General features: G+C 59.9%; 46 protein-coding genes and 1 other RNA gene (2 of these 47 only partly in view). 35 read left to right on the top strand and 12 right to left on the bottom strand.

The genetic code is table 11. The features are described 5' to 3' along the window. A protein-coding gene (locus tag FJE54_RS01210; RefSeq protein ID WP_180326486.1) for a bifunctional diguanylate cyclase/phosphodiesterase crosses the window boundary here: on the bottom strand, nt 1–1,715 show its 5' portion. Its footprint begins 652 nt before the window's first position; the window shows 1,715 of its 2,367 coding nt (coding positions 1–1,715); the start codon lies at nt 1,713–1,715; its stop codon lies off the left edge, out of view. A gap of 479 nt (nt 1,716–2,194) precedes the next feature. On the opposite strand from FJE54_RS01210, the gene FJE54_RS01205 reads away from it, so the two are divergent. Genes FJE54_RS01205 through FJE54_RS01190 form a run of 4 tightly spaced genes read left to right on the top strand, consistent with a single transcriptional unit; the run spans nt 2,195 to nt 6,970 of the window. Next, a complete protein-coding gene (locus tag FJE54_RS01205; protein WP_139650753.1) occupies nt 2,195–4,516 on the top strand; it encodes an anaerobic ribonucleoside triphosphate reductase in 2,322 nt (773 codons plus the stop codon). Continuing rightward, nucleotides 4,497–5,054, top strand: coding sequence for an anaerobic ribonucleoside-triphosphate reductase activating protein (gene nrdG, locus FJE54_RS01200; protein WP_218971882.1), 558 nt, complete (start codon nt 4,497–4,499; stop codon nt 5,052–5,054). The genes FJE54_RS01205 and nrdG overlap by 20 nt, the downstream gene beginning before the upstream one ends. 21 nt (nt 5,055–5,075) lie before the next feature. Next, nucleotides 5,076–5,864, top strand: coding sequence for a mechanosensitive ion channel family protein (locus FJE54_RS01195; protein WP_139650751.1), 789 nt, complete (start codon nt 5,076–5,078; stop codon nt 5,862–5,864). 23 nt (nt 5,865–5,887) lie between these two features. Further along, complete coding sequence (locus FJE54_RS01190; RefSeq protein ID WP_139650749.1) at nt 5,888–6,970, top strand: DUF2804 domain-containing protein; 1,083 nt, start codon at nt 5,888–5,890, stop codon at nt 6,968–6,970. Between the two features lie 109 nt (nt 6,971–7,079). Here the strand turns inward: FJE54_RS01190 and FJE54_RS01185 are convergent, their stop codons facing one another. The 7 genes from FJE54_RS01185 to FJE54_RS01155 are packed head-to-tail and all read right to left on the bottom strand — an operon-like array spanning nt 7,080 to nt 11,963. Then, the gene (locus FJE54_RS01185; RefSeq protein ID WP_139650747.1) at nt 7,080–8,153 is read right to left on the bottom strand and encodes a type IV pilus twitching motility protein PilT; all 1,074 of its coding nucleotides are present in this window, start codon (nt 8,151–8,153) and stop codon (nt 7,080–7,082) included. 16 nt (nt 8,154–8,169) lie between these two features. Then, nucleotides 8,170–8,625 (bottom strand): S4A5 electrogenic sodium bicarbonate cotransporter 4, encoded by a 456-nt coding sequence (locus tag FJE54_RS01180; RefSeq protein ID WP_255467153.1) that lies wholly within the window; start codon nt 8,623–8,625, stop codon nt 8,170–8,172. A 32-nt stretch (nt 8,626–8,657) separates the two neighbouring features. Beyond that, on the bottom strand, nt 8,658–9,056 hold the full coding sequence (locus tag FJE54_RS01175; RefSeq protein ID WP_139650743.1) for a hypothetical protein: 399 nt from the start codon (nt 9,054–9,056) through the stop codon (nt 8,658–8,660). Between the two features lies 1 nt (nt 9,057). After that, nucleotides 9,058–9,585 carry a DUF4860 domain-containing protein gene (locus FJE54_RS01170; RefSeq protein WP_255467152.1) on the bottom strand — a complete coding sequence of 176 codons (528 nt, stop codon included), beginning with the start codon at nt 9,583–9,585 and terminating at the stop codon, nt 9,058–9,060. Next, a complete protein-coding gene (locus tag FJE54_RS01165; protein WP_139650741.1) occupies nt 9,582–9,908 on the bottom strand; it encodes a hypothetical protein in 327 nt (108 codons plus the stop codon). Before FJE54_RS01165 ends, FJE54_RS01170 begins: the two co-directional genes overlap by 4 nt. 12 nt (nt 9,909–9,920) lie before the next feature. After that, nucleotides 9,921–10,973 (bottom strand): type II secretion system F family protein, encoded by a 1,053-nt coding sequence (locus FJE54_RS01160; protein ID WP_139650739.1) that lies wholly within the window; start codon nt 10,971–10,973, stop codon nt 9,921–9,923. A 57-nt stretch (nt 10,974–11,030) separates the two neighbouring features. Further along, nucleotides 11,031–11,963: a transglutaminase-like domain-containing protein gene (locus FJE54_RS01155; protein ID WP_180326485.1), complete on the bottom strand. Its 933-nt coding sequence runs from the start codon at nt 11,961–11,963 to the stop codon at nt 11,031–11,033. A 364-nt stretch (nt 11,964–12,327) separates the two neighbouring features. On the opposite strand from FJE54_RS01155, the gene FJE54_RS01150 reads away from it, so the two are divergent. Both FJE54_RS01150 and FJE54_RS01145 read left to right on the top strand, forming a co-directional pair. Next, nucleotides 12,328–21,693, top strand: coding sequence for an InlB B-repeat-containing protein (locus tag FJE54_RS01150; RefSeq protein WP_139650734.1), 9,366 nt, complete (start codon nt 12,328–12,330; stop codon nt 21,691–21,693). Then, nucleotides 21,690–22,274 carry a hypothetical protein gene (locus FJE54_RS01145; protein WP_139650732.1) on the top strand — a complete coding sequence of 195 codons (585 nt, stop codon included), beginning with the start codon at nt 21,690–21,692 and terminating at the stop codon, nt 22,272–22,274. Before FJE54_RS01150 ends, FJE54_RS01145 begins: the two co-directional genes overlap by 4 nt. A 91-nt stretch (nt 22,275–22,365) precedes the next feature. Here FJE54_RS01145 and FJE54_RS01140 read toward each other — a convergent pair whose 3' ends face one another. After that, the gene (locus tag FJE54_RS01140) at nt 22,366–22,581 is read right to left on the bottom strand and encodes a TOBE domain-containing protein (protein WP_139650730.1); all 216 of its coding nucleotides are present in this window, start codon (nt 22,579–22,581) and stop codon (nt 22,366–22,368) included. Nucleotides 22,582–22,809: 228 nt separating this feature from the next. Between FJE54_RS01140 and FJE54_RS01135 the strand changes: the two genes are divergently transcribed. From FJE54_RS01135 to FJE54_RS01110, 6 genes are read left to right on the top strand one after another with little or no spacing between them, the layout of a single operon-like run. Further along, the gene (locus FJE54_RS01135) at nt 22,810–23,754 is read left to right on the top strand and encodes a substrate-binding domain-containing protein (protein ID WP_139650728.1); all 945 of its coding nucleotides are present in this window, start codon (nt 22,810–22,812) and stop codon (nt 23,752–23,754) included. Between the two features lie 28 nt (nt 23,755–23,782). After that, nucleotides 23,783–24,646: a phosphate ABC transporter permease subunit PstC gene (gene pstC, locus FJE54_RS01130; RefSeq protein ID WP_139650726.1), complete on the top strand. Its 864-nt coding sequence runs from the start codon at nt 23,783–23,785 to the stop codon at nt 24,644–24,646. Further along, entirely contained in the window at nt 24,643–25,614 is a 972-nt protein-coding gene (gene pstA, locus FJE54_RS01125) for a phosphate ABC transporter permease PstA (protein WP_139650724.1), read from the top strand. Before pstC ends, pstA begins: the two co-directional genes overlap by 4 nt. Further along, nucleotides 25,607–26,500: a phosphate ABC transporter ATP-binding protein PstB gene (gene pstB / locus FJE54_RS01120; protein ID WP_439653124.1), complete on the top strand. Its 894-nt coding sequence runs from the start codon at nt 25,607–25,609 to the stop codon at nt 26,498–26,500. The genes pstA and pstB overlap by 8 nt, the downstream gene beginning before the upstream one ends. 23 nt (nt 26,501–26,523) lie before the next feature. After that, on the top strand, nt 26,524–27,216 hold the full coding sequence (locus FJE54_RS01115; RefSeq protein ID WP_139650722.1) for a response regulator transcription factor: 693 nt from the start codon (nt 26,524–26,526) through the stop codon (nt 27,214–27,216). 8 nt (nt 27,217–27,224) lie between these two features. Continuing rightward, nucleotides 27,225–28,613 carry a sensor histidine kinase gene (locus FJE54_RS01110; protein WP_139650720.1) on the top strand — a complete coding sequence of 463 codons (1,389 nt, stop codon included), beginning with the start codon at nt 27,225–27,227 and terminating at the stop codon, nt 28,611–28,613. A 173-nt stretch (nt 28,614–28,786) separates the two neighbouring features. Here FJE54_RS01110 and FJE54_RS01105 read toward each other — a convergent pair whose 3' ends face one another. Continuing rightward, nucleotides 28,787–29,005 carry a helix-turn-helix domain-containing protein gene (locus FJE54_RS01105; RefSeq protein ID WP_139650718.1) on the bottom strand — a complete coding sequence of 73 codons (219 nt, stop codon included), beginning with the start codon at nt 29,003–29,005 and terminating at the stop codon, nt 28,787–28,789. 149 nt (nt 29,006–29,154) lie between these two features. Between FJE54_RS01105 and FJE54_RS01100 the strand changes: the two genes are divergently transcribed. After that, nucleotides 29,155–29,970 (top strand): helix-turn-helix domain-containing protein, encoded by an 816-nt coding sequence (locus FJE54_RS01100; protein WP_139650716.1) that lies wholly within the window; start codon nt 29,155–29,157, stop codon nt 29,968–29,970. 1,370 nt (nt 29,971–31,340) lie between these two features. On the opposite strand, the gene ssrS is transcribed toward FJE54_RS01100, so the two are convergent. Next, nucleotides 31,341–31,509, bottom strand: a non-coding RNA gene (gene ssrS / locus FJE54_RS16495) — 6S RNA. Between the two features lie 162 nt (nt 31,510–31,671). On the opposite strand from ssrS, the gene FJE54_RS01095 reads away from it, so the two are divergent. The 21 genes from FJE54_RS01095 to dxs all read left to right on the top strand — a co-directional run bounded on the left by FJE54_RS01095 (nt 31,672) and on the right by dxs (nt 54,612). Next, nucleotides 31,672–32,985 carry a replication-associated recombination protein A gene (locus FJE54_RS01095; protein WP_139650714.1) on the top strand — a complete coding sequence of 438 codons (1,314 nt, stop codon included), beginning with the start codon at nt 31,672–31,674 and terminating at the stop codon, nt 32,983–32,985. Nucleotides 32,986–33,246: 261 nt separating this feature from the next. Further along, nucleotides 33,247–34,074, top strand: a complete 828-nt coding sequence (locus tag FJE54_RS01090) for a DUF948 domain-containing protein (RefSeq protein ID WP_139650712.1) — start codon at nt 33,247–33,249, stop codon at nt 34,072–34,074. Nucleotides 34,075–34,079: 5 nt separating this feature from the next. Next, nucleotides 34,080–35,480 carry an AI-2E family transporter gene (locus FJE54_RS01085; RefSeq protein ID WP_139650710.1) on the top strand — a complete coding sequence of 467 codons (1,401 nt, stop codon included), beginning with the start codon at nt 34,080–34,082 and terminating at the stop codon, nt 35,478–35,480. Between the two features lie 23 nt (nt 35,481–35,503). After that, nucleotides 35,504–38,149 (top strand): alanine--tRNA ligase, encoded by a 2,646-nt coding sequence (alaS, locus tag FJE54_RS01080; protein WP_139650708.1) that lies wholly within the window; start codon nt 35,504–35,506, stop codon nt 38,147–38,149. Nucleotides 38,150–38,164: 15 nt separating this feature from the next. Next, entirely contained in the window at nt 38,165–38,578 is a 414-nt protein-coding gene (ruvX, locus tag FJE54_RS01075; RefSeq protein WP_139650706.1) for a Holliday junction resolvase RuvX, read from the top strand. Between the two features lie 43 nt (nt 38,579–38,621). Further along, nucleotides 38,622–39,767, top strand: coding sequence for an endolytic transglycosylase MltG (gene mltG, locus FJE54_RS01070; RefSeq protein WP_139650704.1), 1,146 nt, complete (start codon nt 38,622–38,624; stop codon nt 39,765–39,767). A gap of 26 nt (nt 39,768–39,793) precedes the next feature. After that, a complete protein-coding gene (locus tag FJE54_RS01065) occupies nt 39,794–40,402 on the top strand; it encodes a YqeG family HAD IIIA-type phosphatase (protein WP_139650703.1) in 609 nt (202 codons plus the stop codon). A 1-nt stretch (nt 40,403) separates the two neighbouring features. After that, the gene (locus FJE54_RS01060) at nt 40,404–41,324 is read left to right on the top strand and encodes a shikimate dehydrogenase family protein (RefSeq protein WP_139650701.1); all 921 of its coding nucleotides are present in this window, start codon (nt 40,404–40,406) and stop codon (nt 41,322–41,324) included. Nucleotides 41,325–41,405: 81 nt separating this feature from the next. Beyond that, nucleotides 41,406–42,578, top strand: a complete 1,173-nt coding sequence (gene aroC, locus FJE54_RS01055; RefSeq protein ID WP_139650699.1) for a chorismate synthase — start codon at nt 41,406–41,408, stop codon at nt 42,576–42,578. A gap of 8 nt (nt 42,579–42,586) precedes the next feature. Then, entirely contained in the window at nt 42,587–43,309 is a 723-nt protein-coding gene (locus FJE54_RS01050) for a shikimate kinase (protein ID WP_255467151.1), read from the top strand. After that, a complete protein-coding gene (gene aroB / locus FJE54_RS01045; RefSeq protein ID WP_139650697.1) occupies nt 43,291–44,397 on the top strand; it encodes a 3-dehydroquinate synthase in 1,107 nt (368 codons plus the stop codon). The genes FJE54_RS01050 and aroB overlap by 19 nt, the downstream gene beginning before the upstream one ends. Nucleotides 44,398–44,407: 10 nt before the next feature. After that, entirely contained in the window at nt 44,408–44,848 is a 441-nt protein-coding gene (gene aroQ, locus FJE54_RS01040) for a type II 3-dehydroquinate dehydratase (RefSeq protein ID WP_139652154.1), read from the top strand. Then, nucleotides 44,817–46,004, top strand: a complete 1,188-nt coding sequence (locus tag FJE54_RS01035; RefSeq protein WP_139650695.1) for an aminopeptidase P family protein — start codon at nt 44,817–44,819, stop codon at nt 46,002–46,004. The genes aroQ and FJE54_RS01035 overlap by 32 nt, the downstream gene beginning before the upstream one ends. A 244-nt stretch (nt 46,005–46,248) precedes the next feature. Further along, a complete protein-coding gene (efp, locus tag FJE54_RS01030) occupies nt 46,249–46,809 on the top strand; it encodes an elongation factor P (protein ID WP_139650693.1) in 561 nt (186 codons plus the stop codon). 263 nt (nt 46,810–47,072) lie between these two features. Beyond that, nucleotides 47,073–48,119, top strand: coding sequence for an ATP-binding protein (locus tag FJE54_RS01025; protein ID WP_255467150.1), 1,047 nt, complete (start codon nt 47,073–47,075; stop codon nt 48,117–48,119). Nucleotides 48,120–48,377: 258 nt separating this feature from the next. After that, complete coding sequence (gene accB, locus FJE54_RS01020) at nt 48,378–50,267, top strand: acetyl-CoA carboxylase biotin carboxyl carrier protein (RefSeq protein ID WP_139650689.1); 1,890 nt, start codon at nt 48,378–48,380, stop codon at nt 50,265–50,267. Beyond that, nucleotides 50,267–51,625 (top strand): acetyl-CoA carboxylase biotin carboxylase subunit, encoded by a 1,359-nt coding sequence (accC, locus tag FJE54_RS01015; protein ID WP_139650687.1) that lies wholly within the window; start codon nt 50,267–50,269, stop codon nt 51,623–51,625. The genes accB and accC overlap by 1 nt, the downstream gene beginning before the upstream one ends. Next, nucleotides 51,618–51,965: an Asp23/Gls24 family envelope stress response protein gene (locus tag FJE54_RS01010; protein WP_139650686.1), complete on the top strand. Its 348-nt coding sequence runs from the start codon at nt 51,618–51,620 to the stop codon at nt 51,963–51,965. Before accC ends, FJE54_RS01010 begins: the two co-directional genes overlap by 8 nt. 26 nt (nt 51,966–51,991) lie before the next feature. Beyond that, nucleotides 51,992–52,426: a transcription antitermination factor NusB gene (nusB, locus tag FJE54_RS01005; RefSeq protein ID WP_139650684.1), complete on the top strand. Its 435-nt coding sequence runs from the start codon at nt 51,992–51,994 to the stop codon at nt 52,424–52,426. Continuing rightward, nucleotides 52,416–52,727 carry an exodeoxyribonuclease VII small subunit gene (locus FJE54_RS01000; RefSeq protein ID WP_139650683.1) on the top strand — a complete coding sequence of 104 codons (312 nt, stop codon included), beginning with the start codon at nt 52,416–52,418 and terminating at the stop codon, nt 52,725–52,727. The genes nusB and FJE54_RS01000 overlap by 11 nt, the downstream gene beginning before the upstream one ends. A gap of 7 nt (nt 52,728–52,734) precedes the next feature. Then, a complete protein-coding gene (dxs, locus tag FJE54_RS00995; RefSeq protein ID WP_139650682.1) occupies nt 52,735–54,612 on the top strand; it encodes a 1-deoxy-D-xylulose-5-phosphate synthase in 1,878 nt (625 codons plus the stop codon). Between the two features lie 113 nt (nt 54,613–54,725). Here dxs and FJE54_RS00990 read toward each other — a convergent pair whose 3' ends face one another. Then, nucleotides 54,726–56,387, bottom strand: a complete 1,662-nt coding sequence (locus FJE54_RS00990; protein ID WP_139652153.1) for an FAD-dependent oxidoreductase — start codon at nt 56,385–56,387, stop codon at nt 54,726–54,728. Nucleotides 56,388–56,599: 212 nt separating this feature from the next. Between FJE54_RS00990 and FJE54_RS00985 the strand changes: the two genes are divergently transcribed. Beyond that, nucleotides 56,600–57,671, top strand: the 5' portion of a protein-coding gene (locus tag FJE54_RS00985) for a response regulator transcription factor (RefSeq protein WP_139650681.1). The gene runs 365 nt beyond the window's last position; the window shows 1,072 of its 1,437 coding nt (coding positions 1–1,072); the start codon lies at nt 56,600–56,602; the stop codon falls past the right edge of the window.

The raw sequence follows: 57,671 nt of genomic DNA, 5'->3' as shown, positions 1-57,671 counted from the left end.
TCGACGCGGTCAACGAAGCCGTTCTTCTCGAAGATCGGGATGAACTCATCAGGGCTCACCAAGCCCAGTGCCGGCGAGTTCCAGCGCACGAGCGCTTCGGCTCCGCACAGAACCGGTTCGCCGGTGCGGATGTCGTACTGCGGCTGGAAATACGCGAGGAACTCTTCCTTGAATACGTCGTTTGACATGGTCGCTTCGATATGGCGCGCCCGTATCGCCGCAGCTACGCAGCGCTCGTCGAACAGGATGATGCGCTCTTTCGCATGGGCTTTCTGGCGCAAGGGGACGGCCATATCCTCAACGATCAAGCTCACGTCCTTCTCCGCGTCGTCTTCGGTGAGCCGGTACAGGCAACACTGCGAAACGATCTGGTAATGCGTCTCGTCGGAACCGATGGCTTCGTCGATCTGGTCCATGAGCGCGTGCAGTCGGGTTTCTGCGGCTCTCATATCGGCAATCTCGATGAGCATGACGAACCGATCGCCTGACAGACGCGCGACGAGCTCGTGTTTCTTCGCGTCTGCGGAAAGGATATCGGCCACGGTGCGCAAAAGAGCCGATCCTTTTTCGTATCCGAAGATGGTGTTGTAAAGCGAGAATCCGACGAGATTGAACAAGACGAGTGCATGGTGGCGGTTGTAATACTCGTGGCGAAGGAGGCTCTTGTTCGCGAAGGCGAGTCCGTTGTCGATTCCGGTGAGGTCGTCTACCAGTGCAGCGCGGGCAAGGGCCTGCTCGCTGCGACGTTTCGTTCGAAACACCGTGCCCATCAACAATACGGCGACGAAGACGACGAATGCGGCCATGCCCACCGAAGCAAGCAGGACCGCACGGCTCTGCGCTTCGAGGTAGTCGGTCGGCAGCTCGACGTTGATGAACCAGTCGTTGATGCCGATCGGCTCGTAGACCGCGAACTGTTCTGTTCCGTCCTGCTGTACGAAGCTGGCCGATCCGCCGACGCCCCGTGCGAGGTCGGTTCGCATTTCGTCGAGCTCGGTTGTCGAGCCGCTCTGTCCGGCGAGCACGTTGATCGTCGTGCTTTCTTCGGGCCAGTTCGACCCGCACACAACCGATCCGCTGGAGTCCACGATGTCAATTCTTCCGTTGCCCTCGAACAGGCTCGAATCGATTGCCTCTGAGAGTGCGGATACCGACGTCGTGGCGATAAGCGCTCCGATGGGGTTGCCGCCTTTGTGTTTGACGTCATATACAGGCACCGAAAACACGATATCGCTGCCGTCTCCCCACGGATCGAGAACAGCGTTGCTCACGAAGTCTTCGCCTCTGATCGCGGCGCGTACGAAATCCTTATCGGAGTAGCCGTCGGCCTCGAGGGGACCGAGTTCGAAATCGTAGCCGACGCCGTTTCCGTTCGATCCGATCACGCCCACGCGTGTGAAGGCCCCTGAATCGACCATTTCGCGGAAGCGATCGAGCATGGTCTGGTCGTCGTCGATGTTGTCCGACACAATGAAGGCGGACGCTCCATGCAAGGCGCTGAACTTGTCTTCGATAAGGGCTTTGACGTTTGCGCTTTCGGCTTCTGCGATTTCTTGCATAAACAGATCGAGCGACGTTTTCGTCTCGTAAGATATGACGTTGATACATCCGAACAGAACGATTCCGATGACACCGAGCCCGACCACGAAAGCGGCGATCGAGGTCGCTGCGCCCTTCTGCGGTCGGATTGTATCGTTGGTCCCTGTATCCGCCATGTATTCGCCGCCTTTTCCCAGTTTGCCGCAAAAGCGCGACGAGGGAAATTGTAGCAAAGAAGCGAACATGTGGATAAACTGCGATGGCCAAAGGGCCAAGTCGTAACGAAGCTGAAAGAACTGTTTCCAATCGGTGACCGTATTGCCATTTGTGGAAATACTTACCGTCATGCGGAGATGCCGTAAAGTATTCGTTTCGTAACCTTTTTTCGCTTGCGAAATCGCTTGCACCGAGCTACCATATATCCACCCCCGAGGGGAGAAAGAACACAACATATTGTGGAAAAAACGCTCATAGATTGTGGAAATCTCTCGGGAAAATACTGGAAGGATCCGTAGACTTTAACGTATCAAGGCTGATGGCGCACCGTATCGGCCTGGGTGGCAGCACCTGTGCGCATTCACGTCGTGCCTGCATGCATGGCGCGGGTGTTTTTGCGCCGCGAAACAACGAATCGAGATCAGACAAAGGGAGCGACATGGTAACCACAATCATCAAACGCGACGGCCGTACCGCAGAGTTCAGACCCGAGAAGATAGCCGAGGCGATTGAGCGGGCGTTCGAAGCGTGCGGGGCCATGCAGGACCGTTCGGTGGCAGAGGAAATCTCCGCTACGGTCGTCGAGAAGATCGAAAGCGGCGCCATCGAGGGAGCTCCCACCGTCGAAGGCGTGCAGGATCTCGTGGAGGAATCGCTCATTGAGGCAGGGTTCGTGCAGACTGCGAAATCCTATATCCTCTACCGCGCCGAGCGCAACCGCGTGCGCGACGTTAACAGCCGTCTGATCAAAACCCTGAAAGACATCACGTTCTCGAAAGCCTCCGACTCCGATATGAAGCGCGAGAACGCCAACATCGACGCCGACACCGCTATGGGTACCATGCTCAAGTACGGTTCCGAATCGGCCAAGCAATTCTACGAGATGTGCGTCATCGATCCCAAGTACGCCCGCGCGCATCGCGAGGGCGATATCCACATCCACGACATGGATTTCTACACGCTTACCACCACGTGCTGCCAGATCGAGCTCAAGAAGCTCTTCAAAGGCGGCTTCTCCACCGGCCACGGCGTGCTGCGCGAGCCCAACGACATCGCAAGTTATGCAGCGCTTGCCTGCATCGCTATCCAGTCGAACCAAAACGACCAGCACGGCGGCCAGTCGGTATGCGATTTCGACTACGGCTTGGCCGTCGGCGTCGGCAAAACGTACCGCAGGCTCTACAAGAAGCACCTTGCCGAAGCGCTCGATCTTCTGTCCGACATCGAGGATGTGAAAGCATACGCCGAGGAGATGCTCGGACGCGTCGAGGGCGAGACGAAAACCGTCGCAACCCTTGTCATGGATGCGACTTTTTCCGCTGCAGTACGTAGCGAGCTTATAGCTGCGGGTCTTGAAGATGCAGTGGCGGACAAGGCGATGGCGTATGCCGAGAAAAATGCATTTTCCGACGCCGATCGCACGACGTTTCAGGCCATGGAAGCGCTTGTACATAACCTCAACACCATGCACTCGCGCGCCGGCGCCCAGACGCCGTTCTCGTCGGTCAACTACGGTATGGATACCTCGGCCGAGGGCCGCATGGTCATCAAGAACATGCTACTGGCGACCGAGCAGGGTCTGGGTTCGGGCGAGACGCCCATCTTCCCCGTGCAGATTTTCCGCGTGAAGGAGGGCGTGAACTACAATCCGGGCGATCCGAACTACGATTTGTTCAAGCTCGCGATGCGCTGCTCGGCGAAGCGCCTGTTCCCCAACTTCAGCTTCCTCGACGCTCCGTTCAACGCCCCGTATTACCAAGGCACCCCCGAAACCGAGATCGCCTATATGGGCTGCCGTACCCGCGTTATGGGCAACGTCTACGATCCTGAGCGCGAGGTCACGCCCGGCCGCGGCAACCTCAGCTTCACCTCGATCAACCTGCCTCGACTCGCCATTCGCTCGAAGGGTGATATCGATCTGTTCTTCGACCTTCTGGATGCTAAGCTCGCGCTTGCAATCGGCCAGCTCGACGAGCGTTTCGAAATCCAAGCGCGCAAGAGGGTGTACAACGCGCCGTTTTTGATGGGCCAGGGCGTATGGATCGATTCGGAGAAGCTCAAGCCCACCGACGAGCTGCGCGACGTTCTCAAGCACGGTACGCTTTCGGTCGGCTTCATCGGCCTTGCCGAATCGCTCACGGCGCTCACGGGCAAGCACCACGGCGAGTCGCCCGAAGCACAGCGTCTCGGCCTTGAGATCGTGGGCCATATGCGATCCTACCTCGATGCCGTCTCGCGCGAGCGCCAGATGAACTACACGCTCATCGCCACGCCCGCCGAAGGGCTTTCAGGCCGCTTCGTGCGCATGGACCGTGCCCGCTACGGCTCGATCGAGGGCATAACCGATCGCGATTATTACACGAACGGCTTCCATGTGCCGGTGTACTGCGAGATCAACGCGTTCGACAAGATAGCGCTTGAGGCTCCGTACCACGCGCTCACCAATGCGGGGCACATCAGCTACGTCGAGCTCGACGGCGATCCGACCGAGAACCTCGAGGCGTTCGAGGCCGTCATCCGCCACATGAAAGAGAGCGGCATCGGCTACGGGTCGGTCAACCATCCCGTCGACCGCGATCCGGTGTGCGGCTACAACGGCATCATCGGCGATCGCTGCCCGAAATGCGGCCGCACCGAGGAAGAGCACGGTGTGCCCTTCGAGCGCATTCGTCGCATCACGGGCTACCTTGTGGGAACGCTCGACCGCTTCAACGACGCCAAGCGCGCCGAGGAATCCGATCGTGTCAAACACGACATGTAGCCCGTCAACCATCCGCCTGTACGGCACCGCGGCCGACTCCATCGTCGATGGGCCGGGGTTGCGCTTCGCGGTGTTCGTACAGGGGTGCACCCACGCCTGCCCTGGGTGCCACAATCCTAAAAGCCAGCCGGCGTGCGGCGGTACGGTGCGCGCGATCGACGATATCGTGGCTGAAATCGAAGCGAACGGCCTTGTGGGCGGTGTGACGCTTTCGGGCGGCGAGCCGTTCGAGCAGTGCGCCGCGTGCCTGGCTCTTGCCCAGAAACTGAAAAAGCAAAACCGCAACCTGTGGATCTACTCGGGCTACGTCTACGAGGACCTCATGTCGGGCAGGCCCGATCCGCTCGCGCCTAAGCTGCTTGCCCTCTGCGACGTGCTTGTGGACGGCCCGTTCGTCCAGGCGCTCAACTCCTACGACCTTACGTGGAAAGGATCGTCGAACCAGCGGGTCATCGATCTGGTTGCGAGCCGCGCTCGGGGAAGCGTCGTTTTGTGGCAAACGAGTGACAGTTTCCCCGAGGTGCCCCCATCCTGGTAGCGCTCTTGGTAGCATAGGGGAATGGAGCAGGATATCGACAAACTCGAGTCGTTCGTACGCAGCGAATGGTTCATCACGGCCATCTCGGTCGTGGTGATTCTCGGCATCACGGCGGTCGTCTCGTGGTCGGTGACCAAGTTTTTGCGCAAGCTCTTGCAGCAGGACAACTCGCTTCTGCCTTCGAGCTCCATCTTCATCAACATCGCCCGCGCCGCGGTATGGATTCTCGGCGTGTGCGTCATGCTCGCCACGTGCTTCAACGTGAACGTCAGTGCCGCCATCGCCGCTTTGGGCGTGGGAGGCATCGCCATCTCGCTCGGCTTTCAGGATACGATATCCAACCTCATCGGCGGTTTGCAGGTCACGCTCATGAAGATCATCAAGCCGGGAGACAACATCGAGGTCAACGGTCAGCTCGGTGTGGTGAAAGACGTTACCTGGCGCCACACCACCATCGTGAATCCGCAGAACCAAACGGTTATCATCCCCAATTCCATCATAGGGAAAAACGCGCTCACGAAGCTTCCTCCCACCTCGCTTGTCACCATCAACTTCGTCGTGGTCGGTGCAGGAGACGACCTCGATACGGCAGCGGCTGCCATCGAGGCGGCATGCGACAAGGCTGCGGGAGCCGTTACCAAGGTTACCCAGAAACCGAAAGCGGTGTTCACCCAGATCACCGATGCAGGATTTGTCGGCAAGGTCACGTTTCGGGTTTCGGCCGCATCGAAGGCGGGCGAGGCGAGCGATGCCGCCGTCCGCGCCATTGCGCCGATTACGCGCCCCTCGCAGGCGCACGGGGATAGGTAAGCGAAAAACAAGGAGGCAGTCACATGCAGGAGCACCGTATCGTTTCAGAGGGCCCGCTGCACAACGCCGACGGCACGTTGGCCGAACCGGGGTACGCCACATCGCTTTTGCTCAAATACAACAGGTTTCGCATCAAGGCCCCGAAGCACCGCATCAAGGAATGGGATTACTACCTGGTGAACGATGACGAATACGCCGTTGCACTCACGGTAGGCGATCTGGGGTATATGGGGCTCATATCGGCATCGGTGATCGATCTCGTGGAAGACTGGTACAAAACCACGAGCGTCATCACGCCGGTGCCAATGGGCCGCTTCAAGTTGCCCGAACAAACGGACGCGGGCGTGACCGAATTCAAAAACAACCGCGTGCACCTGCGCTTCGAGGTGGCAGACGGCACGCGCACGCTTAGGGCGCGCTTCGATAAGTTCGATGGGGAAGAGCCGCTTTCCTTCGATGCCGTGCTCGATGAGGAGCCGCGCGATTCGATGGTCATAGCGACCCCGTGGGCAGAGGATTCGAAGGCTTTTTACTACAACCAGAAGATCGTCGGCATGCGTGCGCAGGGGAGCTTCAAGAAAGGGCTTACTGTACACGGGTTCAGGCCCGAAGATTCGTTCGGCCTGCTCGATTGGGGTCGCGGCGTATGGACGCGCGACAACACGTGGTTCTGGGCCGTTGCGCAGGGCTGGCAGGACGGACACGGCAACCGCACGCCCGGATCGCATCGGTTCGGCTTGAACCTCGGCTACGGGTTCGGCGATACATCGGCGGCATCCGAGAACATGGTGTTCATAGACGGCACGGCCCACAAGCTCGGCCGCGTCGATTTCGGGGTGCCCGAGCGCGCCGATGCGTCTGAGAAGAACGTAGAAAAGCGCTTCGACCTCATGGCCCCCTGGCATATGACTGACGACGAGGGCAGGCTCGATCTCGTGTTCACCCCTGCGCTCGACCGCAAGGATTACATCAACCTCGCGCTCGTGATCACCGATCAGCATCAGGTGTTCGGCACGCTTTCAGGTACGGTCGTGCTCGACGACGGCAGCACGTTCGAAGTCGAGGGGCTCCATGGCTCAGCCGAGGTCGTGCGAAACAAGTACTGAGAAAGAGGAACACCGAAGCAACTGCCGCAAAAAAGGGTGCCGCTTGGTATGCGGCACCCTGTTCGTGTTTCGGAGCATAGGGCGGCTGCCCGCCGTTTAGCCCTCTGCCCTACAGGCCCTCGGCGGCGAAACGCGTCTCAAGCGCTTCTTGATGAATGCTGTACTGCAGCGCCATCCCCTTGTCCACGATGCCGTTTTTCACGAGATCGAACAGGCTTTGGTCCATCGTGCGCATACCCTCGGCGCTACCTGCGGCGATCACGCTGTCGATCTGGTGGGTCTTCTCTTCGCGGATGAGGTTTCTGATGGCGGTGTTCGTGATCATGATTTCGAACGCGGGAACCACCGTGCCGTCGAGCGCGGGTACGAGCTGCTGGCTCACAATGGCCTGCAGCACCATGGAAAGCTGGATGCGGATCTGGCGTTGCTGGGCTGGCGGGAACGCATCCACGATGCGGTCGACGGTTCCCGCAGCGCCGGTGGTATGCAGGGTGGAGAACAGAAGCTGCGCCATCTCCGCGGCAGTCACCGCCGTGCCGATGGTTTCGTAGTCGCGCATCTCGCCGAGCAGGATGATGTCGGGTGATTCGCGCATGGCCGAGCGCAGGGCCTCGCTGTAGGTTGCGATATCGGTGGGCACTTCGCGTTGGGTGACGATGCAGCTGCCATGCTTGTGAATGTACTCGATGGGGTCTTCCATCGTGATGATGTGACCCGAACGCTCGCGGTTGAGCCGATCGATGATGCAGGCGAGCGTGGTGGATTTTCCTGCACCCGCCGGTCCGGTGACGAGCACAAGGCCTTTCTGGAACCGGGCAAGGCGCAGCACCTCTTCGGGAATGCGGTACTCTGCCGGATCGGGCAGACCGAAGGGGATCACGCGGATGACGGCACCGAAGGAGCCGCGCTGGCGAAACACGTTCGCGCGGAAACGCCCGATTCCCGGAATGGCAAACGAGAAATCATCGTCGTGGTTGTTGTTCTCGACGAAGTGGTTCATGCCGCGACCCGATTCCTCGTAGATGCCGCGTACGAACGCCTCGGTTTCAGCAGGAGTAAAGGGTTCGATGTCGAGACGCACCTGGCGGCCGCTCGTCTCGTAGGTCAACGGAAGGCCCGCAATGACAAACACGTCGGAAGCCTTGGCATCCACCATCTCCTGCAAGAGCGTTTTCAGTTCCATCGGTTCTCCTAACCTGTTATGCGGACGGCGACCAGAGCGTCTCGCCGCCGCCTTCCTCGTTCCATTGCGTCGTTGCTTTCCATTGTGTGATTTCGTAGGTACGTCCGTTTTTCACAGTGAGTTCTATCTCGAGGCTGCGCCCGCTCTCGGTGGAAAACGTCGCGTGTACGACTGCGCCTTCGATGGAGGCTTGTGCCGCAACGCCGTCTTCCGAAACGCTTGCCGCGAGGGCTGGAAGCTCGCCTGCGATGGCGGCGATCGACGACGTTCCGGTCCGTTGGCCGGAACGCACCTCGTTGAGCACGCCATCGACTCCGGCAACGAAACGCTGCGCAGCCGTCTCGTTTTTGTAGGTATCGTCGGTGAAGGATGCTTGGCGTTCGGTCGCTGCGAACGTCGCTTGTGCGGTCGAGACCGAAAGCACGGCCATGGTGGCCAGGCACAGCACGATTACAAGGGTCAGCAGACTCACCGGCCCGATCCTCACCGATCCGCCGCCCCTGCTCATCGTGCCACCCCGCTTACGTAGCGCGCCGTTGTGAGGCGGTAGACTTCCTCTTCGCCGCGCAAAACGGCGATATCAGCATGGTACAGCGTCCCGCCGTCGGTTTCTTCGGGGGTGACGAGGCACGTGACCCGGAATCCGTCGGTTTCCGTTTCGGGTGCCATTCCTTCGGGGTCGCTCGCAAAACGCTCGGCGCTGTTCGCGGCCAACACGATGGCGTTCGACAAATCCTCGTTCTCGGCTCCTTTCGCGGATGCGTCCGCGAACAGGTGCATGAACACGGCTATCGCCCCGACGAGGAAGGCGAGCAGGAGCATGGCTTCGACGATGAAGGCGGTGCCGTGCCATGAAGAACGACGGCCTTCGGCGGTTTGCATGCGCTGGGAAGAGGATTTCATGTTAGGCACCTCCCTTGACGCTGCGAAGCGCTATGTCGATGCTGCCCTGATCGGTCATGACGGTGAGCAGGCTGTTCTCGTAGGCGAAATCGAACGTATCCGAGGCGACGATCTTCGTTGCCTTGTCCGGCGTGTACGCCGCATCGGCAAGCGCGTACTCCTCGACGATCATGCCCTCGTGCAGGTATATCCTCGTTTCGTACGTGCCGCTTTCAAGCCGTTCCATCAGCACGAGCGAGCGGCCTTCGGGTGCCGCTCCAACCGCTACGGCGTCCACTGCGTCGTTGGCGCGGACGCTGTTGGCTATCAGGTTGAGCCCCAGACGCGTTTCGTTCGCATCGGATCTGATTTCGTAGAGCGATCGGTAGACGCCCGTACCCACCATAATGGCCATGAGCAGCGTTACCACGAACAGCGCGAGCAAGAGCGCGGTGAATACGCGCCCGATCAGACGCTTGTCCTTGCTTTTCCTCGAAGCGAGGGCCACTGAGCCGAACGCGTCCATCACGGTTTCATCTCCCTCGGTCATCGCGGTGCCACCGTGACGCTCGGGGCGATGTTCGCCGCGTACACTTCGTAGGTGATGATGTAATCGTCATGGTTGATCGCCAAACCGTATTCGTCTTCGAGGTGCTTGAGCGACGCAGGATAGGATCCTTCGATGGCGCAGCATTGCATCGATGCGTCGAGAATTGCGGTGCGGATCGATGCCGCCCCCTGCTCGCGCAGATTCTGACTCACGGCACCGTATGCGAACCAGCACGCGATTGCGAGCGCGACGACGACGATCGCCGCGACGATCCTGCGCCTGCGCGACCGTGCGATGCTTTGCTGTGTTCGCTCGTGAAGCATGGGCAGCGTCCTTTATCCGATCGATCCCATGATGCCGATGAGCGGCAGCATCACCGAGATGAGCGTTGCGCCGACGGCCACGGTGAGAAACGCCGCAAGCGCAGGCTCGATAGAGTCGACCACGCCGTCGATCTGCACGATGGCATCATCGAAAAACGTGATCGAAAGACGGTCGAGTACCTGGTCGAGCCCTCCCGAGCGGGTGCCGATCATGAGCATGCGCGCATAGACGGGTTCGAACACATCGCAGTCGCGGATGGCTTGCGCGAGGCTTTTGGCGGCCGACGAATCGATCATCGATCGGTGCGCTGCCAAAAGCTTATTCTTAAGTTCGGCATGCTCGACCATGGTAAGCGTGTCCTTGAGTGCCGTATCGGTATCGACGCCTGAGGCGATGTAGGTGGAAAGCGCCGAGGTGAAGCGGCTCAGCGCGAGTTGGTACATGGCCTGTTTCGTGAACGGGATGCGCTCGAAAGCCCTGAGCACCTTCATCCTTCCCGAGGCCGAGCGGCACAGGAAGAAGCCGATGAGCGCGACGACGGCGCAGATCAGCGTAATGATAAGGGCAGCCCACCCGATGACGATCGACGCGTTGACGGCGGCGAACGATCCGGCGGTGAGGTTTCCCGAGAGGCTTTCGAACACGTTGACGAAAACGGGCATGATGACGGCAACGGTGAATGCGAGCACGACGCTCATGATGCAGAGAAGCGCGGCGGGATACCCCACGTTCGAGCGGATTTTATCGAAAAGGTGCGCCTCTTCGTCGTAGTAGGTCGCGAGGCTTCGCAGAACGTTTTCAAGGCGGCCCGAGTGCTCTCCGGCGGATACCATGTTGACGGCGTAAGCGGGAAAAGCCCCCGTGGCCTCCATGGAGGATGCGAGCGGCTTCCCCTCGATGAGCCCGGCATAGACCTCGGTGCAAACACGTTTGAACTTCGTGTCGTCGAGATTCTCCCCGAGCATATGGACTGCCTCGTCGGTTTGGATGCCGGCTGAGAGCATGATGGCCACGCTTTCGCAAAACATGCTCAATGCGCTGCTTTCGAGCGGGGATGTTGCCATGGTGCTGCTCCTCACTTCCGGCGTGCGCGATGGTGCTCGGTGCAGACGCCTTGTTGCTTAGTACGTGTACCGTTCGGTGTAGGCTGTTCCGTCTCCTACGTATTCCTGAGATGCTCCTGCTGCGGCGAACGTCAAATCGATTATAGTCCAAGTTTGCGACTCAACGTTGACTTCGACGCTCATCCAACTCCCGTCAAGATATACCAAATTCCACGCGTGGTAAATACCATCAGGGGATACATATCCTGTGATTATTTTGCAGGGAATGCCCAAACTCCGCAGCATGGCTGCCCCGAGCGAGGCGTAATCGAAGCAGACGCCCGTGCCCTCGGCAAGCGTTTCGTCGGGGTCGGGAACGTAGCCGGTCGCATCGGCGAGGGCTTGTGCTTTGGCCGTGTCGTAGCGGATGTTCTCGGTGATCCACCCGTATACGGCCTTGAGCACATCGCCCTGGTTCGCGGCATCGGCTGCGAGTTCCCGGGCTTTCGCCACGCACGGGCTCGTAGCGTCGTACTCGCAAAAGACGTTGGGTCTGACGAACGGCTCGAATTCGGTTCCGAGCGTCACGTCTGCGGCAGCGGACGCGATTTCGATGTAGTTGCTGCCGCTCGTATTTTGCATGATGCTGAACGTGTAAGGGCCGTTGCCCATGTTCAGGGGGCAGATAAGGGGCGTACCGTCGTTGGGAAGATCGTAGTTGTACGTCGTATCCTCTTTGGTGACCTGGAATTTGAGCCTGCTTCCGTTTTCGGCCGAGGCGGCAACGTAGCCCTGCTCTGCCGAGGAAACGTCGATCATGCCGCCGTTCTCGGACACCGCGCCTTCTTCGCGAAACGAAGCTTCGGCTACGGCGGGCAGGGTGTATGCAGGTCCGCTCGTGTCGGATTGGCCGCCCGGGTTCGCGGGATCGCTCGGGCCGCCACAGCCTGCAAGCAGAAGGCTCGCAGCAAGCGCTGCGAGAAGCTTCGGTATATGCAGCCGACGTTCCACCGGACTCGGTTCCCTTTCTGCGCACGCGCTGCAAGAGACAGACGCTTCGAAGATAGCTCTTCTGTGCATTATAGTCATTCGCCTCTTGGTTGAAGCTGCGATCAGATAAGGCCTACAATCTCCGACCAAATCCATAACAATTAAGCGCTGACCAGTGGTTACGGAGTTACCTTCAGAAATAGCATCTCGCAAGTAATATATAAGCCCAACCATGGTAAAATAATGGCGGGTTTACCCTGCGCGCAAAGCAGGAGAAGCCTACCACGAACACGAGCGAATATGACAGCATGCGAGACAACGTACGAGCCGGTACAGAGAAAACAAGGGCCGATCGGGCTCTTTATGTCCTAGTAGGTGAAGGCTTATGAATACGTTGCAAGGGTTAGTCGATTTCAAAGACACGTTCGCGGGCAAGTTTCTCGCAACGCTGGTCTCGTTTGCTTTAGTGCTGTCGCTGTGCAGTATTACTGCATTCGCGGATGACGAACAGAAACCTGTATCGGACGATTCGGCTGTCGAGCAACCTGATCTCGAACCTGTAAAGGATGAATCGGGTAACGGTGCGACCGATGCTGCGCAAAGCGACGACGTGTCCGGCACCGTTCGAGGCGACGGTGCGCAGGACGCGCAAGAAGGTGGTAACGCACAGGTTATCCCGCCGACCGACGAAGCCCCTTCTCCGAGCGACCCTGCATCTGACGATTCTTCGGTGGCGGTGGATGTCGCCCAGGTGGGCATCGAGCTTGCGCATTCCTACATCGTGTACCTCGACCAAGAAGTCAAGCTTCCCGCAACTAAAATCGAAGTGCCGCTTGCCAGGGATTTCATCTTCGATGTGGAGGCCGATACCGGCTTCGAAATCGTCGAAGTGAAGGCCAAGCACAAGGAAACCGGTGCCGAGATCGCCCTTGAGACGCAGGAAGACGGCACGTACAAGGTGGCCGCTTCCAACGTGACGAGCAACCTCGTGATCGTTCCCGAAACCGCCGAAGTCAAGGTCGAGGGCGATGAAGAGCCTGAAAGCGCGGCGGCCACGCCGCTTACGCGCGACACCGAGATCGCCATCGGCGATGCCGAAAGGCCTTCCGTCGAAGGCGACGAGACGGCGGGCGACGGCAGCGAGCCTGCCGCCGATCCCGTCGAACCTGAAGCGAATGCGGTTCCCACCGTGCTCGCCCAAACCGTCGAGGGCACCACGGTCACTTTGACCGCCGCCGAAGGCGTGCTGCCCAAGGGAGCGACTATGGTTGTCGAACCCGTGCAGTCCGATTTGGCTGAGCAGGCGATTGTCGAGGCTGCCGCCGAACAAGGCAGGGAAATCGTCCGCGCCGTCGTGTACGATATCACCCTCTACGATGCGGGCGGAAGCGAGATTCAGCCAGAAGGTGCCGTGCAGATCGCGTTCGAGAACGCCGCCATCGCCTCAGCCGATGCAGCGGTGTATCGCATCGACGACGACGAGGCGGCCGCCTCCCTCATCGCCGAAGGCGATACCGCCGAAACCAGCCACTTCTCGCTCTACGGCTACGCGCTCACAGGCGCCGCAGCCGTGGCGGGGGACAACAAGCTTTCGCAGACGCTGTATGGAACGTTCGAGTTGACGATCGGGCAGAACTACTGCTTCACCGACGGAAGCGGAAGCGCCACTCCTTTGTCGGGCTCATGGACGACGGAGTTCGGCATGTACGACTCCGAGGGACGCTTCGTCTTCGATATCGCCGAACTGAAAATCTTCGCGGGCCGCAACGGGTGCCAGTTCGCATATGCCGACTATTTTGGCGAAATGGTAACGGCTCTTCGGTACGAATCGTTCGTGGGACAGCTCTTCGTCACGTTCGCAAACGGCGCGTCGAAGTCCGTATCCGATCTCAACCAACTGAAAATCTACTTCTCGAAAAACGCGTCGCAAGGTGGGCAGGACCTTGCTATCGAGGGCGTCGACACCCTGTTCGTCGGGGAGGCCGCAACGCTTTCGCTCAAAACCCCCTCGTCGGCCTATGACGAAGGTGCGGTCGTTTGGACTTCTTCCAATCCCAAGGTTGTCGCCCTTTCCGATCCGGCATACGGCAAAGTGACCGGGCTCGCTTTGGGCACGGCGACGATCACGGCCGAACTCACCGGTGCCGACGGTACAACGCTTACCGCGAAAAAAGTCATCACCGTCAAGGACAAGGATTCCTCTGATCTGCGCTACTATAAGTACAGCACCGAGTCTTCCAACATGGAACTGTACTACAGCATCAATGCCGGTCCTCTGACGCAGATATCGTTGGGCGATAGCTTTACGGCCGATGTGAACGATGCGGTCGTGTTCTTCGCAAAAACAAAAGAGGGTTACCAGAGCGGGTCTGATTTCGAGCATCGAAGCAGCAGAGCCGGTTTTCAAAACGGCGGGTATACGTGGGGATATTACAAAGACATCGATTCGCCGGATATCGCGAACCTGTATTTGAACGGACATGACTTCACGAGCTTGGTTTCCGCTGCTGCGGATATCGGTATTGCCAAGGTGTTCTACTACACCGACAGAAAACCTGAGTTCACGTATCGCGAGTTCAAGATATCAGCCGAACCGCTCGCCGTTACCGCCGCCTACGATCTCGATGGGGGAACGCTCGACGGCCAGAAGAGCTGGATTGATTCGACTACGTATTATCATTCGAACGTCGTTGAGAGCCCCAACCACGTGATCCAGCTTCCGGCCAACGCTCCGCAGAAAGAAGGCAGCACGTTTAGCGGGTGGCAGCTGAGCGTCAACAACGGAATCTATGGAAAGATCGACTCGGGATCGACGGCGGTTTCGGTTGACGACGTATGGTCCGTTATCAAGGAGCTTGCAGGCGACGCCACCAATTACAAACTGACGTTTACGGCGCTTTGGGAGGATAAGTACGCCGTGACCTACGACGGCAACGGCGCCACTGCCGGATCCGTCGTGGACAAAGGCGGTCCGTATAAGCCCGAAAGCAAGGTTGCCATCGAGCGGAATTCGTTCCGCAAGGCGAACGCCACCTTCATCGGATGGTCGACGACTCCCGACGGCTCGGGTGGCACGATGTACCAGCCGGGCGAGGCGTTCATCATCACCGAAGACACGACGTTGTATGCGCAGTGGCTCGAAAAGGACATGAGCTCCATCACCTATACGGTTTCCCCCTCGAAGGCCGGCACGGTGAGTTCTTCGAGCGAGTCGCTGAAGCCGGAAACGGGCGAGGCGAAGGGCTCGACTGCAGCGCCGAACGCGGGATACGAGTTTGTCAACTGGACCGATTTGTCAGGTTTTGTCGTGAGCACGGAAGAGACGTTCGTGCCCGAAATACCCGCAGGTGGATGGCCGCAAACAACCACGTACTACGCCAATTTCACGGCGAACACCGATACGGCGTACACCGTACACGTGTTCTATAGCAAGCAGGACGGCACGTATGCCGACGAGCCCGACAGAGCCGTTCCGCTGACAGGCACAACCGATGCGGTGGCGACGGTAGAGGCGGCCGACTACGCCAAGACGGGCTTCAAGCTCGACGCCTCGGCGCCCAACAACCTGACGGGTGTGATCGCTGGCGACGGTTCGCTCGTGCTCAAAGCGCACTATTATGCGCAATCCGCCGTGCGCTTCGATCTGAACGGCGGACAGGGCGCCGCTCCCGAAGACCGCTACGTCGATAGGGGCACAACGATTTCCGACCTGCCGACTGACGACGGGTTCTCCAACGGCGATGCCGTGTTCAAAGGCTGGGCGACGACGGACGGTTCGGAAAGCGACGAGCTTTTGGATTCCATTGAGTCCGTTACGATAAACGGCGATACGGTGTTGTACGCGATCTGGGCCGATGCGTATTCGCTCGCGTACGAGGTGTACTCGTATCCCGATCAGGATAATGCCATAACCCCCGCGTTCGTCGAGGCGCAGCCCGATGGGGCGCCCGCGACGGTCGAGGTGAAGGCCGGTGCGTTTTCCGAGGATGTCTCCGCTGCCGAGGTGAAGAGGTATGCGAAGCTGCCCGAAACGGTTTCGTATCCCGAGCTCGGCATCGAAGCGCAGCATCCCTCCGATTCCATGGTGGACGTCGAAAAAGTGTTCTACGAGTGCTCGCTTGACAAAGCGGCCAAGCTCATTACGGCCCGATATGCGAACCAGGTGCTCGTCAACGGGTTGTCCGACGGCACTGTGAGCGTTCGGAGCGCTGAGAACCAGCACGAAGCGGCGCTGCGTCAGGGCAGGGTGACCGTGAGGACCCATTACGTGGATGCCTCGGGCGCCGATGTCGAGCACGCCAAGCTGACGGGCGCTTTGAGCACCGTGTTTGCACCCGCTATCGTGGATGCAAACACTGCTGCCGGCGCGGCTACCGAAGAGCTGTACTTCGCATGGCTGCAAAACGACAACAAGATCGACCTCGCTGTAACCGATACGGCGGCGGACGATGCTTGGGTGCTCAATTCGGTTACGTGCTCGAAGAGCTACATCAGGCTCGATGCGACGACCGACGGGTTCAACCTCGTCGGCGTTCCGGGCGATACCGTGGTTGACATTTACCTCACACCGAAGTACGCCGTGAACTACTTCGAGGTTGCCGACGGGGCGGCAACGCCGCTTGCCGAACTGACGCAGACGGCTACGCTGCCCGTTATCGGCAACGATCCGAGTCCGTTGCCTTCGGGCGTTGTTGCAACCGATGCGCTCACGGTGCAGCCTTTGCCCCAGAAGCCGGGGTATGCGTATGCGGGGTGGAACACCGAGCAGACCATGGGCGGCACCGCCGTTGCCCCTGCGTCTTCGATCCTTCTTACCGGTATCGACCGCGCCACGCTCACGCTGAACCTGTACGCCTCAAGTGAGCTTGTGCGGTTCCAGGTGAACTACGAGTGGACGGGCTTACCGAACGAAACCGTATACGACGAGGCGGGCAACCAATTTAACCCCGAGCTGCCCGAACGCATAACCGATCTCGTTATCAACGACCCGTATGCCATCGACGATTCGTATACCGAAGGCTTCACCGTCTACACCCATGACGAGTTCGGAAACCAGACCGGTTCCTACTCGTTCGGCGGTTGGAACGATCCAGGCAACGGCGTCATGAAAGACAAGAGCATTACCGTTTCCGGCACGTGGACTCCGCGCGACATAGCGGTGCCCGTCAACGACGTCACCTACGATTGGGGCAGTGAAAATGTACCGGCCGGTGCAAGCGTGCCTGCGGCGATAACCGGCCTCAAGCCGAATCAGACGTATGTTGTCGATACCGCGTATGCGGCCGGCTATACGGTGAACGCCTACGACGAGTACGGCAACGTGACAGGCGTGCACACCTTCAGCGGGTGGAACGATCCGGGCGAGGGCACGATGGGCACCGAGCCCTTGATCGTTACCGGATCGTGGAGCTATGAAGCACGGGAGGTCGCCCAGTACAGCGTTACGTATGCGTGGAACCTGCCTAGCGACAAGACGTACTACGACGCCGAAGGAGCGGTGCTCGCCGCTCAGCCGACGTTGCCCGAATTCATTATCGGGCTCGTTGAAGGACAGGACTACGACATCGATGCGACTCATCGGCCTGACGAATCGGTCGTGTACGTGAAAGACCAGTACGGCAATGTGAACGGCTCCTACACGTTCAAGGGGTGGGCCGATCCGGATAACGGGAAGGTGAGCGGCACCTACGATCCAATTGTCGTGCGTGGTACGTGGGAGTACGCGGCGATCGATGTTGCCGAGTTTGACGTAACCTACGAGTGGACGGGCCTTCCCGCCGCCGATACGAAGTTGTACAACGCCGACGGCAGCGATGCGTTGCTTGCGCTTCCCGCGCAGATTCGGGGCCTCGTGAGCGGCCAGCCCTACGCCGTCGACGCCGCGTACGCCGTGGGCCGCACGGTCTACTCCCACGACGAGTACGGCAACGTGAACGGAACGTATACGTTCGGCGGTTGGATGATCGGTGGCGCTGCGGTAAGCGGCGAGCAGGCGATGGGCGTTTCCAGCGTTGCCATCGAGGGAACATGGGAGTACAGCGCGCAAACGGTCGTCTCCTATCCTGTTGTCTATGCATGGGATCTTCCCGAGAACATCGTTTTCTACGACGAAGCAGGAAACACGGTTGCTCCCGCGGTTCCCCGTGCCGATCCCTCGGAGCTCGTCCCCGGCCAGAAGTTCATGGTGAGCGAAGCATACGCGCAAGGTTATGCGGTCTACACGCACGACGAGTACGGCAACGTGAACGGCTCCTACACGTTCGAGGGCTGGGATAAGAACGGCGAGCAAACCATGGGTACAGCGTCCGTAACCATCACTGGCACGTGGACGCCTGCCTCGATCGGCGTTACCGCCTACGACGTGGCCTATCGATGGAACGGGCTTTCGGCAGACGCGGAGCTGTTCGATGCCGACGGTGCACCGGTGGTGCCCGCGTACCCCGCCACGCGATCGTACGTGAAGGGGCAGAGCTACCCGATCGACGGCGTGTACGTGCGCGGCTTCGAGGTGTACACGCACGACGAGTACGGTAACGTGAACGGCTCCTACACGTTCGGCGGCTGGACGCTCGACGGTGTTGCCGTCAGCGGAGAACGCGTGATGGGCGAGGCTTCCGTGACTATCGAAGGCGAATGGAGCTTCAGCGAGAAGTCCGTGGTGTCGCATAGCGTTTTCTACCAATGGAACCTTCCCGAGGGTACAGCCTATTACGACATCGCAGGAGATGCAGTCGTCGTCGCAAAGCCTGCAACGATGGCGGGGCTGGTGCCCGGGCAACCGTATACGGTCGACGCGAACTACGCACGGGGTTTTTCGGTGTACACGCACGACGAGTACGGCAACGTGAACGGCTCCTACACGTTCGACGGCTGGACGCTCGACGGCGAGCAGGTCGGCGGCACCGGCCAGAAGATGGGAGACGCCGATGCGGTCGTTTCAGGTGCGTGGACGCCCGAGCGGATTCACGTCGATGCCTTCAGCGTTTCGTACTCATGGGATCTTCCGAGCGATAGCGAGTTCTTCGCCGCTGACGGCAGCGTCGCAGCGCCAGTGCTTCCATCGGCGGTCGAGGATCTTGTAAAGGGACAGGGCTACGCCGTCGATGACGCGTATGCGAGCGGCTCTATGCTGTACACGCACGACGAGTACGGCAACGTGAACGGCTCCTACACGTTCGGCGGCTGGACGCTCGACGGCGTCTCTGTCGACGGCGAGCAAACCATGGGCACCGTTTCGGTCGTTCTCGAAGGCTCGTGGAAATACGCAGAGCAGCCTGTTGCCTCGCATCCCGTTACGTACGCGTGGAACCTTCCAGTCGGCGTATACTACGATGGCGACGGTACCGCGGTCGGTCCGACGGTTCCGGTTGCCGATCCCTTGGAGCTCGTCCCCGGTCAGAAGTTCACGGTGAGCACCGACTACGCTGTCGGGTACACCGTGTACACGCACGACGCGTACGGCAACGTGAACGGCTCCTACGCTTTCGAAGGTTGGGATCGCGCCGGAGAACAAACCATGGGCGACGCTGCAGTGGTTATCGTCGGTACGTGGAAGCACTCCGATATCGAAGTCGACGTTAACAGCGTTTCCTACGGCTGGGATCTTCCCGAAAACGCCGTGCTCTTCGATGCGGACGGCAACGGCGTGGCACCCGAGCTTCCCGCATCGCTCGACGGTCTCGTGAAAGGTGCGCCTTACACGGTCGACTCAACGTTCTACGAGGGCTACAAGGTGTACACTCACGACGCGTACGGCAACGTGAACGGCGCTTACACGTTCGGCGGCTGGACGCTCGACGGTGTTGCCGTCAGCGGGACAAAGGCTATGGAGGATGCCGACGTCTCCCTCATGGGCGTCTGGGTCCACAGCGATGAAGCCGTTGCTACCCACAGCGTTTCGTATACTTGGGATCTTCCCGGAAACGCGATGTACTACAGCGCAGCGGGCGCTGTTGCCGATACCGCTCTGCCCCCAGCCCTTACCGAGCTGGTATCCGGGCAGCCGTACACCATCGACACGAAGTACACGCAGGGCATTACCGTGTACACGCACGATACGTACGGCAACGTGAACGGTTCGTACGCGTTCAGCGGCTGGAACGATCCAGGCAGCGGCATCATGGAAGACGCCGATGTGACCGTTTCGGGCTCGTGGGCATACGAAGCGGTCGCGGTCGCCGCAAACGAAGTCGCTTACGAATGGACGGGGCTTCCTGATTCGGGCTCCGGGCTCTTCGACGCCGACGGCAATGCGGCGGTGTTGACGCTGCCCGCAACAAAATCGTACGTAAAAGGCCAGCCTTATGCCGTCGATACCACGTATGCCGCTGGTTTCACCGTCTACTCTCATGATGCATACGGCAACGTGAACGGCTCCTACACGTTCGGCGGATGGGATTTGGGCGGCATCCAGACGATGGGCGACGATGACGTGGCCATTCGTGGAGCTTGGGAATTCGCCGAGCGCGCCGTTGAAAAGCACAGCGTCTCTTATGTATGGGAGAATCTTCCTGCCGATACGACCTTTTACGATGCCGCCGGTTCCGAAGTCGGCGTCGTGAAGCCGAACGCACAGACTGGCTTGGTTCCGAATCAAACCTACGATATCGATGCGGCGTTCGCGGACGGCTATGCTGTCTATACGCACGACGCATACGGCAATGTGAACGGCTCCTATACGTTTGGGGGTTGGTTGCTCGACGGCGAGCAGGTTGGCGGTACGACCCGAACCATGGGCGAAGCCGATGTGACCATCGAAGGCTCGTGGATGCCGAGGGATATCCAAGTCGATGCGTACAGCGTCGTGTACGACTGGGGTATCGATAACGTACCCGACGGCGTGACCTTGCCCGTCCCACGTACGGGTCTCGTTTCCGGCCAGCCGTATGCGGTCGATACCGTCTTTGCCGCCGGTTATGCGGTGAACGAGTACGACTCCTACAATAACGTAACCGGCGTATACACCTTCAGCGGGTGGTCCGATCCGGGCAACGGTGTGATGGGAAGCGAAACCGTCACCGTTACCGGTTCTTGGTCGTATGCCGAGCAAAACGTCGCGCGCTATAACGTCTCGTACGGTTGGGATCTTCCCGAAAACACGTACTTCGATGCGGCGGGCGTACCCGTGACGCCTGTCGTACCCGTCTCTCTGACAGGGCTCGTAAACGGTCAGCCTTACGTCGTCGATGCGCTGTTTGCGCAGGGTACCGTCCTGTACACGCACGACGCGTACGGCAACGTGAACGGTTCCTATACGTTCGGCGGCTGGGTCGATCCGAACAACGGCTTTATGGGTGAAGCTGACGTGCAGGTGAACGGTGCATGGGCTTTCGAGGCCATCGAGGTTCCCGTACCGGGGCCGAATCCGACGCCGACTCCGCTGCCTGCGCCTATCACGCCCGACACGCCGCTTGCCAACGTGTTGCCACCTGCGGTAACCGCGCCGATCGACGCTGCTGCCCAAGCGCTGCAGAACGTCTATGAAACGGTGATCGGGGAAGAGCCGACGCCTCTCACGGGTCCTGAAGAGGAAACGATCGAGGACAACGAAACTCCCTTGGCAGACGGATTCGACGTGCATGATCCTGCGTGCTGGGTGCACTTCTACATCATTCTCGGCATGATTCTGAGTGCGCTGTACATCCTTGTCGTGATCGCCCGCCGCCGTCGGTTCATAGCGGCATTGAACGGATACGAGAACACGTTGCTCGGCCGCGATGGCGGCGCGAGCGGAAAGGGTGCTGCCTTATGAGAAAAAGCAACGTCATCATAACCGCTCTCATCGTGGCAGCATCGGCATTCCTGCTGTTTCTGTGGGTGTACATGGGCTTTTATCGCGTCGATACGCCGCTCGACCTCGTCTTGTCCATCGCATGGTGGGTTATCGTCGCGGCGGCTGTCGTGGTTATCGCCAAGTCGGAAAAAACGCGACGCGAGCGAATTCGCAGGATATACATCGGTGCGAACGCTTTATTCAACAGCGAGGCGGGTCTTGTCGAATACACCGTCGAGCGCAGCGGAACCGATCAGCTTGCAGTGCTGGTCGGTGGCATTCTCGATAACTTGAACTACGGTTTTGAAAAAAAGGACGTGCCCACTGCCGACGAATTCGTAGCAGCCTACTACGTGCAAACCGATGCGTACAAAGATCGAGGCGATACGTGGAGGGGATCCGTTGTCGTGCCGGCGGCAGACGATTCGTCGGAAGACGAGAGGCGCGCGTTCGCTGACCGGCAAGAGCTGCTCGCCGAGCTTGCTGCGCTCTCGCCGATCGCGGCTTGTCGAACCGTCGCTTCCGTTCCCGCATCCGAACCGCATCTCGCTGGCGCATAACGAGCGCAGAGCGACCGCTCTGCGCCAGCAAACAAAAGCCCCGGAACTTCAATGCTGGTTCCGGGGCTTCGTTGTAGGTGCAGGTCTGGCCCTACTCGTCATCGACTCCGATCATCACGCTCGATGCTTTGATGACCGCATACACTTCTTTTCCCACCTCGAGCTCGAGGTCTTTAAGCGAGCCCATCGAGATAGTCGACGTGATCTGCTCACCGCCAGGAAGCTCGACGATCACAATGGCGTTCACCGCTCCGGGATGAAGGGCGATGATAGTCCCTTTGAGCTGGTTGCGTGCTGATAGCTTCATGTTTGATTCCCCCTCAAACGAAAGTTTCGACACTTCATTGTACCGCGATATCGTGATTGCTCAAGGACGATTTTCCCCCGATTATCAGGCCTCGGAGTTTCTCGGTACGCCCGTTTCGCAAAACTTTACTTAGATTTGACGAACGTCGAACAGGCATTTGATCGGGACAGGCGACTATGGTTGTGCATCGAAACGATACGTCATATCAAGCGGTTTGAAAGGAAAGCAATGAAGAAGAAGGTCATCGGCATAGTGATGGGCGCCATGCTTGCGTTCGGTATGCTGTGCTTTGCGGGCTGTGCGGGCGGTACGAACAATGCCGAAAACGGTTCGGATGCAAGCGGCGATTCGTCGAACGCGCCCGCGGCAGCGGAAACCTCCCCCTCGGGACAGATATCGGTATACTCGCGTGAGGACGGGTCGGGCACCCGCGGTGCGTTCATCGAGCTGTTCGGCATCGAGCAGAAGGATGCAAGCGGCGAGAAAGTCGACATGACCGCCCTGTCCGCTTCGATCACCAACTCCACGTCGGTCATGATGACCTCGGTTGCGGGAGACGAGCGCGGCATCGGCTACATCTCGCTCGGTTCGCTCGACGAGTCGGCGGTGAAAGCGCTCAAAATCGACGGTGCCGAGCCCACCGCTGAAAACGTGAAGAGCGGCGAGTACAAGATCGCGCGCCCGTTCAACATCGCGACGAAAGACGGTCTTTCCGAAGTCTCCCAGGATTTCATCGATTTCATCATGAGCGCAGACGGGCAGAAGATCGTCGAGGATAACGGCTACATCGCCGTCGCTGACGGTGCCGAGGCTTACAGCGGTTCCGGCAAAAGCGGCAAGGTCGTCGTTGCCGGCTCTTCCTCGGTGACGCCGGTGATGGAGAAGCTCTCCGAAGCGTACAAGGAGAAGAACCCCGATGTGACCATCGAGGTGCAGCAGTCCGATTCCACCACGGGTATGAACATGGCGACGGAAGGCACGTGCGATATCGGTATGGCATCGCGCGAGCTCAAAGATTCCGAGATTTCCGGCGGCCTCACCCCGACGGTCATCGCTCAGGACGGCATCGCAGTCATCGTGAACAAAAACGCTTCGATCGACGAGCTTACGAGCGACCAGGTGATGGGCATCTATCTCGGCGAGCTTGCGACATGGGAAGATGTGCTCGCGTAAGGCGGGCACATCTCAAGGAGCCTTACCTATGGGAAAAACGCGCATCAAGGAAGGCGCAGCCAAGCTTTTCTTCATGGCAACCGCCGGGGTTTCGATCCTCGCGGTTGCCCTGATCTGCGTCTTCCTCTTCGCGAACGGCATCCCCGCCATTGCGCAGATCGGACTTCCCGATTTCATCCTAGGCACGACCTGGCGTCCGGGCAACGATATCTACGGCATCTTCCCCATGATCGTGGGCAGCATCTACGTGACGGCCGGAGCGATGCTGGTCGGCGTCCCGACCGGGATTCTGTGCGCCATCTTCCTCTCGCGATTTGCGAGCAGGGGCGTCGCGCGCGTGCTCAAGCCCGGCGTCGAGCTTCTGGCGGGCATTCCCTCGGTCGTGTACGGCTTTTTCGGACTCGTCATCATCGTGCCCTTTATCAGGGCGACTGCCCCCGAGGGCAACGGGCTTTCCCTTCTGGCGGCCGCTCTTCTGCTCGGCATCATGATTCTGCCCACCATCATCACCGTGGCGCAGAGCGCGCTCGATGCGGTGCCGAAGAAGTACTACGAAGGAGCGCTTGCGCTCGGTGCCGACCATGAGCGGGCGACGTTTCGGGTGGTCGTACCTGCGGCGGCTTCGGGCATCATGGCGGCCATCGTGCTCGGTGTGGGCCGTGCGATCGGCGAGACCATGGCGGTCATCATGGTGGCGGGCAACCAGCCGGTCATCCCCGAAAGCCTGTTTGCCGGCGTGCGCACCATGACGGCGAACATCGTGCTCGAGATGGGTTACGCCGCCGATCTCCATCGCGGTGCGCTTGTGGCTACGGGTGTGGTGCTCTTCGTGTTCATCCTGCTCATCACCATGCTGTTCAACGTAATCAAGAAACGGGGTGAGGCGAAATGACGCCGAAGATGGCTCCCGCAGCCGAGGGCGCTTCGCCTGGGGTCGCAGCACTCTGCCCGAACCCAAACGATCGCATCGACGAGCTGTTCGCCGAAAAAGAGCATGCCCACGCGAAGAACCGCGTCATCGTTTCGCTGCTCGTGCGGCTGCTCGTGCATGCGGGTGCGGTACTCACGGCAGGCGTGTTGGCGTTTCTCGTGGGCTACATCCTCGTAAACGGAGTACCGTATCTCACGCCGAGCCTGTTCGAATGGGAGTATACGTCGACGAACGTCTCGCTTATGCCGGCGCTCGTCAACACGCTCATCATGGCCGGGCTTTCGCTTGCCATGGCGGTGCCGCTCGGCGTGGGTTCAGCGATCTACCTTGTGGAATACGCTCCGCGCGGCAGCAGGTTCGTGGCTGTCGTCCGTACGACGACCGAGACGCTCCAGGGCATCCCCTCGATCATCTACGGGCTTTTCGGCATGCTGTTCTTCGTAACGGCGCTCAAATGGAACCTCTCGCTTCTGGCCGGTGCCTGCACGCTCGCCATCATGATTTTGCCGGTCATTATGCGCACGAGCGAAGAGGCGCTCCTTGCGGTACCGGATTCGTATCGCGAAGGCGGGTTCGGACTCGGCGCGGGAAGGCTCCGTACGGTGTTTCGCTGCGTGCTTCCCTCGGCGATCCCGGGTATCCTCGGCGGCGTGATCCTCGGACTCGGCCGCGTGGTGGGCGAAGTGGCGGCGCTTTTGTTCACGGCCGGCTCCATCGCCCAGATCCCAGGCTTTGCCACCGAGGGGCTTGCAGCCGTGTTCGATTCGGCGAGAACGCTCGCCGTTCACATGTACGTGCTGGCAAGCGAGGGCCTGCATATCAATGAAACGTACGCGACAGCGGTGGTGCTGCTCGTTATGGTGGTGCTGCTCAACATGCTCGCCACGTTTGCGGCTCGCGCTATGAGAAAGGGAAAAGACCATGACTGATGCGTTGTTGGAACGAAAGACCGTTTCGGGGGCGTCTGCGAGTGCTTCGACCGAGCGTTTCGTCGATAGCTCGATCGATTACAGGCCCCATATCGAGGTCCGCGAGCGCGCGGGCGGCGAAGCCCTATCTGCTGCACCGGTGAAGATGGGCGTGTACGGCCTCGATCTGTTCTACAAGGATTTCCAGGCGTTGAAGGGCATCGACCTCGAGTTTCCCCAAAACCGGGTGACGGCCCTCATCGGCCCGTCGGGGTGCGGCAAATCGACGCTGCTCAAGAGCCTCAATCGCATGAACGATCTCGTTGCGGGGTGCCGCATCGAAGGCGATATCACGCTCGACGGGAAAAACGCGTACCGCGACATCGGCATTAATGCGCTGCGCAGGCGCGTGGGTATGGTGTTTCAGCAACCCAACCCCTTCCCGATGTCGGTGTACGACAATATCGCCTTCGGGCCGCGCACCCACGGCATCAAACGCCGCGAGGATCTCGACGTCATCGTCGAGCAGAGCTTGCGCGATGCGGCCATCTGGGATGAGCTCAAAGACCGTCTGAAGAAAAACGCGCTCGGCCTTTCCGGAGGTCAGCAACAGCGCCTTTGCATCGCGCGCGCCCTGGCCGTGCGCCCCGAGGTTCTGCTGATGGACGAAGCCACGAGCGCGCTCGACCCCATTTCCACAGGCAAGATCGAAGAGCTCGTCGGGGAACTCAAAAGCAAGTACACCGTCATCATGGTTACGCATAACATGCTCCAGGCGTTGCGCGTGTCCGATAAGACGGCGTTCTTCCTGCTCGGTGAAATGGTGGAGGCTGGCTCGACCGATGACCTATTCACGAGTCCGCATGACAAGCGAACCGAGGATTACGTTTCGGGCAGGTTCGGGTAAGAGCGGCATGGTAGAATAGCTGTATGATCTATTACGTTGAAGACGATACCAACATTCGCGATCTGACGATCTACGCGCTCAAGCAGGCGGGTTTTGAGGCTGCGGGGTTTGCGTGCGCCACCGACTTCTTCGCTGCGTGTGCCAAGCGAACGCCGCGGCTTGTGTTGCTCGATATCATGCTGCCTGAGACCGATGGTATCGAGATACTCAAAATGCTGCGCGAAGATGCGGCCCTCAAGCACGTGCCGGTTATGATGCTTACGGCGAAGGGCACCGAATACGATACGGTGTGCGGGCTCGATGCGGGCGCCGATGACTACCTTGCGAAACCCTTCGGCATGATGGAGCTCGTGTCGCGTGTGAACGCGCTTCTCCGGCGCGCGGGCGAGCCGTCCGTCACTGCGCAGGATTCGATAACATGCGGTAAGCTCACGCTTTCGGCGGCGTCGCATACGGTCGAGGCCGACGGGGTGCCGGTGGAGCTGACGCTCAAGGAGTTCGACCTTCTGCGTGCGCTTATGCAGAACAGTGGCCAGGTGCTTTCGCGCAATCAGCTGCTTGAAGACGTGTGGGGCATGACGTACGCTGGCGGTACCCGCACGGTCGATGTGCACGTTCAGACGCTTCGCCAAAAGCTCGGCGCAGCCTGTCCGGGCGTCGAGGCGTGCGTCCAAACGGTGCGCGGCGTCGGCTACTGCGTGAAAACGCCTTCGTAGGGCGCGCGATGAGTCCTACCCATTACGGTGTGAAGAGCCTGTCAGGTAAAATATTCAATACGGTTCTCGTGTTCACGATCGCCGTCATCCTCGCGTTTTCGGCCGTCATCACCGTGCTGTTCTACTTCAGCTACGAGCGCGAGGCGGAGGAGGCGCTGACTGCGCAGGCTCTCGATGCAGCCGACTACCTCAATCAGACGCCGACTGTCGAAAACGTCCCCTCGCTCCTTGCCCAGTTCGCAGGTCAGGTGCGCTACACGCTTATCGATGCCGATGGGGTGGTGCTCTTCGACAGTGCATCGGACGTCGAGGAAGCGGAGAACCATGGGACGCGGCCCGAAGTACTCGAGGCTCTTGCCGACGGGCACGGCAGCGTCGTGCGATATTCCGAAACACTCAAAACGGACACGCTCTACGCTGCGGTTAAGCTCGATGACGGCAGCGTGATACGCTTGGCCGAAACGCGCCATTCCCTCGTGTCGTTCGCGGCTACGATGATCGGCCCGCTCGCGGTGGCTCTTGCGGTGGTGGCTCTGCTCGTGTTCGTGCTATCGCGCTTGCTCACCCGTCGCATTATGAAGCCCATCGATGCGCTCAACTTCGCCGAACCGCTCGAAAACGAGATCTACGAGGAAATGGATCCGCTGCTCGAGCGCATCGACGAGCAACAGCGCATGCTCAAACAGCAGACCCGCGAAATCGCGCGTGCAGAAACCATGCGGCGGGACTTCTCGTCGAATGTGAGCCATGAGATGAAGACGCCGTTGCAGGTGATCTCGGGGTACGCCGAACTCATGCAGAACGATCTCGTCGATCCGGGCGATTACCGAAAATTCGCGGGCCTCATCTACGAGGAGGCCCAGGCCATGCGCTCGCTCATCAACGACGTGCTCATTCTATCGCGCCTCGATGAGGCCGCGGTGGGGGATCGCGATCAGACGATCGATCTGTACGCGATGGCGCGTTCGGTGGCAAACAGGCTCGTCTCGTTCGCCGAATCCGAGCGCGTCGACGTGACGATCGAGGGCGAGCGTGCGTGCATAGCAGGAACCGAAACGCTTGCGGAAGAGATGCTGTACAACCTGATCGAGAACGGGATCCGCTACAACCATGAAGGCGGCGCGGTGACGGTTCGCGTGGGAAACGACGGGGCAGGTCCGGTCGTGCACGTAACCGATACGGGTGTGGGCATCCCTGAGGACATGCACGATAAGGTGTTCGAGCGTTTCTTCCGCGTAGACAAGAGCCGCTCTAAGGAGACGGGCGGCACGGGCCTTGGGCTTGCCATCGTGAAGCACGCCGTTATGTTTCACGGAGGCTCCATCGAGGTGAAAAGTGCGCTCGGCAAGGGGACTACGTTCATCCTGCGGTTTCCCGCGATGGATGGCGATTCGTAACCCCGCTGAGGGCGTGGGTTGTGATTTTCTGCACGCTTTGCGCTCGGTATGGCTCTCTAGGCGGTGATGCGCGGGGGGGGGAGTTGCGTGCGGCAAAGGGCGTTCGCGTCCAGCTTCGGTATGGTGCGACTCGGCTTTAAAACGTTGCCGCTTCGCCCGAAAGCGCGGTTGGCTTACACCCCGCGCAAGAGATCTGCAACGTCGACGCCGAGCGCTTCGGAGATGGCGAGCAGCTTGTTGATGGTGGCGTTCGCGATGCCTTTTTCGACTTCGCACAAATACCCCTCGTTGATGCAGGCCATGTCCGCGAGCTTATGCTGCGAAAGCTTCTGGCTCTTGCGTATCGAGGCGATGGTGCGCCCGATGATCTGTCGTTTAGCATCGTAATCCATGAGGTGAGGCTACGATTCCCTTAGGCAGGGGTCTTTGGATATAAGCGAATTTTTCGGATATAATAGAAGTTCTCTAAAAGGCCTCATGCGGTTAGACCGAGCGAAAGGCGAAACCGATCGACGAGAATACGATATCCGCACGCAGCCTGATGCCGACCGCGCTCGATCTGCATCGCCGTATAACCGAGGCCGTGCGCCACGAAGCCGGGCTCGCGTACCTTCCGTGCTGCCTGCTTGCCCTCCTCGTTTCTCACGGAGGCTCGATGCTGGTGCGCGAATTCCCCCGTGCGCTGATAGGAAACGAGAACACGGTCGTCGTTGCGGCCATCAAGCTTGAACGGGCGGGTCTGATCGAGAAGACTTCGCATCCCGACGATCGGCGCATTTCCGTGTTTCACGCTACTCGGCAGGGGATCGAATCCGTTAAGCGGGCTTTCGACGGTATCGAACGAGCGATGGGCGAGGCTCTTTCGGAAGCAGCTGAGCCGCGTTGCGCGCGCGTCTGCACGGCGGGTGCCGAAGATTGCGTCCGAGAGACCATGCGTACGTTCTTGGCTGCAGCACCTGGATTCTGTATACCTGCGATTGAAGCCAATGCGCTGGTACATGATCGGATTCCACCCGCCTTTCCCTTGGTCGTTTCGGCCCTTATCAGGTTGTGGTCGCAGACGGTCATCGAGCATGGCAATCTGACGCTGACGGGCTACCGATGCCTCGTTGCGCTGCGTGACGAGGGACGGTCCCTTCCCTGTTGCGCTCTTGCCGATTCGCTTGCTGTGGACCGCAGCACGATTTCGACTGTGATCAAGCCGCTGCATCGCGCGGATCTTGTCGAGTTTAGCCGGGGTGCGGATAAGCGGCAGCGCGTCGTATCGATCACGGCCCAGGGCATCGCGAACGCGAGGGAAGCGGCGGCAGAGCTCGACCGTGCAACAGCCCCGCTCTTTGCCGGCCGCGTGCTGTAAATCCGCAACTGCGCCCCTTCATTGGCTGTGCGTCGTATCCCGAAACCGGCCATCCCTCGTCGGATGTGCACCGTATCCCGTAACTGGCTGTCCACTCGTCAGATGATCACCGCATTCGTCGATGACCAGCCTTTTCGCCGTCGCGAATCCCGCCTTCACAACAAACTCCCGCAAACAAGGTAATAGGATAACATATCAGGGACATGAAGGCCTTGGCTTTGCAGCGGGTAGACCGCTCGTCTCCTCAACCGCCGATGGCGCAAATGGGTCGCTTTGCGTTTCCCACTGCCACTGAAAGCGGGCGCGCTGCCTTGTGTTCCAGCCGTCGAAAACCAAGCTGCGCGACACCCGATGCCGCTTGCCGCCTCGCATGTGCGCGCCAAAAATCGTCCATATGGATGATTTTTGGTGAGGATAATCGACGTACCCCCTTGATCGATGTCCTGAACAGGCATGATGCCCATAGTTTCTCGAGACAGCCGGAACGGTGCATGCAGCGGTACCAGAAATCGTCCATATGGACGATTTCTGGCATGAGCGATTGGCATCCTCCAGCAGCGGAACCTTGCGCTGCTGTTAAGCCATGCTCGGCACGGCACCCTTCTGAGACGCGGGAAGCAGTTCCCGCCCTGCGGCACGGCTGCCGTAAGGGCGTCGGAAAGGGCCCACCGCGAGGACCACGGGTCGGCGGGGGCGCCCCCGCCGGCGCGCTCGGGGCCGCATCGGCGGGTGCGGGCATGCGGCGGCGGTGGACTTGCGGCGGAAAGCCGCTCAAAAGCCCAAAAACCGCCGTCGTGAAGCGTTCGGCGGGCTTTGAAGCGTCAACGGAACGCGCAGGCAATGGACCTCCGCATACAGCGAGAAGCCAGCGTGCCGATGAGCAGGGGTTATCGTTGTCAGGGAATTCCCTTGCATCGGTAACTCGTTACGAAGCCCTTCATGGCGGCGGTTTTTGGGCTTCGGGGCTCATCCGCCGCAAAAGGCTCCACTGCTGTCAGGGGCTCCGCCGCTACAAGGGATTTCACCGCTTTTTGCTGATATCGGCACGGCCCGGCATGGTGCCTCGCGGCCATCTGGTGCATCGGTGCTCCGAGCGGGTGTATGGCAACGGCGTTTTGACGATGGAAACCTCGCTCCGCTGCAGCGTCTCGAAGCCTTGACGGGAACATGGTGGTTGACGGGCGCATCATCCTCGGCGGATGTGCGTCTTCGGTTGGCATGCAATCTTAGGGGACTCGCGAGCCTCGCTGCCCGTAGCGCCTCGAAGATCAGGCGGGAGCATAGCGGTTGTCCCCAGGGATAGCTCTGGCGGATGCGCCTAGATCGTGGGGTCTCCGCAAAAGGAAAGGCGCCCGCACGCGGACGCCTTCATAAGCCCCACCCCTGGTCTAGGATGAACCCACCTCGAAAGGTGGGTGCTCGCAGCTGGCTTCCTGGCTTTCGTATCAACGGATACGAATCTCCATTCCACCCGCTATCTTGAGCTCCCTAAAATATAGCGTCGGTCCATCGCAATTGATGATCCAGGAGCAGAGCGTGCTTTGAGTATATGGGTGCCTTCGATAGAATAAAAGTCTTGACATACAACCGTTATCTGCATGGGACAAAGCATCCATGGCACCGGGCGCTCTCGTTCGCGCAGCGTTCATATGAAGCGAACAAAAGTTTGTGTTTATCGACGGTACACGGTACAATGAACGGATGGATAATCTGTTCACCGAAATAGAAAACGATGCCAAGCGGTCGGTCGCACCGCTTGCCGTACGCATGCGTCCGCGTTCGCTCGACGAGCTTGTGGGGCAAGGGCAGGCGGTCGGCCCCGGAAGCTGGCTGCGCACCGCCATTGAAAACGATTCGCTGAGTTCGGTCATCCTATTCGGCCCGGCGGGTACGGGTAAGACCTCGCTTGCACACGTCATCGCCGAAACCACGAAGGCAACGTTTGTAGAGGTGTCGGCGGTCGGGGGCACGGTATCCGATCTGCGCCGAGAAATCGACGCCGCAGAAAAGCGTCTGACGATGAGCAACTTGCGCACCATCCTGTTCGTCGACGAGATCCACCGTTTCAACCGAAGCCAGCAAGATGCTCTGCTCCACGCGGTGGAGGATCGCATCGTCGTGCTTGTGGGCGCAACAACTGAAAACCCGTTTTTCGAAGTGAACTCCGCACTCATATCGCGTTCGCGCGTGGTCGAACTCAAAGGTCTTTCCGATGACGATATCCGCGAGCTGCTCGATCGCGCCGTGTCCGACGATCGTGGACTTGCGGGTGCGTACAAGCTCGACGATAAAGCCGCAGACGCCATCGTGCTTCTGGCTGGCGGTGACGGACGAGGGGCGCTCACCACGCTCGAGCTCGCTTCCGGCATGCTGCGCGCAGGTACGAAGCAGAAACCGGCAGTCATCGACGAAGACACCGTGCGCGCAACCACGCCGCACCGCTCGCTTCCGTACGACAAGAACAAAGATATGCATTACGACATCATATCCGCGTTCATCAAATCCATGCGCGGCAGCGATCCCGATGCGGCGTTGTACTGGCTCGCGCGCATGATCGACGGGGGAGAGGACCCCAAGTTCATCGCACGGCGCATCTTCATCCTCGCTGCCGAGGACATCGGCAACGCCGATCCGCAAGCGCTGCTCATCGCCGAAGCTGCGTTCAAGTCCGCCGAGGTCATCGGCTATCCCGAATGCCAGCTTATCCTCGCGCAGGCTGCAACCTACATGGCGCTCGCACCCAAGTCGAATGCCGCGTGCGGTATTTTCGATGCACTCGCCGAAGTGCGAAAGGGCCCCCTGCGCAGCGTGCCCGACAACTTGCGCGACCGGCACCGTCCCGGATCGGATGAGTACGGCGAATACAAATACCCGCACAACTATCCCGGGGGGTGGGTGGATCAGCAGTACTTGCCCGACGGCCTCGAGCGCGGAGCATTCTATCAGCCGGGCGAGCGCGGGTGGGAAGCGTATCGCACGGATGCGGTTACGCGCGATCGCAAGCCGGGGCAGTAAACGCGGCTCGCATACTCGTGCGGTATCGACTCGCATGCGGCTCGCATACCCGTTGGCCGTCGGGCCGCACGCGGCTTGTGCGCCAAGCGCCGTCGGGCTGCACGCGGCTTTCATATGGGCGCTCGTGGCCATGCCGTGTTCTTCGCGCAGGTAACATGACAGAAACGCACTATGAACGCCCCATGAAAACACTCGCGCGCGCGTATAGAATCAATTCGTACCGTGGTATAGTTATTGATTCGAAAAGCGAGGAGGAGTTCAATGGATTTCGCTGAAATAGTACAGATCGCACTTCCTATCGTGTACGTTCTAGTCGGTGCCGCTTTGGTATGGCTCGTCATCGAGCTCGTGCTCACAATCAGGAAAACGCGCAAAACGGTCGATGACGTGCAGCGCCAGATACAACCGACCCTCGCAAACGTCGAAGAGATCACCGATTCCATCAAACCGATCGTCGCGAAGGTCGATCCGCTTGTCGAGCGCGTATCGCTCACCGTCGATGCTGCGAACCTCGAAATCATGCGTGTTGATCAGATCCTCGAAGACGTGAACGACATCACCGGATCGCTGTCTTCGGCCGTCGATGCGGTGGATACGGCGGCGAACGCCCCCCTCGAATTGGTGAACAGCGTGTCGAGCAAGGTGCGCAACGTGTTCAAAACGCGCAAGGCGAGCTCCGAATCGGTCTCGCTCGGCCACGAGCGGAATGCTCCCGAGCCCGAACCGAAGCATGCGCGCGAAGATAAAACCGTCGTCGAAACAGCTCAGGATACCGTGAAAGCGGCAGGTGCTGTGGCACAAGATGCGGCGAAGGTTGCGGCATCGATGGCTCAGGATGTTGCCCAGGCGGCAAGCGAAGGCGCCGATGAGGCGCGTGACCGCACGCGCGAGCGCAAGGCCGAGCGCGAAGCGGCAGCCGCAGAGCGCCAGGAATCGGCGGACAAAGCCAACGCTGCTGCGGCGCATATGGCCGATGCGGTGCATGCCGTCGTGGAAGCCGATGCGACCGCTGCCAAGGAGAAGTACTTCACCTACGGAGGAGAGCCTGCGGCAAGCGCTGGTGTGTCCGCCCAACCTAAAGCGGACTAACGTTCATGGCAGGGGCGAGCGCGGTACCGTCGGAAGGCGTGTGCGAAGAATCGGTTGAACAAAAGCGCAGGGAAAAAGTACGCAAGCGCTGCTTTCAGGTGTGGACCGTTGTCGGCGCCATCCTGCTGACCGCCGTATTCGCCTACGTCATGAACATTCTTTCGGTACCGGTCGGCATCGTTGTCTGGACGTGTATCATCGTTTTCTGCCTGCGTACGCCGGTGAACCGGCTCGAAAAGTTCGGGCTCAACCGGGCGATCGGCACCACGATCGCCTACGTGCTCATGTTCATCGTGCTCGTCGGTTTGGGAGCGCTTCTGTTCTCGCCGGTGTTCGGCATCGGCGATCAGTTCATGAACCTGATCCAGTCGATACCCACCTACGTCCAGCAGATCACCGATTGGTACAACAGCGTGTATCCACAGTACGAGCATTTGTTCCAGAACGATTTCGTCAGCGGCTGGATCGACGACCTCACCAAGTCGGTCGGCGCATGGGCAAGCGATACCGCGAAAGTGAGTGCCGAGGGCATCGTAGCGGTCGGCGGCGGCATCGCGAACAGCTTCATGGTCGTCGGCTTTTCGATGGTCGTGGCGTTCTGGATCCTCATGGAGCTTCCCGCGCTCGGTCGCGAATGCCGCCGCCTCATCGGCGAGAAGCGCAAAGAAGACGCCATGATGCTCTACGTCACGTTCACCCGCGTGATGGGCGGTTACATCAAGGCGACGCTTGTGCAGTGCTTCCTCATCGGTTTGGCCTGCGGCATCGCGTTCGCGATCATCGGGGTGCCCAACTACGCCGCGCTCGGCGGCATCACGGGCCTTCTCAACATCATTCCCGTCGTCGGCCCCTGGCTCGGCGGCGCCCTTGCGGCCATCGCCTGCGTGTTCGTGAGCCCGGTCGTTGCGCTTGTGGCCGTGGTGGTCACCATCGCGATCCAGCAGTTCGTGTACACGTTCGTGTCGCCGAAGCTCATGTCCAACTCGGTCAACGTGCACCCGGCGCTCGTCATCATTGCGCTCCTTGCGGGGTCGGCGATCGGCAGCGCCATGAGCGGTTTTATGGGAGGCATTGTGGGGATGCTCGCATCCATCCCTGCTGTGGCTGTCGCGAAGTCGGTTTTCGTGTACTATTTCGAGAAGCGCACGGGGCGGCGCATCGTGGCAGAGGACGGGGTGTTCTTCAAGGGAACGCCCACGGGCACCGAAGGGATGCTTGTCGATCCGCTGGCCGACATGGCGTCGCCGACGTACGAGAAAAGCACCCGCGACGGCACCTCGGTCCGCGAAGAGATGCCGTCGGCGCATGCGCCTGAAAAGGACCGCGGTGGGCGGTCGCCTGAAGAGGCAGGCAAGAGCGGGGGGCCGGCAGGTGCCGACGAAGCGGGCGACGACGATAACGAATGATTCGAGAAAGAGTACGAACGACAATGGAATACTTGAGCACTGCTGACATTCGAGAAAAATACCTGCGCTTTTTCGAGGAAAAGGGCTGCAAGCGCATGCCTTCTTCCTCGCTTATCCCCGACGATCCGTCGCTTCTTTTGACGAGCGCCGGCATGGTGCAGTTCAAACCGTACTTCCTGCAGCAAAAGCACCTCGAGGCACCCTACGTCGGCACGACGACCGTGCAGAAGTGCGTGCGCACCAACGACATAGACATCATCGGCACGACGGGGCGGCACTTGAGCTTCTTCGAGATGCTCGGAAACTTCAGCTTCGGCGATTACTTCAAGGAGGAGATGTGCGCGTGGGCGCTCGAGTTCTCCACCGAAGTGTTGGGACTCCCCGTCGATCGCCTGTATTTCACGGTCTTTTTCGATGACGACGAGACCATCGAGATATGGAAATCGCTCGGCATTCCCGAGGAGCGCATCTCGCGGTTGGGCGAAGAGGACAACTTCTGGCGCGCCGGGCCCACAGGCCCGTGCGGCCCCTGCTCCGAGCTATACTACGATCAGGGTCCCGAATTCGGGTGCGGCAATCCCGACTGTGCACCCGGCTGTGATTGCGATCGTTACCTCGAATACTGGAACCTTGTGTTCACCCAGTACGATGGCCAAGAAGACGGCACGCTCGTAGAGCTTCCCAAGAAGAACATCGACACGGGTATGGGGCTCGAGCGCATCGCCGCTATCATGCAGGGCGTTCAGTCCAACTACGAGATCGACCTTATGCGCGATCTGCTCTCTGTGGGCGAACGTCTGGCGGGTGCGACGTACGGCGAAGATGCCGAGACCGATTTGAGCCTGCGCATCATCGCCGACCATAGCCGCTCGGTTACGTTCATGATCTCCGACGGCATCCTTCCCTCCAACGAAGGTCGCGGCTACGTGCTGCGCCGTTTGCTGCGCCGTGCCGTCATGAAGGGGCATTTGCTCGGTATCGAGGGTCCGTTCTTGGGCGAGTACGTCGACAAGGTGATCGAGCTCATGGGCGACGTGTACCCTGAGATCGTCGAGAACCGCGAACTCACCCAGCGCGTGGTGCTGTCGGAGGAAGAGCGCTTCGGTTCCACGCTGCGCCAGGGGCAGGCCTACCTCGACGATGCGCTCGGCAAGCTCGAAGGCGATGTGCTTGCGGGCGAGACCGCTTTCACGCTTCACGATACGTACGGCTTTCCGATCGAGGTTACCGAGGAAATCGCCGATGCGCGCGGCATCACGGTTGACCTCGAGGGCTTCGAGCGCTCGATGGCCGAACAGCGCGCCCGTGCGCGTGCGAATGCGAAAGACGCCGACAAGGCGTGGTCCACGTACGGCGGCGTCATGAGCGAGATAGTGGAAGAAACGGGTCCGACCGAGTTTGTGGGATACACCAAAAACGACGCCTCGGCCCGCGTGCTCGCCATCGTCAAAGATGGGGCGAGAGTCGATGCGCTTGCAGCGGGCGAAGAAGGCCGCGTGGTGCTCGATGCAACGCCGTTCTATGCCGAAAAGGGCGGTCAGGTGGGCGATATCGGCGTTCTTGCCGAAGATGATGTTCTCGTCGAGGTCCTCGATACGAAAGAGCCCGAGAAGGGCCTGATCGCGCATACCGTAAAGGTTTCAGAAGAGCTGCCCGGCGGCCGCATTCGCGTCGGCGATACCGTACGTGCCGCCATCGACGTGCCGCGCCGCGAGCGCATACGCCGCAACCATACGGCAACGCATATCCTGCACTGGGCGCTTCGCCAAGTGCTTGGCGAGCATGTGAAGCAGGCCGGCAGCTTCGTCGCGCCAAACCGTCTCCGCTTCGACTTCACGCATTTCGAGGGCATGACACCCGAGCAGATTGCCGAAGTCGAGCGTCTGTCGAATCAGAAGATCATGGAGAACCATGCGGTCCGTGCCTACGAGACCTCCATCACGTCGGCGCGCGAGGCGGGCGTGATCGCGCTGTTCGGCGAGAAATACGGCGAATTCGTGCGCGTGCTCGACATCGAGGGCGTATCGCAGGAGCTTTGCGGCGGCACGCACGTGTCGGCTACGAGCGAAATCGGTTTCGTGAAGATCACCGGCGAGTCGAGCGTGGGCGCGAATCTGCGCCGCATCGAGGCGGTTACCAGCTTTGATGCGCTCGAGTACATGAACAGGGTCGAAGACGAGCTCAAGGATACAGCATCCGAGCTCAAGGTGCCCCTGTTCGATGTGAGTGAGCGCACTGCTGCAAACCTCAAGGCCATGAAGGATTTACAGGACAAGCGCAAGAACAACAAGGAGATCGCCTCGGGGGAAGAGATGCTCTCGATTCTCGATACCGCGCTCGATGCGGGCTACCCGCTTATCGTTGCCAACCTCGGCACCGCCGATGTCGGGGGGCTGCGCAACGCCTGGGATATCGTGCGGGCTCGCCTGAATGCGCCCGGTGCCGCCGTGCTCGCAGCAGACAACAACGGCACGCCGATCTTGCTTGCCGCAGGCACGCCCGAAGCGGTTGAAGCGGGCTTCGACGCTGGAGCCGTCATCAAGGCTATCTCGCCTTCGATCAAGGGCGGCGGCGGCGGCAAACCGTCGATGGCGCAGGCCGGCGGTAAAGACCTTTCCGGCATAGACGCGGCGCTCGACGCGGCGCGCTCGATGCTCGTTTCCGCGTAGCCGTAAGGAACAACCATGAGAGTCATGGCGCTCGATATCGGGCAGGTTCGCGTCGGCCTGGCCATCTGCGATCCTGCCGAGCAGGTGGCAACGCCGCTTGCCGTACTGCCCGCAGCCGATGTGCTCGGCAACACGCCGGCGTTTCGCCGTCTTCTCGAAGATTGGGAGCCCGAGCTGTTCGTGTGCGGGCTTCCGTACACCATGGGGCATAAAGAAGGCCCGCAGGCGAAAAGCATCAAGGCGACGGCCGAGAAGATCACCGATGCCACCGGCATCCCCCACGTGTTCGCCGACGAGCGGCTGAGCTCGAAGGAGGCCAAACGGAGTTTGCGTGAAAAGGGCTTCGGCGAGCGGGAGATGCGCGGAAAAGTGGATATGATAGCTGCGAGCTTGTTTCTCCAGGCGTGGCTCGATGCTCGCCACGCGTAAGGCGCGCACGTTCCGACGTCTGAGCCCTATAGAAAGGTAGCCGATGGCCCCTCGTAGACAGGTCACGTATTCCAATCGCCCGAACCACGCGGCTCGCGCTGCGCACCGAGCGGGCGAGCGTCAGTTCAAGACGTACGATACGAGCCATATCCGTCCCAAAAAAAGCAAAGCGCCCATCATCGTGGCGATCATTCTCGCCATCGTGGTGATCGGCGGCTTGGGATGGGGCGGATTCACGCTGTTCAAAAGCTGTTCCGCCGAGCCGGCTGCTGCCGAGACCCTCGCCGAGGGCGAAAGCGTGACGCTGACCATCCCCGAGGGGTCCGGTGCCATGACCATCTCGGAGCTGCTGTTCAACAACCGCGTCATCGGGGATTCTTCCGAATTCGTGAAGTTCGTGACCGGGGCCGGCCACGAATCGGCGCTGAAACCGGGTACGTATACCTTCACTGGTCCCTTGACCACCGAAGACGTCGTCGGCATGCTCGTAGCAGGTCCGGGCGACGAATCGTTCACCGTGCCCGAGGGCTTTACGATCCGGCAAACTGCCGAGCGCGTCGCCGAAGCCTATCCGGACACTATCACCGCCGAAGAGTTCCTCGCACGCGCAAGCGACGCTTCAGCCTACGAGGCCGATTACCCGTTTGTGGCGGGGGCGTACGACAACACGCTCGAGGGCTTCCTGTTCCCGAAGACCTATCCGCTCATCGCCGATGCCACGGCCGATGCGGTGGTGCGCCAGATGCTCGACCAGTACAAAACCGAGATCGCGACCATCGATTTCTCGTACGCCGAGCAACAGGGCTTGAACCAGTACCAGGTGCTCATCGTCGCATCGCTCATAGAGCGCGAGGCTTCGCTTGACGACGAGCGCCCCACGGTATCGTCGGTCATCTACAACCGCATGGCGGCCGATATGCTGCTCCAGATCGACGCGACGATCGCCTACGCGAAGGGTTCTACCGAGATCACGCAGGAGGATCTCGATACCGACGGTCCGTTCAATACGTACTTGAACAAGGGGCTTCCCCCCGGACCCATCTGCTCGCCCGGGCTTTCATCGCTGAAGGCGGCCGCCCAGCCCGCCGATACGACCTATCTGTACTACGTGGTCTCGGGCGCTGGCGACGGTTCGCACAACTTCAGCGAGACGTACGAAGAGCACCAGAACAATATCGCGCAGTCCTAAAGCCGCAATCGTTACGCTGAGCTGTCATGTCGCTGATCGAGCCCGAACGATATTTCTCGCGCATCTCGATGATCGATATCCAGAAGGATATCGTCGATGCTGGGTTTTCCCATGTGCTGCTCGATATCGACAACACGATTTTCACGCGCGACACCCATGAGGTGCCGCGCGATGTGGCCTTCTGGCTTTCTAAGGCGCGCAGCGCGGGCATCACGTTCTGCCTTGTTTCGAACAACTGGCACGAGGGGGTCTACGAGCTAGCCGGCAAGCTCGACCTTCCGATCGTCGCCAAGGCGGTGAAGCCGCTGCCGCCCGCGTTTCTCATCGCGCTTCGCAAAATCGACGCGAAACGTGCGAATACGCTCATGATCGGCGATCAGCTCATCACCGATGTGCTCGGCGCGCATTTCCTCGGCATGACGGCCTATCTGCTCCAGCCGCTTGTCGAACAGGATCTCAAGCATACGCTTATGCTCCGCAACGTCGAGAAGGTGTTCATGCGCGACCGCGAACCCGAGGGAGCCGCGGGGGGCTTGGCCGATGTGCCCGTGGGCTCGCAACCTGCTGCGGGAGGCTTGGCCGATGTGCCTGCGGGAGCGCAGCCCGTGACGGCTGCACGCGAGGGAGGAGACTGATATGGAGCATCTGTACCTTCTGGGTCATCCGATCGGCCACTCGAAATCGCCTGCCATGTACCATGCATTGTACGCCGAGCTTGGCCTTCCCTGGAACTACGCTTCCAAGGATTGCGCGACCGAGGACGAGGCACGTGCGTTCCTCGAAGCGCGTGAATTCTTCAGCATCAACATCACAACGCCCTACAAGCCGCTTGCCTTCGAGGTTGCAACGATGCGGTCGGCTACGGCAAAGCTTGCCTGCGGGGCGAACATGCTTGTACGCAAGAACGGTGCGCTCATCGCTTACAACGTCGACGGCGAGGGCTGTGTTGATTACCTCGAGCGCACGGGCTTTCGGTTTTCGGGCGCAGAAGTTGTCGTATGCGGCACGGGTCCGACGGCGCTTTCGATTTTTCATGCATGTGCGCTTGCGGGTGCTCGACGCGTGGTGCTCGTCGGCCGCGACCTCGATCGGACGCGGGACGCGTTTCAGGCTTATACCGAGCAGTACCGCACGCTCGCCTATGCGACCGTCGATCTGCCTGTCGCTCGCGAAAACCGCTTGAGCTTTCGCACCGCCTTCGAAAAGGTTGATTTCGCTTTCGGCAGCTATGAGACGGCTACGAAGGTATTTACCGAGGCCGATCTGATCGTGAACGCGACGCCGCTCGGCATGCGCAAGGGCGATCCCGCGCCGTTCGACACATCGCTGCTTCGCGAGGGCCAAACCGTGTTCGACGCCGTGTACGGGCACGGTTTGACGGCCCTTGTCTCGGGGGCGGAAGCAGCAGGTTGTACGGTGTTCGACGGGCAGGGCATGCTCGTGGCGCAGGCGGTTGCCACGGCCACGGCTCTGCTCGATATCGCTGGCGTCGATACGTCGCTTACCCGTGAAGAGATGTTCGACATCATGGCCGAGGCCGCAGGGTTCGATCTGTAGCGGTATAATCGACTGCGAACGAAACGACGGTTCGCGCATACGTTCGCTCATGTGCGGGTCGGATGAAACCAGGAGAAGCGCATGCACTACATAACAGCGGGTGAGAGCCACGGCCCTGCTCTGACGGCTATCGTGAGCGGCGTGCCGGCGGGGTTGAAGATTTCGCTTCGGCAGATCGACAGCGATCTTGCACGCCGTCAATCGGGCTACGGACGCGGCGGACGGCAGGCGATCGAGAAGGATCATGCCGAGATTCTGTCGGGCGTGCGGTTCGGTCGAACCCTCGGAACGCCGATCACGCTGCAGGTTGCGAACAGGGATTGGGAGAACTGGACCGACCGCATGGCTGCGTTCGGCGAGGCGCCCGAAGGCCTTGTGCGCGAGGTGACGCCGCGACCGGGGCATGCCGATCTTGCGGGCGCGCTCAAAACCAACACCGACGATTGCCGCAATATCCTCGAGCGGGCGAGCGCCCGCGAGACGGCGGCGCGCGTTGCCGCCGCAGGCGTTGCGCGCGAGCTGCTCGCCGATCTTGGGGTAGAGATATACTCGTACGTGACGCGCATCGGTTCTGCGGCCTTCGAGGAAGACGATCCGATGATCGCCGCCCCCGATTACAAGCCCCTCGATATCGAGATGAGCGATGTGCGCTGCCCTGACGAAGCGGCGACCGAGAAGATGAAGGCCGCCATCGATGCTGCACGCGAAGCGGGAGAGAGCCTGGGCGGCGAATTCCGCGTGGTGGTCACGGGTCTTTTGCCGGGAATCGGCGGATACGCGACCCCGACGGATCGCCTCGCTTCGCGTCTCGGTGCGGCCTTGTTCTCGATTCCGGCCATCAAGGGCGTGGAGTTCGGCATGGGTTTCTCTGCGGCTGCCTCGGTCGGCTCTCTAGTGCACGACCCCATCGTGCACAGTTCGAAGGACGGGTTTTCGCGGGCGAGCAACAACGCCGGCGGACTCGAGGGCGGCATGACGACGGGCATGCCCCTCATCGTCACTGCGGCGATGAAACCGATCCCTACGCTTTCGAATCCGCTTATGACGGTCAACATGGATACGCTCGAAGTTGAAGAAGCGTCGAAGGAGCGCAGCGACGTGTGCGCCGTTCCGGCTTGTGCGGTCGTTGCCGAAAGCGAGGTGGCTTTCGTGCTTGCGAACGCTTACCTCGAGCGGTTCGGCGATGCGAACATGACCGACATCAAAACCGCCGTGAAAGCGTACCGTCAACGCATCAAGACGATGTCGCGGTAGGTGGATCGATGGGGCGAGACGCATCGCAACGACCGTCTGCAAGCGGCCACGCCTCAGGCGGCGATGGCGCTGCCCGAAGGCAGCACGGCCATGGTTCGAGAGGCGGCGGATCCAGTCGGCAGCAGCACGGCCGCGCTTCGGGCGGTCACGCCCCGAATGCGCGCAATCCCCAGGCTCCCAAGCGCAACCGCCCGCCGCACACGCTGGCTAAGCCGGTCTTTTTCGTGGGCTTCATGGGCGCAGGCAAAACGTCGGTTTCGCGGCGCCTTGCGCGCATGTGCAATATTTCCTCGATCGATCTCGACACCTACCTTGAGCGACGCGAGGATAGAAAAGTCAAAGACATCTTCGCCGAGGTCGGAGAAGACGGGTTCAGGGATATCGAAACCGCGGTTCTGCGCGAATTCATGGCTGCCGAACCGCAGCTCGTTTCGTGCGGCGGCGGCATCGTGAAGCGCCCTGAGAACCGTGAGCTTTTGAAGCGAAGCGGGTTCGTGGTGTACCTCAAGGTCTCGGCCGACGAGGCCCAATCCCGCATCAGCGACCTTTCGACTCGGCCGCTGTTCAACGACATCGAAGCGGCACGCGCCATGAACGCCGAGCGTTTGCCGCTTTACGAGGAAGTGGCCGATGTCGTGATCGACACGGCGGGCAAAAGCGTGGGCAGGATCGCCGGTGAGGTGAAGGACCTGCTCAAGAAGAAAGGAATCCTGTGGCAATCGCACGAATAGTGGTCAACATCGCCGATGCGCCGAGCTACGATGTGCGCGTCGGTACCGATATCGTCGAATCGATCGGCGGGTATCTGAGAGAGGTGAACTCATCCGATACCGCCCTCATCGTAACCGATGGGCACGTAGGTCCGCTGTATCTCGACTCCGTCAAGGCATCGCTTGCCGAAGCGGGTTACCGTACGCTCGACATAACCGTTCCCGCTGGGGAGGATTCGAAATCGCTTGCAGTGGCAGGCGAGATATGGTCGGCCATGGCAAACCTCAAACTTTCGCGCGACGTGCTCGTAGTGGCGCTCGGCGGCGGAGTCGTGGGCGATCTTGCCGGCTTCATCGCGGCAACGTACATGCGCGGAGTCGCATTCGCCCAGGTGCCCACCTCGCTGCTCGCTATGGTCGATTCGTCGGTGGGCGGAAAGACGGGCATCAACCTTGACCAGGGAAAAAACCTCGTGGGATCGTTCAAGCAGCCGGTTTGCGTGTGCGCCGACACCTCGGTGCTTTCCACGCTTTCCGAACGCGAATGGGCATGCGGCTGTGCCGAAATCGCGAAATCGGCCGTCATCGACTCCGACGAGTTCTTCTTCTGGTTGACCGATGCGGCCCCTTTGCTTGCGGCGCGCGACGAGAATACGGCAGCAGAGGCGATAGCGCGGTCGGTGGTGTTCAAGGCGAACGTGGTTGCCGAAGACGAAACCGAGAGCAAGGGTGTGCGCGAGTGTTTGAACTACGGTCACACGCTCGGCCATGCAATCGAGGCGCTTGCCGGGTTCGGCACGTTTTCGCACGGCGAGGCGGTAGCGGAGGGCATGCGGTTTGCGGCGCGCCTCGGCGTCGCCTGCTCGAGTACGCCGACCGATGTGGTTGCCGCCCAAGACGAGCTGCTCGACGAGCTCGGATTGCCGTCACTTGCCTTCTCGGCGGAGCCGGAAGCGGTGCTCGACGCCATGAAGGGCGATAAGAAGGTGCGCGGCGGACAGGTGCGTTTCGTGCTCCCGCGCGATATCGGCAGGTGGGAGGTTGCTGAAATCGACGACGCCATCTTGCTCGAGCATCTCGGTGCCTGGGCGCGATCGAAAGAGGTGTAGCGCTGTGGCGATGAAAACCGTGCTTTTGCTCAATGGGCCGAATCTCAACATGCTCGGCGTGCGCGAACCTGCGGTGTACGGGTGCGATACGCTTGCCGCAATCGAGGCCGAGGTGGTTGCCTATGCGGCCGAGCGCGGCGTAGAGGTTGCCTGCTACCAGTCGAACCACGAAGGCGCCCTCATCGACAAGCTCCACGAGGCGCATACCGCATTCGACGGGGTTATTTACAATCCCGGTGCCCATACGCACTATTCCTACGCGTTGCGCGACGCTATCGGGTCGATCGATACTCCCGTCGTAGAAGTGCACCTGTCCGATATCGAGGCGCGCGAGGAATTCAGGCGCATTTCGGTGATCGCTCCGGTGTGCATCGCCCAGATCAAGGGAAAAGGGAAGGCCGGCTACAAGGAGGCGTTCGATGTCCTGCTCGAATACGACGCGAAGCGATAGGCTGCGCGCTGCGGCGTCCGAATGCGAGGCGGATGCGTTTTACGTGCGTAACCAGTCGAACCTGCGGTGGCTGACGGCTTTCGACGGCGTGTTCGACGATGAGGATGCCCACGCGATGGTCGTTACGCGTAGGCGCGCCGTGCTTCACACCGATTCGCGCTACGGTGAGGCGTTCAGGCGTGCCGCATCGGGAGGCGTTATCGAGATCGACGGGGCAGGGCGCTCGCATGCTGCGTTTGCGAGCGACGTGTTGGGGCATGCCGTTAGGGGGGCGGCTGCCGAGGGCGGCGAAGCGCACGCGACCAAGACTTCGATGCGCGACGAGGCTGCAGGCGAAGCATCCGCGACTGTCACGCGCCTTGCGATCGAAACCACGATGGAGCTCGGCGAATTCCGCGCGCTTGAAAAGGTGTTTGCCGATTCATCCGTTGAGCTTGTCGAGACGAGCGGCGTAATCGTCAAGCTCCGTGCAGTAAAGGACGCGGGCGAGGTGGCGCGGATGCGCGTGGCCCAAGCTATCACCGATGCGGCGTTTTCCCATATAGCGGCGTTCATGAAGCCGGGCATGACCGAGCGCGAGGTGCAGATAGAACTTGAGGACTTCATGGTGAGGCACGGTGCGGAAGGCTTGGCCTTTCCCTCGATCGTGGCAACGGGCGCAAACGGCGCTTCGCCTCACGCCATTCCCGGTGAAACCGTTCTCGAGGCAGGCCAGTGCGTCGTACTCGATTTCGGCGCGCGGGCGCAGGGGTATTGCTCGGACATGACGCGCATGGTGTTTCTCGGCGAACCCGACGAGCGCATGAGGCGAGCGTACGAAACGATTCGCGAAGCGAACGAGCGCGTGCAGGCCGCTTTGATGCCCGGTGTGACCGGCGCGCAGATGCACCAGCTTGCCGAGGACGTGCTTGCGCACAACGGATTCGGCGGGAAGATGGGCCACGGTCTCGGCCACGGGGTGGGCATCGACATACACGAGGAGCCGGTGCTTTCGCCTCGCAACCCCCTTCCGCTCGTTGCAGGAAACGTCGTTACGGTCGAGCCCGGCATCTACCTTGCCGACGAGTTCGGCATGCGCTTGGAGGACTTCGGCGTGATCACGGACGACGGGTTCGACGCGTTCACCCGATCGACGCATGAGATGGTGATCGTCTGATCGCAGGATGCGCCTGCCAAGATCGCGCTGTTCGGGTGCGGCCCCTGCGGCGTTCTCGATGCACGGTGCCAGGCAAGGACTGTGGTACGGCCTTTGGCGGTACGAGCGCCATCCCTGCTTTTTTTCTGATGAGCGCGTATCGATGGGAGGTCATAACCCAAGATGGTTATAATAGAGCGGCTTTATGGTATGAATGGATGCAGGGCATATGATCCTCGTGTCCTGATCTGAAAGGAATTGACAGATGGCAATCTCTACCGCCGATTTCCGCAACGGCATCTGCATCGAGTACAACGGCAGGCTCTGCACGATCGTCGAGTTCCAGCATGTGAAGCCCGGCAAGGGCGGCGCGTTCGTGCGCACGAAGCTGCGCGACATCAAAACCGGGCGCGTCATCGACAACACGTTCAACGCCGGAGTGAAGGTCGAACAGGTCCGTTTGGACAACAAGAAGCTCCAGTACCTCTACAACGACGGTGCCGATTACTACTTCATGGACAACGATACGTTCGAGCAGACGGCGGTTCCTTCCGAGGTCATCGGCGACAACGCCCAGTGGCTCAAGGAGAACGACGAAGCCTCGATCCTCTATGCGGCAGATGAGCTCATCAGCATCGAGCCCCAGATGTTCGTCGAACTCGAGGTGACTGCCACCGAGCCCGGCTTCAAGGGCGATACCGCCACGAACACCACCAAGCCGGCTACGCTCGAAACCGGTGCGACCATCCAAGTGCCCACGTTCGTCGAGATCGGCGACGTGCTTCAGATCGATACGCGCGACGGCCGCTTCATCAAGCGCGTGTAGACAACATCGATACATTTGAATCCGAGGGCTTGAAAAAGCCCTCAACAAGGAGTCGGAGCCCATGGGGTTTCGGCTCCTTCGTTGCGTGCTCAGGGTGGCTCGAGTTTTCCTTTCGATGCAAAAATCGGCAAAAGTTGCAAAAATCGGCAAAAGTTGCAAAAATAAGCAAAAGAAATCAAGGACGTACTCACGGCACGATTGGATGAGCAATGGAAACGCGAGACAACCCTTTTACTCCGAGTTTTGGGCAAATTCCTCCCTGCATGGCGGGTCGGGAGCATATCATCGACGCGATAACACTGGCATTCGACAGGGGCTCGGGAGACCCGAACCTCTCGACGATTTTTGTTGGGGCTCGCGGAACGGGAAAGACGGCGCTGCTTGCCTATCTTTCCGAAAAGGCGCTAGCTCACGGATGGGTTTCGGCAAACGTCTCAGCGGTGGACGGCATGCTCGAGGATATTATCGAGCGTTCGATTGAATCGGCATCCGAGCTCATTGACGTGCGCGATGGGGCACGGGTCAAAGGGGTTTCCGTTGGAGGAGTGCTTGGCATCGAGTGGGAATATCGCGATCCGCAATCGGGTAACTGGCGTACGCGTATGAATTCGCTCATAAAGGAACTCGAAGCGCACGGCACGGGTTTGCTTATCACGGTTGACGAGGTGCGTGCCGATCTTGACGAGATGGTGCAGCTCGTATCTGTTTATCAGCATTTCGTTAGAGAGGGCAAGAAGGTCGCGCTGCTGATGGCAGGACTGCCTTATAAAGTGTCATCCCTGCTCACGGATCAGTCGATTTCCTTTCTGCGACGTGCGCAGTGCCACTACTTAGAAAGGATTCCCGATTACGAAATTGAAAACGCGCTGCGAAAAACAATTGAGAACCCGGGCCGCAGCATCGAAGCGGAAGCGCTGTCGCTTTCCGTCGATGCGATCGGCGGGTTTCCCTACATGATGCAATTGGTGGGCTACAGGATGTGGGATGTTCAGCCCGACGAACCATGCATTACTCAAGAGGATGCCGCAAAGGGCATACGCCTTGCCTCGCGCGAGATGAAAAGCCGAATCATCGAAACGACGTACCGAGAGCTTTCTAACGGCGATCTGCGGTTTTTGAAAGCTATGCTGCCCGATGAGAAAGAAAGCCGGTTGTCCGATATAGCGCAACGCATGGGGAAGAAGAGCAATTACGCAAGTCAATACAAACGGCGTCTTTTGGAAGAGGGCGTTATCGGCGAGCGAGCGCGCGGGGTAGTGGGATTCGATATCCCCGGATTTCGCGAGTACTTAACCGGCGAAAGCGACTAGCTTCGTTTTCCGAAGAGCGGTGGCAAACGCGCGGCTCGTCCTGTGATTCTTTACGCATATGCCTTCCACCGTACGAATATGTTGCTTGTCCACGAAATCACACCCTGCCTCGTGGTTTTCTTCCGCGTTCTTATATAATGCTCTAATGCCTGAATGGCGCATGCGCCGCATGGTTCGGGAAAACCACCGCATAACGAGGCTGTATGGGTGCCGTTCGGGTCCGTTCTTTGACTATTACTGAGAAGGGGGTGTGAGTTCATGCCAAGACTTCAGATTATGGATACCACCATCCGCGATGGTCAGCAGAGCCTGTGGGCTACCCGCATGCAGATCGGCGATATGCTTCCGATCCTGCCGAAGATGGACCGCGTCGGATACTGGGCCATCGAGGCGTGGGGCGGTGCGACGTTCGACACGTGCCTGCGCTTTTTGGACGAAAACCCGTGGGAGCGCTTGCGTTCGATCAAAGCGAAAACGCCGAACACGCCGCTTGCGATGTTGTCCCGCGGCCAGAACTTGGTAGGATACAAGCATTATTCGCGCGAGATCTGCAACCGCTTCATCAAAGCGGCTCATCGAAACGGCGTCCAGGTGTTCCGCGTGTTCGACGCGCTGAACGATATCCGCAACGTCGTCGACAACGCCGAGGCCATCAAGGAAAGTGGCGCGCACTTCGAGGGGGCTATCTCCTACACGATGTCGCCGGTGCACACGCTCGACAGCTTCCTCGAGTACGGCCAGGCCATGAAGGATCTCGGTGCCGACTCCATCGCCATCAAGGATATGGCGGGCATGCTCACCCCGTACCGCACCGAGCGCATGGTCAAGGCGTTCAATGCCGAAATCGGCCTGCCGGTGCACATCCACTGCCATTACGTCGGCGGCATGGCTCCCGCCAACATCATCAAGGCTGCCGAAGCTGGTGCCGCCATCGCCGATACGGCCCATGCGCCGCTCGCGTTCGGCAACAGCCATCCGGCCGTCGAAATGATCGTGGCCGCGCTTCAGGAGAGCCGCTACGATACCGGGCTCGATCTCGACCTCCTGTTCGAGATCGCCGAATATTGGGAAGAGGTGCGCAAACGCGGCCACTACAAGCGCGGCGTCTCTTCGCTCATCCACATGCAGGTGTACTCCCATCAGGTACCGGGCGGCATGATGTCGAATCTGGTCTCGCAGCTCGAGATCCAGAACGCCGGCGACCGTCTGCCTGAGGTTATGAAAGAAATTCCGAAGGTGCGCGCCGAAGTGGGCTATCCGCCGCTCGTGACGCCGCTTTCGCAGATCGTCGGCACGCAGGCCGTGTTCAACGTACTCACGGGCAAGCGCTGGAGCGTCGTATCCAAGGAGATGAAAGACTACATCTGCGGTTACTACGGCAAGGCGCCCGGTCCTATGGACAGGGAAATCGTCAAGAAGGTTGTCGGCGATTCCGAGATGCTGCCGCCTGATGTGGCTCCCGGATCGCTTGTCACCACGACCTACGACGAGGTTGCCGAGGAAATCGGAGATTTGGCCAAGACCGAGGAAGACGTGCTCATGTACGCCCTCTTCCCCAACGAGGCCCGCACCTACTTAAGCAAGCACCGCACATCCGAAAAAGTCGATTTCCTGCTGGAACAGGAGTCGAGCGGTACCAAGGAGGACGATTACGTGGATATCAATCAGATTCGCGAGCTGGTTCGCGTTGCCGAAGAGAGCGGCGTCGGCGAGATCGTCGTCGAAGAAGAGGGAACGCGCATTGCGGTGCGCATGCCCGGTGCCGCCCCCGCTGAAACCGCTGCGCCCGCAGCGGCGCCCGTCGCAGCGGTAGCGCCTGCTGAAACCGATGCCGCGCAGGTGGCTGCTCCCGCAGACAGCGCCGACCGTCCCGCAACGTGGCAGCCGGTCATCGCTCCTATGGTGGGCACGTTCTATGTGGCCCCCGGTCCCGGTGAGCCTCCGTTCGTGCAGGTAGGCGATGAGGTTGCGGCGAATCAGACGCTCTGCATCGTCGAGGCCATGAAGCTCATGAACGAGATCGGCGCCGAGGAAATGGGCACCGTTCGCGAGATATGCCTCGAAGACGCGACACCGGTCGAGTTCGGAACGGTCATGTTCTACATCGAGCCTTTGGGAACCCCTGCGCCTGCGCCGGAGACTGCCTAATGTTTAACAAAATACTGATCGCTAATCGCGGCGAGGTGGCGCTGCGAGTTATGCGCGCGTGCAAAGAGCTCGGCGTGAAAACGGTCGCCGTGTATTCCACCGAAGATGCCGAGACCTATCCGGTGCGCTACGCCGATGAGGCTGTGTGCATCGGTCCGGCGCCTGCCAACCAGAGCTACCTCGTCATGTCGAGCATCATCGCGGCGGCGAAGAATTCGGGAGCCGAGGCCATTCATCCGGGCTATGGGTTTTTAGCCGAGAACGCCGAGTTCGCGCGCGCGTGCGCCGAGAACGACCTTGTGTTCATCGGTCCCTCGCCCGAATGCATCGAGCGTATGGGCGATAAGAGCGAAGCGCGCGAGACCATGAAGATGTGCGGTGTCCCAACCGTTCCCGGCTCCGACGGCTGCATCGATACCGTTGAGGAAGCGCAGGACTTCGCGCGCCGCGTCGGGTATCCCGTGCTCATCAAAGCTACGGCCGGTGGCGGCGGCAAGGGCATGCGCGAGGTTCACCACCCAAGCGACCTCGAAGCGCAGTACAAGGCCGCCCGCAACGAGGCTGGTGCCGCGTTCGGTAACGACGGCGTGTACCTCGAGAAGCTCGTGCTCCGTCCCCGTCACGTGGAGATACAGGTGCTTGCTGACAACTTCGGCAACCGCGTTGCGCTTTGCGAGCGCGACTGCTCCATCCAGCGTCGCCATCAGAAGCTGCTCGAAGAAGCACCGAGCCCGGCGCTCACCGACGAGATCCGTCGGTCGATGGGCGTTGCCGCTTTGAAGGCGGTGCGTGCCGTGGATTACAAGAACGCCGGTACCATCGAGTTCCTGCTCGATCAGGATGGGCGCTTCTATTTCATGGAAATGAACACGCGCGTGCAGGTTGAGCACCCGGTGACCGAGCAGATCACCGGAACCGATATCATCAAAGAGCAGCTCCGTATTGCGGCCGGAGAGCCGATGAGCTGCGCCGATCGTGCTCCGTTCGCGCCGATGGGGCACGCCATCGAGTTCCGTATCAACGCCGAGGATCCCGAGTACGATTTCCGTCCGTGTCCTGGCACGATTACCGTATTCGATGTACCCGCTGGGCCTGGTGTTCGTGTGGAGAGTTACGTTCGCGCGGGCACGAAGATATCTCCGTATTATGATTCGTTGGTAGCGAAGCTTATCGTATACGGGCAGGATCGCGAAGAGGCGATCGCCCGCGGCAAGCGAGCGCTTGACGAGTTCGTAATCGAGGGAATCAAGACAACCATACCCTTCCATAAGAGGGTACTGGAAAACGAGGCGTTCATAGCGGGCGATTTCTCGACTGATTTCCTGGAAACGCAGATGGGAGATGCTAGCAATGGCTGATCTGAACGTTGACGGCATGGCGCTTGCGCCCGGTGTCGTAGAAACCATTATTTCTATCGCCGCGAAAGAAGTACAGGGCGTTGCGTCCATCGGACCTTCCGGCGTAGGCGGTCTTCGGTCCGTGTTCGGCTCGAAGCCCTCGACGCAGGGTATCGAGGTAGATGTCGACGACGATGATACGCTGCATGTTTCGGTACGCATCGATGTGTATTACGGTCACGTGCTTCCCGAAGTCGCCGATGCCGTGCGTACGGCGATTTCCGATGCGGTTGCAAGCCAGATCGGAATTCCAGTCGGCAGCGTCGATGTGTACATCGACGGCATCCAGTTCGCCGAATAAACGCAGTGCGACAAAGGTAGTGATGGATGTCTGCTAAGCGACACGAAAGGACCTTTGCGCGCCGCGCGGCGTTGCAGGTTCTCTATCAAGGTGAAATCCTCGACGAATCGGCGGCGGCAATCGTCGCCGATGATCGTTATCTGGCCGACGACGGCCCCCTTCCGGACTATGCGTGCGATCTACTCAAGTTGATCGACGAGCATCGCTCGGATATAGATGGCCACCTAAAAGCGACTTCAGAGAACTGGACGCTCGAGCGCATGCCAGTGGTCGATCGCTCGATCCTCAGGCTTGCAACCTGTGAGATGATGTACGTGGACGATGTGCCGCTTTCGGTTTCGATCAACGAAGCTGTCGAGCTCGCGAAGGATTTCGGGGGGGAGGACGATTCGCCCCGGTTCGTCAACGGCGTGCTTGGACGGATCGCGACATCGCTGGAAGAGGAAAGCAATGACGAGTGACACGAATGCCACGTTCGAGAGCGTCAAGGCCCGCCTCGACGAGATAGTCGATGCTGTAGGCGATGAGAGCATCTCGCTTGACGATGCGCTCGATCTGTACGAAGAGGCTGTCAAGCTCGGCATGCAGGCGAGCACGTTGCTCGAAGAGGGCATTGCGCAGCAGGAGGCCGAAGGGCTTTCAGGCGGCGAAGACGATGCGGATGGGATGCCGCGCGAAGAGGGGTTGGAAGCTGCTCGGCAAACCGAGGGGTTAGCGGAGCAAGCACAACGGGCTGATGATGCCGAATCCCAACGTGAGTAGGTGAGTCATGGACGATCGTATTCTCGATATCATAAGCTCCCCGAGCGATCTTAAGCTTTTGAGCGACGAGGAGCTGGCGCTTCTCGCCAACGAAATCCGTGAAGAGATCATTACGGTTACTTCCCAAACGGGCGGCCATGTGGCTTCGAGCCTCGGTGCCGTGGAAATCATTCTGACCGCACAGGCGCTGCTCGATTGCCCGACTGACAAGCTCGTGTTCGATGTGGGCCACCAAGCCTACGCCCATAAGCTCGTGACGGGCAGGCAAGGTTGCTTCGACACGCTGCGTACGTACGGCGGCGTATCGGGTTTCCCGAAGCCGACTGAAAGCGAATACGACGTGCATCCCTCGGGCCACGCCTCCGATTCGCTGTCGACGGCGCTCGGCCTTGCTCTTGCACGCGATCTGCGGGGGACGCACGAGCGGATCGTCGCGGTCATCGGCGACGCTGCGCTTTCGGGCGGCATGGCGTTCGAGGCGCTCAACCACATCGGCCAGGCGCAAACGCCCATGGTCATCATCCTGAACGATAACGAGATGTCCATCTCTCGCAACGTGGGCGCGCTCATGAAGCACCTCGGCTATATGCGCGCGTCGAGCCAGTATCGCCAAACGCGCGATACGGTGCAGGAAAAGCTCGAGAACAGCGGGCGATTCGGGTCGGCCATGGCAAATTTCGGCCGCAACATGAAGGAATCAATGAAGCAGTTCGTGATTCCGCGGTCCATGATCTTCGAACAGCTCGGCATTTTGTGCACGGCTCCGATCGACGGACACGATATCCCGCTGCTCAAAGAAACGCTTGCGAACGTCATCGACACCGATGTGCCTGTGCTCGTGCACGTTGTAACCAAGAAGGGCATCGGGTACGCCCCTGCGGAGAAATCGCCCGAGGTGTTCCATGGCGTTTCTCCTTTCGACATCGCAACGGGCGAGGTGAAGAAGAAGGCGGCGAAAGCTCCTACCTACACGTCGGTGTTCTCGGGGGCGCTTGTGGCCGAAGCCGAGAAGGACGAGGACATCGTGGCGATTACAGCCGCCATGAAAGACGGCACCGGGCTCGCCGAGTTCGCCGAGCGCTTCCCGGATCGTTTCATGGATGCGGGCATCGCCGAAGAGCATGCCGTCGGGCTTGCCTCGGGATTGGCCATCGGCGGCAAGAAACCCGTCGTTGCCATCTATTCCACGTTTCTGCAGCGCGCGATCGACCAGCTGATCATCAACAACGCGCTCCCCGAACTCAATGTCGTGTTCGCCATCGATCGTGCAGGTATCGTCGGCGAAGACGGCCCTACGCATCATGGCATGTTCGACATACCCTACACGCGCATGGTCCCCCATATGAAGGTGCTTGCTCCGTCGAACGAGGCCGAGCTTGTCCGCGCGTTGCGTACGGCGCTTGCCATGGGTGGACCGTTCGCCATCAGGTATCCGCGCGGCGAGGCAGAAGGTGCGGATATCCCCGCGAATCCCGAAGCGTTCGAGCTAGCGAAAAGCAGGCTCGTGCGAGAAGGAGACGACGTAGCCATCCTCGCGTTCGGTCGCATGGTGGGCAAGGCCGAAGAGGCCGCCCGCTTGCTTGCCGAAGAGGGCATCGAGGCGCGCGTTGTCGACATGCGTTGGATTAAACCGCTCGATACCGATGCCATCGCCGAGGCGGCAAAGCTGCCGCTCGTGGTGACAATCGAGGGCGGCGTCATCGAAGGCGGCGTGGGACAGGGGATTCTCGGTGAGCTTGCACGGATGCGTTCGACGGTTTCCGTGCTGGCGCTCGGCATCGACGACGGGTTCGTCGGCCAAGGCAAGACCGATCTTTTGCTGCGCGATCTCGGCCTTGACGGCGAAGGCATCGCGAAATCGGTGAAAGAGGCGCTTGGAAGGTAGGAAGCACTGCGGCTACGGCTGGCGTATGCGGTAGTCGGGCGTGGTGATACAGAGTGAGGCCCCATCGCAGGACGGGGCCTCACTTGACTTCGTATGCAAGCAGGTGCTGTCGATTATCCGTTCACAATGTTTTCGGCGGCAATGTATCCCCAGGTCATAGCCGATCCATGGCTGTTGCCGTTAATGAATACGGGGTAGTCGACCGCATAGCGCCCGCCCGAGACATTGCCGATGGCGTACAGGCCGTCGATCGGAACGTCGCCTTCGCCGAGCACTTGGAGCTGCTCGTTGATCTCAAGGCCGCCGGGCATGGCCAAGAGCGAGGGACCGAATTTGAGGGCGTAGAACGGCGGTTCCTTTATTTCGGTAAGCAGCTCCGCCCTTTTATGGAACTGTGTATCCTCGCCTTGCGCGTAGAGCTTATTGTAGTTTTCGACTTCAGCGATGAACGACGCTTCGTCAACGCCCATCGCCTGTGCGAGTTCCTCAAGCGTATCCGCTTTGACCGCATTGCCGCTTTCGAGGGCTCCTTCGATGACTTTGGTAGCCGATTCGGGAGTCCACTCTTCGGTGGTGCGGGACATGTCATCCCAGAACTGGCCTCCAGCAAGGGGGATCGATGCGGCAACATCGTTCGGCCAGTTCGCGTCGAACACACTCCAGGCGAACTCACCGCCGGGTTGCTCGAGGATGCGGATGGACTTTGCCTGAATCCACGTATCCTCGTTCATGAACCGCTTGCCGTCGGTGTTGACGTACAGGAAACCGAAGCAGAGGCTGCAATAGCGGATGAGGTGGATCATCGTTGGCACGGGGTATTCCTGCATGCGCCCACCTGCCCACATGCCCATCTTGTGCCCATCGCCGGTGTTCGCTCCAGCGGGCGTGTAGGCGTTTACGGCTGGCTTCAGGCCGAGGTGGTCTCCGTACGCTTCGATCATTTCGGTATCGCCCGATATGTCGCCGGTGGCGAGGATGACGGCTTTCTTGGCAACGTATTTTCTGTAGCCGTCGGATGCTTTGGCAACGACTCCCACAACAACATCGCCCTCTTTGACAAGCTGCTCTGCGGCAGTGTCGAAGGAAAACCTCGCTCCGTTTTCTTCCGCCTTCTTCCACATGAAGTAGACAGGCGCGCTGATCTTGTTCTCGTTGTCGGCAAAGTCGCCGCGAATAACATGCGTTCCGATGTGCTCGTAATACTGCGGCCCTACGTAGTGCGTGTAGATCGGGATGATGCTGAGATCGTCGCCCGACATATCGTCGAGCCAGTCCATAACCTCGCTCGAACGGTCGATGAACAACCACGCGAGTTCCTCTTTGTTCCTGTCGCCTGAAAAGCGCAGCCAGTCTGCGACGATTTGATCTTTGGGATCATTGATCATACCCGCTTCAGTCATCGCTTTGGACTGGTAGGCAGCGTAGTGGCCTCCGCGGCTGCTCGGAAACGCCATTTTCTCGATGACGGCGACCGATGCGCCGAGTTCGCTTGCACGGCATGCTGCGGTGACGCCCGAAATGCCTGCTCCGACGATGACGATGTCCGCTTCAACTGTTTCGACGAGGTCGCTTTCTGCAACGGGTTCGGGCGGCGTATCCCACGACCAGCTTGCTTTCTCAGACGTTCCCGGTGAATCCGATGCTCCCGTTGCTTGCGCTTGCGGCTGATTCGCGGTTTCCGCCGGAGAGCATCCGGCCATGGCTCCGAGTGCAGCCAAGGCTCCCGTTGCGGCCGCTCCGGTAAGGAAGGTGCGGCGCGATACTTCGTGAGACATGAGAATCTCCTTTCGTTTCTGGTGGGCGCATCCCTCGTGCGCTTACTCATACCCTATGCTGAGGGGGACGGGTCGGCTACGTGCGGATCGGTCCATTTGCATCGAAAAGGCCAATATGGTACGAAAGGTGCTATAGGGGTTTGCTCCGTATGCCTCTGGTTTTGTTAAGCTTGTGACGGTTGGTGTTCGTTGTGACGAGTGGGGTACGTGCAATGGGTAAGAAAACGACAGGCTCCCGTGATTTCGGGGGACGCATTTCATACAGGTTGTTCGGTTTCGGGTTTTGGCAGGCATGGTGGGTGCTTGCCATGTGCTCGGACATCATCCTCCCTGGAAGGTCGATGTCCGACACGCTGTTCAACCTGTTTTTCTGCATAACGATCCTTACAACGGCGAGCTATTTGTTCGTCGTACTGCTCAGCAAGCGGTTCGGTCCCTTCAGCAACCGGCGCGTTTTCTACGTCTTGGCCGGTGGCCTCGCGACCATTGGTTCGTTCGGTCTCAGCTCGTTTACGCTCGTGTCGTACCCAAGCGATTTCTTCCCGCTTTTCGTTGTGTTCGCTGCGGTATTCTCTGTTGGAAACGCGCTTTTGCTTATCATGTGGGGCGAGTTGTGGTCGACGTTGGCAACAGGACGCGTTGGCAAGTACCTCTATGCTTCGTATGCCTTCGCATTCGTGTTGTATTTCGCGGTGAGCGCCCTTCCTCACGGTGTTGCAAGCGTACTAACCTGCTTGTTCCCCGTTGTGTCCACCGTGATCCTCCTGTCGTCGCAGCATGAGCCGAAGCGCAGCCCCTCGCACGTCGATTTCGAGGTCGAATCGTTTTCGCCTGTTAAAATTGCCGTAGCCGTCGTCGCCATCGGGGCGGTACACGGTTTCGTGCAGCGCTACCTCAACGTATCGGGTACCGTGCCTGGCACAACCATAGCGTACTCTTTGGCTATAGCGGGCATAGCGATTCTGCTGCTTGTGGTGTATCTGGTTGTCGTTCAGCCGGCGGCTGAGCCTTTCGCATTGTATAAGCCCATCCTGCCCTCGTTTGCCATCGGATTGATGCTGCTTGCAATCTTGCCTCCGGAATTCGCTTTTGTGGGAAACGGCCTTATGCTTCTTGCGATATACAGCGTCGACATGCTCGTCATGCTCGTATCGACCGATATTGCTTTCAGGACGCGTAAGCCTGTGGCGCTCTGCTTCGGGCTTGCATTGTTCGGGATGCGGCTGGGCACCACGTTTGCTTCGGCGTCGGTCTATCTGTTGACCGTATCGAATGCGCTCAGTG

This window comes from Raoultibacter phocaeensis (genome assembly GCF_901411515.1).
GTDB lineage: Bacteria > Actinomycetota > Coriobacteriia > Coriobacteriales > Eggerthellaceae > Raoultibacter > Raoultibacter phocaeensis.
The sequence above is the reverse complement of the archived record's forward strand: the minus strand, read 5'-3'. Positions and strand labels throughout refer to the sequence as shown.

What these genes read in the sequence shown, in the direction of transcription:
- FJE54_RS01165 (WP_139650741.1), bottom strand. Translation starts at nt 9,908, where the DNA reads ATGCTTCACGAGCGAACACAGCAAAGCATCGCACGGTCGCGCAGGCGC.
- FJE54_RS01100 (WP_139650716.1), top strand. Translation starts at nt 29,155, where the DNA reads ATGCCGACCGCGCTCGATCTGCATCGCCGTATAACCGAGGCCGTGCGC.
- FJE54_RS01160 (WP_139650739.1), bottom strand. Translation starts at nt 10,973, where the DNA reads ATGGCAACATCCCCGCTCGAAAGCAGCGCATTGAGCATGTTTTGCGAA.
- accB (WP_139650689.1), top strand. Translation starts at nt 48,378, where the DNA reads ATGCCAAGACTTCAGATTATGGATACCACCATCCGCGATGGTCAGCAG.
- pstA (WP_139650724.1), top strand. Translation starts at nt 24,643, where the DNA reads ATGACGCCGAAGATGGCTCCCGCAGCCGAGGGCGCTTCGCCTGGGGTC.
- FJE54_RS01185 (WP_139650747.1), bottom strand. Translation starts at nt 8,153, where the DNA reads ATGGAACTGAAAACGCTCTTGCAGGAGATGGTGGATGCCAAGGCTTCC.
- FJE54_RS01050 (WP_255467151.1), top strand. Translation starts at nt 42,587, where the DNA reads ATGGGGCGAGACGCATCGCAACGACCGTCTGCAAGCGGCCACGCCTCA.
- FJE54_RS01095 (WP_139650714.1), top strand. Translation starts at nt 31,672, where the DNA reads ATGGATAATCTGTTCACCGAAATAGAAAACGATGCCAAGCGGTCGGTC.
- FJE54_RS01115 (WP_139650722.1), top strand. Translation starts at nt 26,524, where the DNA reads ATGATCTATTACGTTGAAGACGATACCAACATTCGCGATCTGACGATC.
- dxs (WP_139650682.1), top strand. Translation starts at nt 52,735, where the DNA reads ATGGACGATCGTATTCTCGATATCATAAGCTCCCCGAGCGATCTTAAG.
- FJE54_RS01190 (WP_139650749.1), top strand. Translation starts at nt 5,888, where the DNA reads ATGCAGGAGCACCGTATCGTTTCAGAGGGCCCGCTGCACAACGCCGAC.
- ruvX (WP_139650706.1), top strand. Translation starts at nt 38,165, where the DNA reads ATGAGAGTCATGGCGCTCGATATCGGGCAGGTTCGCGTCGGCCTGGCC.
- FJE54_RS01025 (WP_255467150.1), top strand. Translation starts at nt 47,073, where the DNA reads ATGGCGGGTCGGGAGCATATCATCGACGCGATAACACTGGCATTCGAC.
- pstB (WP_439653124.1), top strand. Translation starts at nt 25,607, where the DNA reads ATGACTGATGCGTTGTTGGAACGAAAGACCGTTTCGGGGGCGTCTGCG.
- FJE54_RS01085 (WP_139650710.1), top strand. Translation starts at nt 34,080, where the DNA reads ATGGCAGGGGCGAGCGCGGTACCGTCGGAAGGCGTGTGCGAAGAATCG.
- FJE54_RS01000 (WP_139650683.1), top strand. Translation starts at nt 52,416, where the DNA reads ATGACGAGTGACACGAATGCCACGTTCGAGAGCGTCAAGGCCCGCCTC.
- aroC (WP_139650699.1), top strand. Translation starts at nt 41,406, where the DNA reads ATGCACTACATAACAGCGGGTGAGAGCCACGGCCCTGCTCTGACGGCT.
- FJE54_RS01110 (WP_139650720.1), top strand. Translation starts at nt 27,225, where the DNA reads ATGAGTCCTACCCATTACGGTGTGAAGAGCCTGTCAGGTAAAATATTC.
- pstC (WP_139650726.1), top strand. Translation starts at nt 23,783, where the DNA reads ATGGGAAAAACGCGCATCAAGGAAGGCGCAGCCAAGCTTTTCTTCATG.
- FJE54_RS01205 (WP_139650753.1), top strand. Translation starts at nt 2,195, where the DNA reads ATGGTAACCACAATCATCAAACGCGACGGCCGTACCGCAGAGTTCAGA.
- FJE54_RS01145 (WP_139650732.1), top strand. Translation starts at nt 21,690, where the DNA reads ATGAGAAAAAGCAACGTCATCATAACCGCTCTCATCGTGGCAGCATCG.
- FJE54_RS01195 (WP_139650751.1), top strand. Translation starts at nt 5,076, where the DNA reads ATGGAGCAGGATATCGACAAACTCGAGTCGTTCGTACGCAGCGAATGG.
- FJE54_RS01035 (WP_139650695.1), top strand. Translation starts at nt 44,817, where the DNA reads ATGTCCTGCTCGAATACGACGCGAAGCGATAGGCTGCGCGCTGCGGCG.
- FJE54_RS01065 (WP_139650703.1), top strand. Translation starts at nt 39,794, where the DNA reads ATGTCGCTGATCGAGCCCGAACGATATTTCTCGCGCATCTCGATGATC.
- accC (WP_139650687.1), top strand. Translation starts at nt 50,267, where the DNA reads ATGTTTAACAAAATACTGATCGCTAATCGCGGCGAGGTGGCGCTGCGA.
- efp (WP_139650693.1), top strand. Translation starts at nt 46,249, where the DNA reads ATGGCAATCTCTACCGCCGATTTCCGCAACGGCATCTGCATCGAGTAC.
- FJE54_RS01175 (WP_139650743.1), bottom strand. Translation starts at nt 9,056, where the DNA reads ATGAAATCCTCTTCCCAGCGCATGCAAACCGCCGAAGGCCGTCGTTCT.
- nusB (WP_139650684.1), top strand. Translation starts at nt 51,992, where the DNA reads ATGTCTGCTAAGCGACACGAAAGGACCTTTGCGCGCCGCGCGGCGTTG.
- FJE54_RS01090 (WP_139650712.1), top strand. Translation starts at nt 33,247, where the DNA reads ATGGATTTCGCTGAAATAGTACAGATCGCACTTCCTATCGTGTACGTT.
- FJE54_RS01010 (WP_139650686.1), top strand. Translation starts at nt 51,618, where the DNA reads ATGGCTGATCTGAACGTTGACGGCATGGCGCTTGCGCCCGGTGTCGTA.
- FJE54_RS00990 (WP_139652153.1), bottom strand. Translation starts at nt 56,387, where the DNA reads ATGTCTCACGAAGTATCGCGCCGCACCTTCCTTACCGGAGCGGCCGCA.
- mltG (WP_139650704.1), top strand. Translation starts at nt 38,622, where the DNA reads ATGGCCCCTCGTAGACAGGTCACGTATTCCAATCGCCCGAACCACGCG.
- aroQ (WP_139652154.1), top strand. Translation starts at nt 44,408, where the DNA reads ATGAAAACCGTGCTTTTGCTCAATGGGCCGAATCTCAACATGCTCGGC.
- FJE54_RS01135 (WP_139650728.1), top strand. Translation starts at nt 22,810, where the DNA reads ATGAAGAAGAAGGTCATCGGCATAGTGATGGGCGCCATGCTTGCGTTC.
- FJE54_RS01105 (WP_139650718.1), bottom strand. Translation starts at nt 29,005, where the DNA reads ATGGATTACGATGCTAAACGACAGATCATCGGGCGCACCATCGCCTCG.
- FJE54_RS01060 (WP_139650701.1), top strand. Translation starts at nt 40,404, where the DNA reads ATGGAGCATCTGTACCTTCTGGGTCATCCGATCGGCCACTCGAAATCG.
- FJE54_RS01140 (WP_139650730.1), bottom strand. Translation starts at nt 22,581, where the DNA reads ATGAAGCTATCAGCACGCAACCAGCTCAAAGGGACTATCATCGCCCTT.
- alaS (WP_139650708.1), top strand. Translation starts at nt 35,504, where the DNA reads ATGGAATACTTGAGCACTGCTGACATTCGAGAAAAATACCTGCGCTTT.
- FJE54_RS01150 (WP_139650734.1), top strand. Translation starts at nt 12,328, where the DNA reads ATGAATACGTTGCAAGGGTTAGTCGATTTCAAAGACACGTTCGCGGGC.
- FJE54_RS01170 (WP_255467152.1), bottom strand. Translation starts at nt 9,585, where the DNA reads ATGACCGAGGGAGATGAAACCGTGATGGACGCGTTCGGCTCAGTGGCC.